60 protein-coding genes and 1 pseudogene are annotated in these 57,671 nt (G+C 33.7%); 26 read left to right on the top strand and 35 right to left on the bottom strand.

Going from position 1 to position 57,671, the window contains the following annotated elements; translation table 11 throughout:
* Positions 1-76 precede the first annotated feature (76 nt).
* The 7 genes from ABZA65_RS02075 to ABZA65_RS02045 are packed head-to-tail and all read left to right on the top strand — an operon-like array spanning position 77 to position 7,175.
* The gene (locus ABZA65_RS02075; protein WP_373070081.1) at positions 77-460 is read left to right on the top strand and encodes an HD domain-containing protein; all 384 of its coding nucleotides are present in this window, start codon (positions 77-79) and stop codon (positions 458-460) included.
* Positions 457-954, top strand: a complete 498-nt coding sequence (locus tag ABZA65_RS02070; protein WP_373070079.1) for a hypothetical protein — start codon at positions 457-459, stop codon at positions 952-954. Before ABZA65_RS02075 ends, ABZA65_RS02070 begins: the two co-directional genes overlap by 4 nt.
* Positions 955-1,662 (top strand): sulfite exporter TauE/SafE family protein, encoded by a 708-nt coding sequence (locus tag ABZA65_RS02065; RefSeq protein ID WP_373070077.1) that lies wholly within the window; start codon positions 955-957, stop codon positions 1,660-1,662. It begins immediately after the preceding gene.
* Between the two features lie 9 nt (positions 1,663-1,671).
* Positions 1,672-2,481: an HDOD domain-containing protein gene (locus ABZA65_RS02060; RefSeq protein WP_373070075.1), complete on the top strand. Its 810-nt coding sequence runs from the start codon at positions 1,672-1,674 to the stop codon at positions 2,479-2,481.
* Complete coding sequence (gene polA, locus ABZA65_RS02055; RefSeq protein WP_373070073.1) at positions 2,482-5,205, top strand: DNA polymerase I; 2,724 nt, start codon at positions 2,482-2,484, stop codon at positions 5,203-5,205.
* Positions 5,205-5,723 carry a thiamine phosphate synthase gene (locus ABZA65_RS02050; RefSeq protein ID WP_373070071.1) on the top strand — a complete coding sequence of 173 codons (519 nt, stop codon included), beginning with the start codon at positions 5,205-5,207 and terminating at the stop codon, positions 5,721-5,723. Before polA ends, ABZA65_RS02050 begins: the two co-directional genes overlap by 1 nt.
* 12 nt (positions 5,724-5,735) lie before the next feature.
* A complete protein-coding gene (locus ABZA65_RS02045; protein ID WP_373070069.1) occupies positions 5,736-7,175 on the top strand; it encodes a diguanylate cyclase in 1,440 nt (479 codons plus the stop codon).
* On the opposite strand, the gene ABZA65_RS02040 is transcribed toward ABZA65_RS02045, so the two are convergent.
* The 3 genes from ABZA65_RS02040 to ABZA65_RS02030 are packed head-to-tail and all read right to left on the bottom strand — an operon-like array spanning position 7,172 to position 10,468.
* Positions 7,172-8,419: an NAD(P)/FAD-dependent oxidoreductase gene (locus ABZA65_RS02040; protein WP_373070067.1), complete on the bottom strand. Its 1,248-nt coding sequence runs from the start codon at positions 8,417-8,419 to the stop codon at positions 7,172-7,174. The genes ABZA65_RS02045 and ABZA65_RS02040 overlap by 4 nt on opposite strands.
* Complete coding sequence (locus ABZA65_RS02035; protein WP_373070065.1) at positions 8,412-9,440, bottom strand: polysaccharide deacetylase family protein; 1,029 nt, start codon at positions 9,438-9,440, stop codon at positions 8,412-8,414. Before ABZA65_RS02035 ends, ABZA65_RS02040 begins: the two co-directional genes overlap by 8 nt.
* Positions 9,437-10,468 (bottom strand): peptidase M42, encoded by a 1,032-nt coding sequence (locus tag ABZA65_RS02030; protein ID WP_373070063.1) that lies wholly within the window; start codon positions 10,466-10,468, stop codon positions 9,437-9,439. Before ABZA65_RS02030 ends, ABZA65_RS02035 begins: the two co-directional genes overlap by 4 nt.
* An 89-nt stretch (positions 10,469-10,557) precedes the next feature.
* Between ABZA65_RS02030 and ABZA65_RS02025 the strand changes: the two genes are divergently transcribed.
* On the top strand, positions 10,558-11,229 hold the full coding sequence (locus ABZA65_RS02025) for a tRNA-uridine aminocarboxypropyltransferase (RefSeq protein ID WP_373070061.1): 672 nt from the start codon (positions 10,558-10,560) through the stop codon (positions 11,227-11,229).
* 77 nt (positions 11,230-11,306) lie between these two features.
* Positions 11,307-11,696 carry a cytochrome C gene (locus ABZA65_RS02020; protein ID WP_373070059.1) on the top strand — a complete coding sequence of 130 codons (390 nt, stop codon included), beginning with the start codon at positions 11,307-11,309 and terminating at the stop codon, positions 11,694-11,696.
* A 30-nt stretch (positions 11,697-11,726) separates the two neighbouring features.
* On the opposite strand, the gene ABZA65_RS02015 is transcribed toward ABZA65_RS02020, so the two are convergent.
* From ABZA65_RS02015 to ABZA65_RS01995, 5 genes are all read right to left on the bottom strand, one after another.
* Positions 11,727-12,401 (bottom strand): YggS family pyridoxal phosphate-dependent enzyme, encoded by a 675-nt coding sequence (locus ABZA65_RS02015; protein WP_373070057.1) that lies wholly within the window; start codon positions 12,399-12,401, stop codon positions 11,727-11,729.
* 98 nt (positions 12,402-12,499) lie between these two features.
* Positions 12,500-13,552 carry an RIP metalloprotease RseP gene (gene rseP, locus ABZA65_RS02010; protein ID WP_373070055.1) on the bottom strand — a complete coding sequence of 351 codons (1,053 nt, stop codon included), beginning with the start codon at positions 13,550-13,552 and terminating at the stop codon, positions 12,500-12,502.
* Between the two features lies 1 nt (position 13,553).
* Positions 13,554-14,105, bottom strand: coding sequence for a CDP-diacylglycerol--glycerol-3-phosphate 3-phosphatidyltransferase (gene pgsA / locus ABZA65_RS02005; RefSeq protein ID WP_373070053.1), 552 nt, complete (start codon positions 14,103-14,105; stop codon positions 13,554-13,556).
* A gap of 61 nt (positions 14,106-14,166) precedes the next feature.
* Positions 14,167-14,487, bottom strand: a complete 321-nt coding sequence (locus ABZA65_RS02000; protein WP_373070051.1) for an MTH1187 family thiamine-binding protein — start codon at positions 14,485-14,487, stop codon at positions 14,167-14,169.
* Between the two features lie 10 nt (positions 14,488-14,497).
* The gene (locus tag ABZA65_RS01995) at positions 14,498-17,140 is read right to left on the bottom strand and encodes a PAS domain S-box protein (protein WP_373070049.1); all 2,643 of its coding nucleotides are present in this window, start codon (positions 17,138-17,140) and stop codon (positions 14,498-14,500) included.
* A gap of 127 nt (positions 17,141-17,267) precedes the next feature.
* On the opposite strand from ABZA65_RS01995, the gene ABZA65_RS01990 reads away from it, so the two are divergent.
* The gene (locus tag ABZA65_RS01990) at positions 17,268-17,420 is read left to right on the top strand and encodes a lipoprotein (protein ID WP_373070047.1); all 153 of its coding nucleotides are present in this window, start codon (positions 17,268-17,270) and stop codon (positions 17,418-17,420) included.
* A gap of 15 nt (positions 17,421-17,435) precedes the next feature.
* Here ABZA65_RS01990 and ABZA65_RS01985 read toward each other — a convergent pair whose 3' ends face one another.
* The 6 genes from ABZA65_RS01985 to ABZA65_RS01960 form a co-directional block, all read right to left on the bottom strand.
* Positions 17,436-18,203: an enoyl-ACP reductase gene (locus ABZA65_RS01985; protein ID WP_373070045.1), complete on the bottom strand. Its 768-nt coding sequence runs from the start codon at positions 18,201-18,203 to the stop codon at positions 17,436-17,438.
* Positions 18,204-19,097 carry a 4-hydroxy-tetrahydrodipicolinate synthase gene (gene dapA / locus ABZA65_RS01980; RefSeq protein ID WP_373070043.1) on the bottom strand — a complete coding sequence of 298 codons (894 nt, stop codon included), beginning with the start codon at positions 19,095-19,097 and terminating at the stop codon, positions 18,204-18,206.
* Between the two features lie 71 nt (positions 19,098-19,168).
* Positions 19,169-20,497 (bottom strand): aminotransferase class V-fold PLP-dependent enzyme, encoded by a 1,329-nt coding sequence (locus ABZA65_RS01975; protein ID WP_373070041.1) that lies wholly within the window; start codon positions 20,495-20,497, stop codon positions 19,169-19,171.
* A gap of 11 nt (positions 20,498-20,508) precedes the next feature.
* On the bottom strand, positions 20,509-21,429 hold the full coding sequence (gene cysK, locus ABZA65_RS01970; RefSeq protein ID WP_373070039.1) for a cysteine synthase A: 921 nt from the start codon (positions 21,427-21,429) through the stop codon (positions 20,509-20,511).
* A 10-nt stretch (positions 21,430-21,439) separates the two neighbouring features.
* Positions 21,440-21,850, bottom strand: a complete 411-nt coding sequence (locus tag ABZA65_RS01965) for an Rrf2 family transcriptional regulator (protein ID WP_373070037.1) — start codon at positions 21,848-21,850, stop codon at positions 21,440-21,442.
* Between the two features lie 253 nt (positions 21,851-22,103).
* Complete coding sequence (locus ABZA65_RS01960; RefSeq protein ID WP_373070036.1) at positions 22,104-24,353, bottom strand: glutamine--tRNA ligase/YqeY domain fusion protein; 2,250 nt, start codon at positions 24,351-24,353, stop codon at positions 22,104-22,106.
* A 120-nt stretch (positions 24,354-24,473) separates the two neighbouring features.
* Between ABZA65_RS01960 and ABZA65_RS01955 the strand changes: the two genes are divergently transcribed.
* Together ABZA65_RS01955 and ABZA65_RS01950 are read left to right on the top strand one after the other, a co-directional pair.
* Complete coding sequence (locus ABZA65_RS01955) at positions 24,474-24,944, top strand: hypothetical protein (RefSeq protein ID WP_373070034.1); 471 nt, start codon at positions 24,474-24,476, stop codon at positions 24,942-24,944.
* Positions 24,931-25,797 (top strand): ribokinase, encoded by an 867-nt coding sequence (locus ABZA65_RS01950; RefSeq protein WP_373070032.1) that lies wholly within the window; start codon positions 24,931-24,933, stop codon positions 25,795-25,797. Before ABZA65_RS01955 ends, ABZA65_RS01950 begins: the two co-directional genes overlap by 14 nt.
* A gap of 7 nt (positions 25,798-25,804) precedes the next feature.
* On the opposite strand, the gene ABZA65_RS01945 is transcribed toward ABZA65_RS01950, so the two are convergent.
* From ABZA65_RS01945 to ABZA65_RS01895, 11 genes are all read right to left on the bottom strand, one after another.
* A complete protein-coding gene (locus tag ABZA65_RS01945; RefSeq protein ID WP_373070030.1) occupies positions 25,805-26,362 on the bottom strand; it encodes a GNAT family acetyltransferase in 558 nt (185 codons plus the stop codon).
* 11 nt (positions 26,363-26,373) lie between these two features.
* Complete coding sequence (locus ABZA65_RS01940; RefSeq protein WP_373070028.1) at positions 26,374-27,264, bottom strand: PhzF family phenazine biosynthesis protein; 891 nt, start codon at positions 27,262-27,264, stop codon at positions 26,374-26,376.
* Between the two features lie 155 nt (positions 27,265-27,419).
* A complete protein-coding gene (locus ABZA65_RS01935) occupies positions 27,420-27,737 on the bottom strand; it encodes a DUF2834 domain-containing protein (RefSeq protein WP_373070026.1) in 318 nt (105 codons plus the stop codon).
* A gap of 102 nt (positions 27,738-27,839) precedes the next feature.
* Positions 27,840-28,280: a VOC family protein gene (locus ABZA65_RS01930; RefSeq protein ID WP_373070024.1), complete on the bottom strand. Its 441-nt coding sequence runs from the start codon at positions 28,278-28,280 to the stop codon at positions 27,840-27,842.
* 27 nt (positions 28,281-28,307) lie between these two features.
* Complete coding sequence (locus ABZA65_RS01925) at positions 28,308-28,562, bottom strand: YciI family protein (RefSeq protein ID WP_373070022.1); 255 nt, start codon at positions 28,560-28,562, stop codon at positions 28,308-28,310.
* A gap of 107 nt (positions 28,563-28,669) precedes the next feature.
* Positions 28,670-29,713 (bottom strand): hypothetical protein, encoded by a 1,044-nt coding sequence (locus ABZA65_RS01920; protein WP_373070020.1) that lies wholly within the window; start codon positions 29,711-29,713, stop codon positions 28,670-28,672.
* A 79-nt stretch (positions 29,714-29,792) separates the two neighbouring features.
* Positions 29,793-30,185 carry a hypothetical protein gene (locus ABZA65_RS01915; RefSeq protein WP_373070018.1) on the bottom strand — a complete coding sequence of 131 codons (393 nt, stop codon included), beginning with the start codon at positions 30,183-30,185 and terminating at the stop codon, positions 29,793-29,795.
* Positions 30,186-30,275: 90 nt separating this feature from the next.
* The gene (locus tag ABZA65_RS01910) at positions 30,276-31,757 is read right to left on the bottom strand and encodes an ATP-binding cassette domain-containing protein (RefSeq protein ID WP_373070016.1); all 1,482 of its coding nucleotides are present in this window, start codon (positions 31,755-31,757) and stop codon (positions 30,276-30,278) included.
* A gap of 125 nt (positions 31,758-31,882) precedes the next feature.
* A complete protein-coding gene (locus ABZA65_RS01905; protein ID WP_373070014.1) occupies positions 31,883-32,422 on the bottom strand; it encodes an NAD(P)H-dependent oxidoreductase in 540 nt (179 codons plus the stop codon).
* Between the two features lie 24 nt (positions 32,423-32,446).
* Entirely contained in the window at positions 32,447-33,127 is a 681-nt protein-coding gene (locus tag ABZA65_RS01900; RefSeq protein WP_373070012.1) for an isoprenylcysteine carboxylmethyltransferase family protein, read from the bottom strand.
* 2 nt (positions 33,128-33,129) lie between these two features.
* Complete coding sequence (locus ABZA65_RS01895; protein WP_373070010.1) at positions 33,130-33,747, bottom strand: class I SAM-dependent methyltransferase; 618 nt, start codon at positions 33,745-33,747, stop codon at positions 33,130-33,132.
* A 104-nt stretch (positions 33,748-33,851) separates the two neighbouring features.
* Here ABZA65_RS01895 and adk point away from each other — a divergent pair, with 104 nt between their 5' ends.
* Positions 33,852-34,499, top strand: coding sequence for an adenylate kinase (gene adk, locus ABZA65_RS01890; protein ID WP_373070008.1), 648 nt, complete (start codon positions 33,852-33,854; stop codon positions 34,497-34,499).
* Positions 34,500-34,550: 51 nt separating this feature from the next.
* Here adk and ABZA65_RS01885 read toward each other — a convergent pair whose 3' ends face one another.
* The 4 genes from ABZA65_RS01885 to ABZA65_RS01870 form a co-directional block, all read right to left on the bottom strand.
* Positions 34,551-34,922 carry a hypothetical protein gene (locus ABZA65_RS01885; protein ID WP_373070006.1) on the bottom strand — a complete coding sequence of 124 codons (372 nt, stop codon included), beginning with the start codon at positions 34,920-34,922 and terminating at the stop codon, positions 34,551-34,553.
* 199 nt (positions 34,923-35,121) lie between these two features.
* Complete coding sequence (locus tag ABZA65_RS01880) at positions 35,122-35,328, bottom strand: hypothetical protein (protein ID WP_373070004.1); 207 nt, start codon at positions 35,326-35,328, stop codon at positions 35,122-35,124.
* 15 nt (positions 35,329-35,343) lie between these two features.
* Complete coding sequence (locus ABZA65_RS01875) at positions 35,344-36,621, bottom strand: M16 family metallopeptidase (protein ID WP_373070636.1); 1,278 nt, start codon at positions 36,619-36,621, stop codon at positions 35,344-35,346.
* 98 nt (positions 36,622-36,719) lie between these two features.
* Positions 36,720-37,781 carry a quinone-dependent dihydroorotate dehydrogenase gene (locus ABZA65_RS01870; protein ID WP_373070002.1) on the bottom strand — a complete coding sequence of 354 codons (1,062 nt, stop codon included), beginning with the start codon at positions 37,779-37,781 and terminating at the stop codon, positions 36,720-36,722.
* A gap of 116 nt (positions 37,782-37,897) precedes the next feature.
* On the opposite strand from ABZA65_RS01870, the gene ABZA65_RS01865 reads away from it, so the two are divergent.
* On the top strand, positions 37,898-38,455 hold the full coding sequence (locus tag ABZA65_RS01865; RefSeq protein ID WP_373070000.1) for a DJ-1 family glyoxalase III: 558 nt from the start codon (positions 37,898-37,900) through the stop codon (positions 38,453-38,455).
* 18 nt (positions 38,456-38,473) lie between these two features.
* On the opposite strand, the gene ABZA65_RS01860 is transcribed toward ABZA65_RS01865, so the two are convergent.
* Positions 38,474-39,154, bottom strand: a complete 681-nt coding sequence (locus ABZA65_RS01860; protein ID WP_373069998.1) for a response regulator — start codon at positions 39,152-39,154, stop codon at positions 38,474-38,476.
* Positions 39,155-39,157: 3 nt separating this feature from the next.
* Complete coding sequence (locus ABZA65_RS01855; RefSeq protein WP_373069996.1) at positions 39,158-40,978, bottom strand: 7TM diverse intracellular signaling domain-containing protein; 1,821 nt, start codon at positions 40,976-40,978, stop codon at positions 39,158-39,160.
* Between the two features lie 94 nt (positions 40,979-41,072).
* Between ABZA65_RS01855 and ABZA65_RS01850 the strand changes: the two genes are divergently transcribed.
* Positions 41,073-41,927 (top strand): hypothetical protein, encoded by an 855-nt coding sequence (locus ABZA65_RS01850; protein ID WP_373069994.1) that lies wholly within the window; start codon positions 41,073-41,075, stop codon positions 41,925-41,927.
* A 15-nt stretch (positions 41,928-41,942) separates the two neighbouring features.
* On the opposite strand, the gene ABZA65_RS01845 is transcribed toward ABZA65_RS01850, so the two are convergent.
* From ABZA65_RS01845 to murJ, 4 genes are read right to left on the bottom strand one after another with little or no spacing between them, the layout of a single operon-like run.
* Entirely contained in the window at positions 41,943-42,854 is a 912-nt protein-coding gene (locus ABZA65_RS01845; protein ID WP_373069992.1) for a class I SAM-dependent methyltransferase, read from the bottom strand.
* Positions 42,855-43,655 carry a DUF4405 domain-containing protein gene (locus tag ABZA65_RS01840; RefSeq protein ID WP_373069990.1) on the bottom strand — a complete coding sequence of 267 codons (801 nt, stop codon included), beginning with the start codon at positions 43,653-43,655 and terminating at the stop codon, positions 42,855-42,857.
* A gap of 13 nt (positions 43,656-43,668) precedes the next feature.
* Positions 43,669-45,069 (bottom strand): cysteine--tRNA ligase, encoded by a 1,401-nt coding sequence (gene cysS, locus ABZA65_RS01835; protein ID WP_373069988.1) that lies wholly within the window; start codon positions 45,067-45,069, stop codon positions 43,669-43,671.
* Complete coding sequence (gene murJ, locus ABZA65_RS01830) at positions 45,056-46,462, bottom strand: murein biosynthesis integral membrane protein MurJ (protein ID WP_373069986.1); 1,407 nt, start codon at positions 46,460-46,462, stop codon at positions 45,056-45,058. Before murJ ends, cysS begins: the two co-directional genes overlap by 14 nt.
* A gap of 122 nt (positions 46,463-46,584) precedes the next feature.
* On the opposite strand from murJ, the gene ABZA65_RS01825 reads away from it, so the two are divergent.
* From ABZA65_RS01825 to ABZA65_RS01775, 11 genes and pseudogenes are all read left to right on the top strand, one after another.
* A complete protein-coding gene (locus ABZA65_RS01825; RefSeq protein ID WP_373069984.1) occupies positions 46,585-48,495 on the top strand; it encodes a flagellar assembly protein A in 1,911 nt (636 codons plus the stop codon).
* A gap of 21 nt (positions 48,496-48,516) precedes the next feature.
* The gene (gene ruvA / locus ABZA65_RS01820; RefSeq protein WP_373069982.1) at positions 48,517-49,086 is read left to right on the top strand and encodes a Holliday junction branch migration protein RuvA; all 570 of its coding nucleotides are present in this window, start codon (positions 48,517-48,519) and stop codon (positions 49,084-49,086) included.
* Positions 49,087-49,136: 50 nt separating this feature from the next.
* A complete protein-coding gene (locus ABZA65_RS01815; protein ID WP_373069980.1) occupies positions 49,137-49,481 on the top strand; it encodes an arsenate reductase family protein in 345 nt (114 codons plus the stop codon).
* Positions 49,482-49,490: 9 nt separating this feature from the next.
* A complete protein-coding gene (locus tag ABZA65_RS01810) occupies positions 49,491-50,528 on the top strand; it encodes a D-alanine--D-alanine ligase (protein WP_373069978.1) in 1,038 nt (345 codons plus the stop codon).
* The gene (locus ABZA65_RS01805) at positions 50,528-51,265 is read left to right on the top strand and encodes an alpha/beta fold hydrolase (RefSeq protein WP_373069976.1); all 738 of its coding nucleotides are present in this window, start codon (positions 50,528-50,530) and stop codon (positions 51,263-51,265) included. Before ABZA65_RS01810 ends, ABZA65_RS01805 begins: the two co-directional genes overlap by 1 nt.
* Positions 51,266-52,702 (top strand): Mur ligase family protein, encoded by a 1,437-nt coding sequence (locus ABZA65_RS01800; protein WP_373069974.1) that lies wholly within the window; start codon positions 51,266-51,268, stop codon positions 52,700-52,702.
* A 7-nt stretch (positions 52,703-52,709) separates the two neighbouring features.
* The gene (locus tag ABZA65_RS01795) at positions 52,710-53,189 is read left to right on the top strand and encodes a TRAP transporter small permease subunit (protein ID WP_373069972.1); all 480 of its coding nucleotides are present in this window, start codon (positions 52,710-52,712) and stop codon (positions 53,187-53,189) included.
* Positions 53,186-54,469: a TRAP transporter large permease subunit gene (locus ABZA65_RS01790; protein WP_373070634.1), complete on the top strand. Its 1,284-nt coding sequence runs from the start codon at positions 53,186-53,188 to the stop codon at positions 54,467-54,469. The genes ABZA65_RS01795 and ABZA65_RS01790 overlap by 4 nt, the downstream gene beginning before the upstream one ends.
* Positions 54,470-54,496: 27 nt before the next feature.
* Positions 54,497-54,988: an HIT domain-containing protein gene (locus tag ABZA65_RS01785; RefSeq protein WP_373069970.1), complete on the top strand. Its 492-nt coding sequence runs from the start codon at positions 54,497-54,499 to the stop codon at positions 54,986-54,988.
* Positions 54,989-55,121: 133 nt separating this feature from the next.
* The gene (locus tag ABZA65_RS01780) at positions 55,122-57,245 is read left to right on the top strand and encodes a methyl-accepting chemotaxis protein (protein ID WP_373069968.1); all 2,124 of its coding nucleotides are present in this window, start codon (positions 55,122-55,124) and stop codon (positions 57,243-57,245) included.
* 285 nt (positions 57,246-57,530) lie between these two features.
* Positions 57,531-57,671 (top strand): annotated as a pseudogene (locus ABZA65_RS01775) (ammonium transporter); the annotation flags it as partial.

Genomic DNA, 57,671 nt, shown 5'->3' with positions numbered 1-57,671 from the left:
CAATTTTTTTCTTTCAAAACCTTTTTTAAAATCACTTTTTTTTACTCAAAATAAGTGGCATCAACATGGAGTATTAGTGCATACTTTACGTGTAGTTTACCACATTTTAAAAAAAGGTCACTATAAGCTTTTAGCTGCTGCAGTTTTACACGATATTGGTAAACCTTTTACCGCCTTTATTAAAGATGATGAGGATCGTGAGTTTAATGAATACAGTTTCACAGATCATGAAGAACGATCTTATCAGATCATAAAAAACTGGCCTTTTGTAAGTAAATATACAAAAAATATGGTACGCTATCACTACTTAATTAGAGATATAGAAAAGTCAAAAAAAGAAGACCTAAAAAGATATGCACAAAAGGTAGCTATTTGGGATACTTTAGATGATGAAACAAAAGAAGATTTGGCTGAGTTTTTGATCTGTGATGATCTTGGCAAGGGTAAAAAGAGAAGATGAAAAATATTTTAGTCGTAGTTATTATAATTGCAGTGATTGTAAGTGTATTTTTAATGCTTGGAGCAAGCGGTGGTATGGTTGTCGTAAAAGAGGGCAATCTAAAAAAACTGCCTTTAGAAATAAAGCTTGGCCATTTCCAAGACAGCGACTGCGGAATGGTTATAGATGATCTCTCTTTTGCATCACAGGTTGTATCTCCTAGCGGTAAGACATACTTTTTTCATGATCACGGCGGTATGGCAAAGTGGCTTAAAGATAAAGAATTTGAAAATGATGCTAAAATATGGGTCATGAGTGTAGATACTAAAAAATATATAGATGCAAAAAAAGCTTATTACTCATCTAACGATGAGACTCCTATGGGGTATGGTTTTGGAGCATATGAGAACAAACAAGATGGCTTTATAGATTTTGATGAGATGCAACTTAAGATGCTTCGTGGAGAGACTATGAATAATCCACTGATAAGAAAAAAACTGCAAGGGAATAACTAAATGGAGAGTGTAAATATATTAACTATTTTATCCATTGCATTTTTAGGATCGTTTGGGCATTGTATAGGTATGTGCGGCGGTATAGTTATGGCATATTCAAATATCAAAATTGATCCACTCTCTTCTAAAGTGTCAAAAAGTGTTGCACACCTTTTATATTCTTTTGGGCGTATAACTACATATACTGTTTTAGGAGCACTTTTTGGCTATTTGGGCGGTGTTGTAGTTTTTTCAAATAATGCAAATGGTATACTTTTAATAGTAGCCGGAGTAGCTATGATACTAGCGGGCTTATCTCTTATGGGTAAGATGAAATCACTTAGCATCGGCGGTAAATCATTAAGCGATACAAAATTTTATAAAAGCAGTTTTACAAAGATAATGAACTCAAAATCAAATATGAGTTTTTATCTTTTAGGTATGTTAAACGGCTTATTACCATGTGGTTTTGTGTACTTTTTTGCAATTACAGCGGCAAGTACTGCAAATCCAATTTACGGAGCTTTAGTTATGTTTATATTTGGTTTGAGTACAATACCAGCTATGTTTGGTCTTGGAACTCTAAGCAGTTTAAATTTAGCGACAAATTTTAGAAATATGTTAGTGTCTTTAGCATCTATAGCCGTATTATTTTACGGTGTATTTACAATATATAGCGGATATGAATATATTTCAAATCCAGAAAAAACATTACGTGATTGTCATTAAGGAGTTAATATGGAAAATTCAATAGTTGATAGTATAAAAGCGCTTCCGCCATTATCAAAAACGATAGCGGATATAAATAGAATTCATGCAGACCCTGAAGGATCAGTAGCCGATATGGCTAAAGCTATTGAGGGTGATCCTATGATCGTTGCAAACCTATTAAAAGCTGCAGCTTCACCATTATACGGCTTTTCAAGAGAGATAAAAAATGCATCTCAGGCAGTTAGTCTATTTGGTATGAGTATGACACGTTCTATTGCTATTGGTAACTCAGTTAGAAAACTTTTAAACGTAGATTTGGAACCATATGGAATCAGTAGTGATCAATTTGCAAATATATCATCACTTCAAGCAGTACTACTCTCAACTTGGTATAACAAAATAGACAGAGCAGCAGCTCAAAAACTTTTTTTGCCGGTATTTTTACAAGAAACAGGTAAAATTTTAATTGCCAGTGATATTATCCAAAACGATGAAACAATCAGTTTCAAGTCTGATGCTGAGACTTCAAATAATCTTGCACAGCTTGAAAAATCATATGTAGGTATGACTACTGCCGATGTAACAGCTTTAGTATTTGAGCACTGGAACTTCGATGAAGAGATTATAGAAATTATTAAATATGCAGATGAACCTCAAAACGCACCAGATAATTTAAAAGAAGCGGCAAATATACTAAATATTATAAAAACAATAATACCTGTTAACAAGCCTTTCTCTGAACAAGCTATAAACTTTGGACTAAAAAAAGCTGAAGATGCAGGATTTGATACAGCTCCATTAAAATCAGCTATAGATATTGTTTCGGAATTTGTGTAGATGGCAAAAACCGTAACTATTATCGATACCTTCGGGTTTTTCTTTCGTGCATTTTATGCACTCCCGCAACACTTAAAAAATAAAGACGGCTTCCCGACAGGACTATTAACCGGATTTACAAACTTCATAGCAACTCTTCAAAAAGAACATGACAGCGACTATATAGTTTTTGCGGTTGATTCTAAAGGTGATACATTTAGAAATGAGATAGACCCTAACTATAAAGCAAACCGTCAAGCACCTCCTGAAGAGTTAAGCATGCAACTACCAGTTGCTATTGAGTGGATAGACAAGATGGGTTATAAAACTCTTGGAATGAGTGGTTTTGAAGCCGATGATATGATAGCTTCTGTTGTAAAGCATGCAAAAGAGAAGGGCTATAACGTACGCGTAGTATCACACGATAAAGACCTTTACCAGCTGATCGATGATGGTAAAGTTGTAGTAGTTGATGCTATCAAGAAAAAAGTTATGGATGAAGAATGCTGTTATGAAAAGTACGGTGTTACTCCAAAGCAGTTTATAGATTATCAATCGATACTTGGTGATAGTGCCGATAATGTTCCTGGTGTTAAAGGTATTGGAAAAGTAGGTGCGGAAAAACTTTTAAAAGAGTATGGAACTCTTGATAGCATTTATGAGAATCTAGCTACTATAAAGGGTGCAAATCAAAAGAAACTTATAGAATCTCGTGATAATGCATATATGTCAAAAAAACTTGTAACTCTTAGAGATGATGTTTTAGATGAATTAGAGTTTGATTTTGAAGATTATAAGATGGATGTAGAACATCCTTTTTTAAATATATATGACGAGCTTGTAAAGTATGAGCAAAATGCAATACTAAGAGTCTTAAAAGCAAAAAATCAAGTGAGTGAAGAACATCACAACAGCGTAGTTCAAAAAGTAAATAATGACAGTGAAGTATCTCTTGGCAAACTTGAATTTAAAACTACACTCATTACAAGTTCAGATCAGCTAAACAATGTTCTAAGCACTTTAACAAAAGATACTCTTGTAGCATTTGATACGGAGACTACAGGACTAGAATATGACAAGGATAAGCTGGTTGGTTTCTCTTTTGCATTTAATGAGTCTGAAGCTTACTATGTTCCATTTGGGCATTATTACTTAGGTATAGGCGATCAGGTTGATGAGAGTGTTGCAAAAGATGCAATGAGAAAGATTTTTCAAAGCAAGGTAGTTGGTCATAATATAAAGTTCGATCTTCACTTTGTTACAAAGTTTTTAGGTGAAGATCTGAACATTTTTGGTGATAGTATGATCCTTGCATGGCTTATAAACCCTGAATCAGCACTAGCACTTGATAAACTATCCTCAGCGTTACTAAACCATGAGATGATCTCTTTTAAAGACACGATCAAAAAGGGTGAGACTTTTGCAAGTGTGGAGCTTGAGACTGCTTGTAAATACGCAGCCGAAGATGCACTAATAACTTTTAAGCTTTACAATCTGTTTTTAGAGAAGTTAAAACTGCAAAATGCAGAGCACTTAATAGGTGAGGCTCAAAATATAGAGTTTCCGTTTATTAAAACGCTTATGGGTATGGAAAAAGAGGGTATAAAGGTTGATAGCGAATTCTTAGATATGTTCTTACATAAGGTAAAATCAACTCTTTATGATCTTACAAACAAGATCCATGAGTTAGCAGGAAGCGAGTTTAACATAAACTCAACTAAGCAGCTTGGCGTTGTTCTGTTTGAGCATTTAGGACTGCCTGTAGGTAAAAAAACAAAAACAGGTTACTCTACAAATGAGCAAGTTTTAAGTTCATTAGTTGATTCACACTCGATTATTCCATTACTTTTAGAGTACCGTGAGGTTTATAAACTATTTTCAACTTATATAGAACCTCTTTTAAAACTTAGTCGTGAAAATGAAGACTCTAGAATTCATACTTCATTTGTTCAAACAGGTACTGCAACTGGAAGACTTAGCTCAAAAAATCCAAACCTGCAAAATATACCGACCCGTACAAAGCTTGGTGCTGAAGTTAGACGTGCATTTGTGGCTTCAAAGGGTAAAAAGCTTGTGGGAATTGATTATTCTCAAATAGAGTTAAGACTGCTTGCTCACTACTCAGAGGATAAGATACTTTTAGATGCGTTTAGAAATGACAAAGATATACACCGTCAAACTGCGGTAGCACTTTTTGGTGAAGAAGAGGCTGATTCAAAACGCTCTATTGCCAAGACTGTAAACTTTGGACTTTTATACGGTATGGGTCAAAAGAAACTTTCACAAACTCTGGATATATCTACAAAAGAAGCAAAAGAGATCATTGACAGATATTTTGAGAGTTTCCCGTCTGTAAAAAGTTACTTTAGAGGTATAGTAGATAGTGCAAAAGAGAGAGGGTATGTAGAGACTATACTTGGACGCAGACGCTACTTTGATTTTGAAAATGCAAAACCTATGTTTAAGGCTGCATATGAGCGTGAGAGTGTAAATACACTTTTTCAAGGTACTGCAAGTGATCTTATTAAACTTTCTATGAATAAGATACATCATGAAATTAAAGAACACTCTCTAAATGCAAAAATGCTTTTACAAATACACGATGAGTTGATTTTTGAAGTAGATGAAAACGAAGCTGAAGTTTTAGCAGATAAGTTTAAAGGGATTATGGAGTCGATTATGGAATTGAATATCCCTCTAAAGGTAAGTGTAAATATAGGTGATAACTGGGGTGATTTGAAGTAATGAAATCTTATATGATCACTTCAGATGCCTTATCTAGTGAGCATATAAAAAAGCATATGCCCGATTATGTTTTATACAGAGATAAAACGAACCAAAACTATGCAGATGACGCATCAAAGTTTGTAGATGTTTGTCGCAGGTTTAAAGGTGTAAAGTCTTTTTTACATCAAGATGCTGATTTAGCTAAAAAGCTAGGTGCCAATGGTGTTCATTTAACATCTTTGCAGTTAGATAAGGTAGAGTACGCAAAGTCAAAAAATTTAGAAGTTATTATAAGTACACACTCTTTGGAAGAGGTGCAAAAAGCTGAAATTTTAGGTGCAGATGCGGTTACATACAGTCCTGTCTTTAATACACCCAATAAGGGTGAGCCTAAGGGTGTAGATGATCTTAAAGTGCTTGTTGAATGTGTTGATATAAAAGTATTCGCACTAGGGGGAATCACAAGTCAAAAAGAGATAGATAAAATTAAAGATACAGGTGTGTACGGTTTTGCATCTATTAGATACTTCGAATAGGGGATAAGAAGAATGAATTTAAAATTAAAAATAATATCTATGATAGCAAGCTTATTGCTTAGTGTGTCTGTGATCACTACTTACATAAACTATGTAAAAGATGTAGAAGGTGCACAAGCACAATTAAAAAATGTATCTCTACCACTCTCAATAGATAATATATACACAGAAGTTCAGCAACATATGATAAAACCCCTTATAGTATCATCAATGATGGCAAGTGATACCTTTGTTAGAGACTGGATACTAGTAGAGGGTGAAAAAGATATAAAGTCTATTCAGAAGTATTTAAAAGAGATTCAAGATAAATATAATGCATTTACATCGTTTTTAGTATCGGATATTACAAAAAATTATTACCATCAAAGAGGTCTTGTTGATGTTGTAAAAGAAAACAATGAAGCTGACAAATGGTATTTTGAGTTTAATTCCAAAGATGAACTATATGAAGTAAATTTAGATATAAATACGAACTTTAGTGATTCACTTATTATGTTTATAAATTATAAAGTTCAAGACTATAATCAAAAAATTATAGCAACTACCGGTGTTGGAATTAAACTGATAAATATAGTTGATATGCTTGATTCATTCAAAAAAAAGTATAAGTATGATGTATATTTTGTTGATAATAACGGGGAGATAATACTTCATACAAGTGATCTAAACAAACGCGGAAATATATCTAAAATAGGTGATCTTAAAAGGCTTGAGAAAAAGATCAGAGAAAACAGCGGTGATAAATACGAGTATGAATATAAAGATTCTACATATATGCTTCATACAAAATACATTAAAGAGTTGAACCTATACCTTTTTGTAGAAGTAGATAAAGATAAATATGTAAGTGATATAAGTCAAAGATTTTACATAAACTTATTGTTATCGGTGCTAATAACTTTAGTGATTGTATATATTATTATTCATTTTATAAACATCTATCAGGCAAGACTAGAAAAGATAGCACATGAAGATGCACTGACAGGTCTTGATAACAGAAGAAAGTTTAATCATGACATAGAATCCATGTTTGAAGAGTTTTACAGAAGACATATAAAATCTTTAACATTGGTTATTCTTGACATAGATGATTTTAAAAAAATAAACGATACTTACGGACACCTAGTAGGTGATAAAGTACTAGTAAGATTTGCAGAAATTTTAAAAGAGAACATACAAGTCAGTAACTATATAGCCAGATGGGGTGGTGAGGAGTTTTCCATTCTTTTAGTAGATATCTCAGAAGAAGACATATTGGAACTTTTTCAAAAGATACGTATAGCTATTAGTAAAGATGAGGTTTTATATGATCTTATACAAGGTAACATAACTTCAAGTTTCGGTGTTGGAGCACTTGGACAAAATGAATCTATTGATGCACTGATCAGCAAGGTAGATTCTGCATTATATGCTGCAAAAAAATCAGGAAAAGACAAGATTGTAAAAGCTTAGTCTAAAGATTTTGCAGCTAAATATCCGCTTGAAAAGCTCCACTGGAGATTGTATCCTCCGCATGGTCCGTCTATATTTACAATCTCCCCACAAAAATAAAGCCCCTTTATTAGTTTACTTTGCATTGTTTTTGGATCTATCTCGTTTAGTTTAATTCCACCTCTGGTTATCATAGCCATTTTAAATCCATCGTGCCCGTTTATAGTAAGTGGAGTCCAAGCCAGAGTTTTTAAGAGTTTTTCCTTTTTGATACCGTCAATCTCTTTAAATTTTATATTTTTTTCTATATTGCATAACTTTAGTATCTCCTCTGATAAAGCAGCAGGAAGTAACGTTTGGATAAGCTCCAATATATTTGCATCAGGATTTGAACTTTGGGCACTTTTAAGATCTTTTAAAAGTTCATCTTCATTTTTTCCCTTTGTCAAATTTATTAAAGTAGGTACTTCAGAGTACTTATCTATAAGAGGTGTAATCTCTCTTGCAAAGTCTAAAACAACAGGACCTCTAATTCCATTTTTGGTAAAAATCAGATCACCATAAGCTGTTAGTTTTTTATGTTTTTTCATATCTACTTTCATAGTAACTTTTGCAATTGTATCAGCTCTGCAGTTTGAGACCCAATCCTCTTTTGTACGTAGCGGCATCATGGCAGGATAGAGTTTTGTTGTAGTATGACCAAGCTCTTTACTAATCTCAAATCCATCCCCCTCAGCTCCAAGAGTAGGATAGCCCAAGCCGCCTGTAGCTAGTATGACATGCTCACTTTTATATATATCTGTGCCTGTTTTAACACCAATAACTTGCAAGTCTTTTTCTAAAATGTTTTCAACTTTTTTGGATGTTAATACAACTACTCCTAAATTATCCATAGTTGTTTTAAGTGCATCTAATATCGTAGAAGATGAATGAGACGTTGGAAATATTCTAAATCCGTCAGGCGCATGTGTCTCAACACCGATTGAATCGAAAAAGCTCTGCATATCTTCACGAGAAAAAGAGTTAAGAGCATCTTGCATAAAACGTCCGTCACGTCCAAACTTTGACATAAATTCATCTTGGGAAAGTGTATTGCTAAGGTTACATCTACCTCCGCCTGTAGCTTTTAGTTTTGCGCCTATTTGAGGTAGTTTTTCAAGTAAAAGAACTTTTTTGTTATCTTTTGCAGCAGTAATAGCGGATATCATTCCTGCAGCCCCTGCACCGATAACTATAAGATCATAGTCACTATCTTTATTAGTCATCTTTTACAATCCATAGATGACTATACCAATACCATCTACCACTGCTGTGTCTAGCTGTACAGGTGTATCTGTCTCTTGGTGTATTTAGTGGTTTTTTCGCACTTATTCGTGCTTCAAGTTTTGATAACCATTTAATATCAATTGCCTCTCCGTCCGCCGTGAAACAGTTCATACCTCTTATGTCTTCTGTGAGTTTTATTCTTAGTCTCGGAGCTTCAATGTTGTCTGCTATGGTATTATTTGGGTACTCTGATACTACAGGTAGAGCTAAAGTATTTGCTTTTAGGGCAAAGCTTTTTATCTCCCCAAAGATCTCTGACATTGGAAACCTTGGTATAGCTTTTAGGTCACTCTCAAAGCTTATAGCCCCTGATGTTTGAGCAATACCGACATAGCCAAGAGACCTAATATATTTGGCACTTTCTTGTGTGTATTCACCGTATGGGTATGCTATCATTTTAGGATCTGTATTTGTATCTTCTCCAAGCTCTTTTTGAAGCTCTTTTTGTGCATTTGTAAGCTCATTTTTTATACGTTTTTGCCACTCATTTTTTGTCTCATTTTTAAGAGGCAATATATAGTCGTGTGTATAGGAGTGGCTAGAGAACTCTGCACCGTCTTTGAGCATCTCTTTCATATCTTCCCAGTCCATATAGCTGTTAGATGCCTTGCTTATCGCAGATGTGTGTACAAAAACAGTAAATGGGTAGTTCATCTCTCTAAGAAGAGGGTAGGCTTTTGTGTATACGCTTTTATATGCATCATCCATAGTTATGGCTACGGTCTTTGGCGGGATATCTTTTTTCTCTTGTATATGTTTAATTATTTGTGAGAGCGGCCAGACATTAAAGTTGTTCTTTTTCAGATACTCTAGATGTTCTTTAAACTGCTCCATGCGGATATTTGTTGATGGGTATTTGCTCTCTCCAAAACGGTGGTATATAAATACGACAGCAGAAGAGTTTGCATAGATACTCTGTACAAAAATAAGAAAAGTTAAAAATAAAAAAACAAACTTCATCTTAGATACAATTCACTTAGTATCGTTATCATACTATCGACAGATTTAATGCTACATGTCTCATTTACTGTGTGGTATCCGATAGTAGGAATTTGAAGGGTAGTACCTTGAATTTCACCTTTTGTAGCATGTATGATACGACCTAGCTCCGTAGTACCGAGTGATCCTTTAGTATTGTTTTGTTTCATAATATTTTTTAGATAAGCATCTTTGAAATGGTATTTTATATCATTCTCTATAGCTATTTTTTTGATTATGTTTTTAAGAGGTGATTTAAAGACAGCATTTTGATCTCTGTGTCTTAACACAATATCTAGGTTTTGCATATCCTCCAAAGATGGGTAAGGACTTGTATCAAGTACTAATAGTTCATTTGTAGATATGTTAAAACGTTTAAAGTATTCGAGTAAAAACCTCCAGCTTTTTCCGGCTTCTTCAGAAGCTGTGAAAAATGCAGTCCCTTTATAACCAATTTGATACATATATATGATTATTGCTGTTGAGATTACATTGTCTAGTTGTGCTGAAATAAGATCATCTTGAAACTCTAGTTTATCCATAAATGCAATAGGAGTACCAGGAAAAAGATAATCAAATCCATCAACTTTAAAGATGATATTGTTACGTCTTTCACATAAAAAAGCTTCTTTAATAACACCCATACCCAGATATGTACCAGACCAAGGCTCATATGCTTGAACTTTCTCATCAACAAAACGCATAGTAAAGTTATGCAGTATCTGTTCAGAGTTCGATGTACCTGTTAGATCGGCTCTGTTTTTAGCGATAAATGCAGCATACTGAAACTCATTGTGTCCTGTGCATATAAGACCGTGTCTGTCGGCATGTGAAGAGATATATCCACTCTCAGGTTTATCGCCTTTAGCTACGAGTACCCCATCATAATATTCTACACTTACTCCTAGCTCTTCAAGCTCACGTTTGACAAACAGAAAAAAAGGGTGTTCAGCACCGACCACACTTGGTATACGGATAAGCTGTTTTAAGATATCGTAAAATTGTTCCATAGTGAAATTTTAACCAATTAATCTCTATATGTAGCATCTTTTTATATAATTAGCAAAAAAATTTTAGCAAGAAAAAAGTTGAATAATTAATGACCATATACGGCGATAGAGAAAAATGTTATAAGTGTTACAGACCTAAAAGTTCATGTATGTGCAGCTATATTGAACCTTTTGATACAAATACAAAGTTTGTAATATTGATGCATCCAAAAGAGTTTAAAAAAGTAAAAAACAATACAGGTTTTTTTACCCATCTAACTTTAAAAAATTCAGAAGTATTCATAGGTATAGATTTTAGTGAACATAACCGTGTAAATGAGATCATAAAGACACACAACAGTTTTATTCTTTATCCTAGCGAAGGTGCGATAGATCTTAGTGTAGACGATCCAAGCAAAGGATCTGATAAAAACATGGCAATATTTATAATAGATTCTACTTGGAGTTGTGCAAAACAGATTTTTGAAAAAAGTGAAAATTTAAAGAGTTTGAAGCATCTTAGTTTTACAACAACCAAAACTTCACAATACCAGATCAAAGTCCAGCCTGAATCCAATTACCTATCAACAATCGAATCAACCCATTATGTTGTAGAGTTGCTCAATAGTTGGAATATAGAAGATACCCAGCAATCAAAGCTGAACGCATTTTTAAATCCGTTTTTGGAGATGATTGAGTATCAGAAAAGACTAATATCAAATCCTCTCAGTAATTCTGTCAGATACAAGCCAAAAAGTTCTAGTCTTAAAAAAGATTTATAAATATTTAATATATAAAACTGTAATATGACGCTAAGATATTGTAAAAAGCAATAAAAACTATAACGGAGACATATATTATGAAAAAAGCACTTTTAGCTTTAGCTGTAAGTTCTATGTTTACATTTGCTAGTGCAGATGAGAAAACTATAAATGCTACAATGAGTTTAATGACTCAAGGTATGAACCAGATTCAAACTGGATTTTTATATTCAAACAAAGAGGATGTAAAAAACGGGATTGAAGTTTTAGAAAATGCAAATGCAATTTTTAGTAAAGTTGATGTAACTACTTTCATTAAACACAATAACAAAGTTCAAGTAACTAAAAACATTAATAATAATCTTGCTGATAACTTAGCAGCATTCAAAAAAGCTATCAAAGCTGAAAACTATACTGAAGCTACAACATACTACGGTAAAGTAACTAGCAACTGTATCGCTTGTCACACAATCATTAGAGGTTGGTAATTCCTCTTAAATAGTTTCACAAAAGTGAAACTATTTATTAAACATTATCGAACCAAGTCTTAACATATTTGAGCCGCACTCAATAGCCAGCTCAAAATCCCCGCTCATTCCCATAGAACAAATTGTTGCACCATCACATTGTTTATAGATTTCGTGAGTGATTTCAAAACTTTTACGAATAATATCTTCATCATCACTATGTGCACCGATGCTCATCACACCTTTTAATTTTATATTTGGACACTCGCTTTGAATTTGTTTGTAAATAGAAAGTGCATCTTCTGGCATAACACCGTGTTTTGATTCTTCTTTTGCAGAGTTTATCTGAAGCAGTGCACTTAGAGTAGTATTTTTAGCTTCACATTTTTTTTGAATTTCTTGGGCGAGCTCAAGTGAATCAAGAGCATGAAATAGGGCAGGTTTAAGATCTAGAAGATTATTGATCTTATTTTTTTGAAGGTTCCCTACAAAATGCCACTCTAGTGGTAGATCGTCTAGTTCATTAGCTTTTGATTTTAAATCTTGAACTTTGTTCTCACCAAAGGCACGTTGACCTATTTGGTATAGCTTTTCGATTTCATCAGACTTTGAATATTTGCTAATAGCAACAATCTTTACTATATGGTGATCATTAACTTTAAGTCTAGCAGCTTCTACACGTCTTATTATGTTGTCAATATATATTTTGTATTCTGTATGATTCAAATCTATTCCTTTCTTTTTAGGACTTTCCCAATAAATCTATTTCTTTTTCGGCTAAATATTATTCCATAATATTTGCTCGTCAAAGAGATTTTTAGGACTTAGCCCATCAATCTATTAATATCGTTAAAGAGTCCTAAACCCATAATTCCAAAAAGTACAACCCATCCTGCAATAGTAAGCTTTATTAAAACTGCTTCACTAGGTGTATGTCTTGTGATCATCTCATACAGATTAAACATAATATGTCCGCCATCAAGTGCAGGTATTGGAAGTAGGTTTAAAACACCAAGGTTTACAGATATTAAAGCTGCAAAAAACAGTACACTCATCCAACCTGCGTCTGTAGCATCACTTGTTAGTTTTACTATACTTATTACACCACCTAACTCTTTCGCCGGGACATCACCAGTTATAAGCTTTTGAAGACCAGTAAAGATCATAGTTGAGGCAAATATAGTTTGCTCAGTTGCATAAGATAGAGTTTCACTTACAGATAATTCTAATGAATGTGACACACCTGCTGCACCGATTCCGATCATCTTCTTTTGCACTTTTTCTTTGAACATATTTTCAGTTTCAGTTATTTTTGGAGTCAATGTTTTAAACTCTAAAAATCCATTACGCTCTATTTTAAGACTTAGTGATCCTTCAGAAGTTTCAATGATCTTAGCCATCTCTTTCCAAGTTTTTATCTCTACACCGTTGATCTCTTTGATGATGTCATTAGTTTTAAGTCCAGCGAGCTCTGCAGGAGAGTCTTTAACAACTTGGCCAATAACAGGAGATAGTATTTGAGGTCCGCCAAGTGCTATAAAAAAGTATAGAAAAAATGCAAGTAGGAAGTTAGCTAAAGGTCCTGCAAAAAGTATAAATGTTCTTTGAAGAGGAGTTTTTGAGTTATAGCTGTCTTCATCATAGCTTTTTTTAGTAGGATCAGTATCGTCTTGACCCTTCATCTTTACATATCCGCCAAGAGGGATTGTAGCTATAGCCCACTCAGTTCCCCACTTTTTAAATGAGAATACTTTTTTACCAAAACCTATACTGAAAACTTCAACATATACACCCATAGCTCTTGCAGCCAAGTAGTGACCAAGTTCATGAAAAAATATAAGTGCAGAGAGTACAAGAAGTGAAACTAACCAGCTCATCTTACAGTTCATCCTTTAAAAGTGCTTTTCTAAATCCGTATAGATATTCAAGTCCAGAGTATACTGTTAAAATAACTGCCAACCACAATATCTCTTCTCCAAATTCCCAGTGCATGATTAAAAATCCAATAGCAAACATTTGAACTACTGTCTTTACTTTTCCTGCCCAGCTTGCTTTTACATCAAGCCCCTCACTTACGGCAACTGTACGTACACCTGTAATAAAAAGCTCACGAATGATTATGATGTATATAGCCCAAGCCGAAGCCTCACCTACCATCATAAGACCTAAAAAACCTGCAAGTGTAAGCATCTTATCTGCAAGCGGATCTATAATACCGCCAAGAAGTGTCATCTGGTTCCATTCTCTTGCTATATAACCGTCAAAAAAGTCTGTAACTGATGCAAGTACAAAAATAAGTGCTGCAGTGTAGTAGTTCCATGTAATGTGGTAACCGTTGTCAGTAAATGCTTGTGGATTTAATATAACCCAAAATAGTAGTGGTGCTAAAAATATTCTAATAGATGCTAAAAAATTTGGTAAATTGAGCAAAACAATCCTTATATTTATATATTAGAATTCTATCTTTTTGGCTCTTAATATATACTTTTTATTAAGTGTTTACTTCTCTGTTAAGCACTTTTTCAACAGACTTGATTTTATTTTTTAGTCTATCTTTTGAGTTTTTTCTTATATCAAATTTTAGACAAGAATATATTCTTTCACAATCAAGCTGATCATAAGCCATCTCTACTATATCTAAAGCTTCTCTCATCGTTTGGGTTTCTATAACAGTACCCATCGGTGTAAGCTGATAGTTTACACCGCTTTTGTCTATGGCATCGATTATTTTACTAACCTGCTTAGATACCGATGCACCCTCACGACAATCATCTGAAGTAGGAAACATTGAAAACTCTAGTAATACACTCATACACTCTCCCTTAAAGCTTATCTACTAGATGATCTTGCATTTTGTCCCTAATTTCTAGGAATTGATCAAGATTATCAAAGAACAGATCTACAAGATTTGGATCAAAGTGTTCACCTCTTTCTTTTTTAAACAGCTCTAAAATATCTTCAAGTGGCCAAGCTTTTTTATAAACTCTATCGTGTCCCAAGGCATCAAATACATCTGCAATAGCAGTAATACGACCAAATATGTGTATATCTGCTCCAGACAAACCTTTTGGATAACCTTTACCGTTGTATTTTTCATGGTGTGTTAATGCAATAGTAGCTGAAGCTTTTAAAATAGGTCTCTCAGAATGTTTAAGCATCTCATAACCAATCTCGGCATGAGTTTTCATTATCTCAAACTCTTCATAAGTCAGTTTACCAGGCTTGTTTAGAATGTTATCTGGAATACCTACTTTACCAATATCATGCATTGGTGAGCCTTGTTTTAACAGACTCGCATCTTCTTCACTTAAACCAGCAAGTTTTGCTAAAAGATAAGAGTATTTAGCTACACGTCTAACATGAAGACCTGTCTCTTTACTTCTAGTTTCACCTATAGCACCCATAGTTTGAACAACTTCTTTTTGAGTATCTACGATCTCTTGGTTAAGATCAAGTATCTCAGTAATATCATACATAATCTGCAGATGCTCAACTACATTATTATCTAAATCTTTTACAGGATAAAACAGGTTGTTGATCGTATACTCTTTGTCATTTTTAGAAATATTTGTAAGCGTTTCCTGTACTATTTTACCTTTAGCTAATTGTTTTTGAATATATTCACATTTTTTCTCACGTCTGTGTCTTTCATGTCTTAGCTCACTACAATCACGACCTATTAGTTCATCTAAAGTGTATCCGCTAAGTTCACAAAATTTTTCATTTGCGTACTTGATTATGTTATTTGTATCTGTTTTTAAAATTGCGGTCGTTGTATTTATCGCATGTTCATATTGTCTAGCATAGTTTATACTATCTTCTAAGTTTTGGCTTGTTGTATCAAGTTCATTTTTAAGGATCTGCTTATACTCTTCAAGCTCTGTAACATCATTCCTAATCCCTACATACTCTTTAAACGAACCGTCTTTATTATATATAGGGCTTATCTCAGACAATACATGGTAAGGCTTACCGTCTTTTCTTTTGTTCTTTACAAGACCTTTCCAGATTTTACCGCTTTGAATAGTATCCCACATGTCTTTGAAGGCTTCTTTTGGCATATCTTCATGTCTTACTATATTATGCGGTTTTCCAATCAGTTCATCTTCCGTATATCCCGATATGTTTGCAAAGTTTTTATTAACATGGGTAATTATCCCTTTTTCATCTGTTATTGAAGTTACCGCTACTTCATCTACCGCTTTTTGGAACTGCTCTAAATAGTATATGTTTTGGTCCAACTCTTCACTGGTTCTTGAAACCAAAGTTGTAAGAGCTTTTAGTGTCATGTCTTTAGAGTCTTTTTCTTTTGTATGATAAGAAGACTTGTTAATAGGTTCTTTATTCTCTTCAGATTCATTTAGTAAAACGTAAGTAGTAGTAATATTTAAAAGATGGTTAGAACATGATTTTGCATCGTGGAAATACTCTCCATACGTTACGAAACCGCTAGTTGGACCAACTTCGTTTATGATTGATACTTCATCATCCAAATACTTATCAAGCATACTTCTTCTAGCTGCACATGTGTATATATAAACTGCTTCGCTTTTATGCTCAAATTCATCTAGCAAATTTTTATGGTTGTAATCTTCTATGAAACCTATATTTGCATAACCGAATTTTACCTTTGTTCCATCTAATAAATCTCCTGCAAATACGATAGAACCATCATCATTTACACCTACAGGAGCACGTGCAACTTCAACACCATTCTCTTCACAAATAAGAGGAAATTCTATACCTTTTGAAAGTATCTCATCTCTAATCTCACGTCCTAGATAGTGTTCATAGATATCTGATATATTTTTATTGTTGATCTCATATACTCTTGAACCATCAGATTTCGTAACTGTGAGTTCTTTACCAATGGTCTGCCAGTTTAAAAGATATTTTGTTTCAACTTTTAAGACATCTGAGTCTATAGCTGCAAATGCTATGTCACATTCGTTACATGAGTTTGAACATAGATCTGAAAATATACTACAGTTTTCAAACTTAAAATCATCCGCAGAGTTTCCACCTGCTATTTTTATATTTGGGAATTTTGTTGTTATAGCTTTAATTAGAGCTTCAGAGTCTATTTTAAAAGTATTTCCGTAACATATAAGCAGTTTTGTTTTATCTGTGATAACTTCACTGTAGAGTTTATCTAAAATCTCTGTGGTACTCATATTTAAAAAGCTTTTTGATTTCACAATAGATTTTTCAAAAATTGAAAAAGAAATTATTATCTCATCATCTAAAATTTTTCCATCAGAAACTATACCGGCAGTAGATGTTGCTATTATAGATGTTGAAGGTAGTAGTGATTTTAGCTCACTTTTTACTTTAGATAAGTCGCCTGAATTTTTATGTGAACTGTATACTTGTATTAAAACAGAGTTAGAATCTTTGACCATATATTTGTCTAAAAAAACTCTAAGCTCATCTATATTTTGATACTTTAGATTTAGTAAGCGCATCTAATGTTTCCCCACGGATGTTATTAATTATTAAAACCTTTAATAATATCAAAATAGTATTAAACATAGCTTTTTTACTATTTTGATATTAAGAAAATATTGTGTAGAATATAGCAAAGGAGAAAATATGAAAAATTTATTTTTGAGTATATCTTTATTTATATTGGCTTTTAGTTTAAGCGCATGTGGAGCGAAAGTTCAGAAAAATAGTGATGATGGCTATTACGACAGAGCTAATAAGGCTGCCGAAAAAGCACATGACAAGTTTGATAAAGAGTAGGGTGGGGTTTACTTCTTATTGAAAAGAAGTACCACCATCAACTACAATTGTCTGACCTGTTAGCCAAGAAGCATCGTTTTGGCATAAGAAAAGACAAGCTCCAGTTAAGTCTGTAGCTTCTCCCATACGGTTAAGCGGTGAACGTTTAACAACTTCAGCCTTAACCTCTTCATAGTTAGGGAATGCTTTAAGTGCATCTGTATCGATAGGACCGCCGCTTACAGCATTTACACGAATATTCATATCCCCAAGCTCAGTAGCAGCATATTTAACCATAGTCTCAACAGCAGCTTTATTTGTACCGTGACCTGCATAGTTTGGAGTGTAAACAAGGTTACCAGTTGAACTCATGCTTATGATAGAACCACCGCCAGTTTTCTCCATTCTACGTGCAGCTTCTTGAGCACCTACAACAAAAGCTTCAACAGTAGCAGTCCAGATATTTCCAAGACCTTTTGGTTTAAGTCTCATAAACGGAGCAAAACCACCAACAACTGCACGACCTGAGATGATTGCATTTGATATAAAGAAGTCAAGTCTGTCAAAATCCTCATCAAACTCTTTATAAACATCTTTGTAAGTTAACGGCTCTAGGATGTCTAGTTTATATGCACGAGCTTTTACACCGTATTTTGCTTCAACATCAGCAATGATCTCATTTGCAGTATCTGCATTAGATGCATAAGTAAACGCTACATTACATCCACGCTCAGCAAATGCATAAACGATAGCTTTTCCGATTCCACGAGTTCCACCACTTACAAATAATACTTTATCTTTCAACTATAGTCCTTTAATCTCATAATTTTTCATAACTTCTTCAATAGCTTTCATGTTTGCAGCACTTGGAGGCGTCAATGGAAGTCTATACTCTAAAGTGTCAATTAAGCCTGCAATATACATAGCCGCTTTAATTGGGATAGGGTTTGATTCACAGAACATGATACTGTTTAGAGGGTAAAGTTTGTCATTGATCTCTTTAGCACCTGCAAAGTCACCGCTTAATGCACGTCTCACAAGTTCACTTTTTAGATCAGGCATTAGGTTTGATGTAACAGAAGTGATACCTGCTCCACCGTTAGCTAGAATAGGGTAGTCAATCGCATCATCGCCTGAGAATACTTTTAGCTCAGGCATACGGCTTAGTAGTTCAACTGTACGCTCTAAGCTTCCTGTAGCTTCTTTTATTCCGTAGATGTTTTTACAGTCGTTGTAAAGTCTCTCTACAGTATCTGCTGTAATGTCTACACCAGTACGACCTGGAACATTGTAAAGCATGAAAGGAAGTTCAGGTACAGAATCTGCAATAGTTTTATAGTGAAGGTAGAGACCCTCTTGGCTTGGTTTATTGTAGTATGGACTAACAGAAAAGATAGCATCTACGCCACACTCTAGTGCACGTTTAGCAGTATTGATAGCTTCGTTAGTTGAGTTGCTCCCGGCACCTGCCAGAACCTTAGTGTTTGTACCTTTACAAACTTCTACAGCTATCTCCATACATCTTATGTCTTCATCTGCTGTAAGTGTAGCACTCTCACCAGTAGTACCTACTGGACAAACTGCATCTATACCGTTGTCTATCTGTCTTTGTATTAGTTTTGCAAAAGACTGCTCATCTAATTCACCGTTTCTAAACGGAGTTATCAGTGCAGTACTTGAACCGGTTACAATATCCATTGAATCACCCTTAATTTCATATATATTAAATTAGTGGCAATTATATCAAAAAAGTTTTAAAACTCAATAAGTTAGGAACTTTCTCTCAATCCCTGAACAGATTTTTTTAGTGCAAAAATAAGGTTGTTAATGCTATCTATACTATGTGTATAGTTAACGCTAATCCTAAGCCAACTAGGCTTTTCATTATGGGAATCCACTTTGGAAATTCCAAAAAGATCATGACCATATGGTCCGGCACAGCTGCATCCCGCACGAGTTTGAATTCCGTATTCTTGAGATAGTTTTTCGCATAGCTCAAAAGGTGTAACACCGTGAAAATTTATAGAAAGTATTCCTATACTGCTACTTCCTTCACTTGGTCCATAAATTGTGTAGTTATCAATTTCTTTAAGACCATCATGCAGTATTTTAAAAAGTTCTACTTTTCTTTCTTGAATTCTTTTTATACCTATCTCATTTCTAAGTTGATAAACAAAAGATGTTTTTATCAACTGTAAAATAGCAGGTGTACCGGCATCTTCACGTATTTCAATATTTGAATTAAATATGTGCTCTTCTGCTGAAACATAAGCTACTGTACCACCACCTGCAAAAGTAGGAGGTGAATCTTCATTAATTAGCTTTTTTCTTATAGCCAACAAGCCACATGTTCCAGGACCACCAAGTAGTTTATGGGGTGATAAAAATAGAGCGTCATAAAGGTTAGAATCAACATTTAAACAAGGTGAAGAAGCCGCACTGTCAAACGCTATAATTGCATTATACTCTCTAAGTATTTTTGAGATCTCCTTATATGGAGGTACTATACCTGTAACGTTTGAAGCTGTTGAAAAAGCACCTATGATCTGACGTTTTTTATTTTGTTCAAGAGTGTTTCTTAAAGCTTCTAAATCAACATTACCGCTTTCATTTAATGGTATTCTTATCGTGTCACATATAGCTTCTCGGTAACTAATCTCATTTGAATGATGCTCAAAAGGACCTATTACAATAAGCGGTTTTTCTATCTCATTCATATTTATATTGAATCTTGCTTTTGTTGCAGGAGGTATGTATAGTCCTAAAAGTTCTTGGAATTTCTTTATAGCACCAGTAGCACCTGTACCACATGGAAGAAGTACAAAATCTTTACTAAGTTCAAGATGCTTTTTTAAGTTTTCCCTAGCAATGTCATAATAAAAAGAGGTAGTTTTGGCATCACTTGCAAATTCTGAATGTGTATTTGCGTAAGTGTTTAAAACCTCTTGCACCCTTTGCTCAATTGGTGCATATGCTAATCCAGATGCGGTGTAGTCAAAATAGTTGTCTCTGTTTTGACCTATTATACCGCTTGTGATCTCACTAAATGCGGCATCGCTGCCTACAAAGGGCCTAAATATATCCTTGTTTGTTTTCATTCTTTACCTTTTTATGAATAGAGGTCTGTACTAAGGTATCTTTCTCCTGTATCACACAGGATTGTTACTATAGTTTTACCTTTATTTTCTTCTCTAGACGCTATTTGTTTTGCTGCATACAGATTTGCACCTGCTGATATACCAACTAGCAGTCCATCAGTTTTTGCAATCTCTTTAGATGTCTTAAATGCATCATCATTTTCAACTTGGATCACTTCATCTATAAGTCCAACATTTAAAACTCCCGGAATAAATCCCGCACCAATTCCTTGAATTTTATGTGGACCAGGTTTTCCACCAGATATCACTGGTGAAGCTGTTGGCTCTACAGCTATAACCTTGATATTTGGATTATGTTCTTTTAAAACCTCACCAATACCAGTTATAGAACCACCTGTACCCACTGCAGCTACCAAGATATCAACTGTATTATCAGTATCATTTATAATCTCTAAAGCAGTAGAGCCTTTATGTGCTTTTGGGTTGTTTGGATTATTGAACTGCTGAGGTAAAAAGCTGTTTTCTATCTCTTCATGCATTTCTTGAGCCTTGTCAATCGCACCTTTCATACCAAGTGAAGCAGGTGTTAATTCTATGTTTGCACCAAGTGCACTTAGTAGTTGACGTCTTTCAAGACTCATACTCTCAGGCATAGTAAGTGTAAGTTTTATACCTTTTGCTGCACATACCATTGCGAGACCTATACCAGTATTACCACTTGTCGGTTCTATAACAAGTGTATCTTCTTTTATACTTCCATCGTCAATTGCTGCTTGAATCATAGACAATGCTATTCTGTCTTTTACAGAACTTGTAGGATTCATGAATTCACACTTACCTAAAACTGTAGTATTTGTATCGTTAGATATGCTGTTTAATCTTACCAATGGAGTATTTCCAACTAACTCCGTTGCATCATTTGCTATTTTCATTTTTCCACCTTTATATATGAAACATAATGTGTTCAGAGTTTTCTTCTAAAAACTCTTCTAATTCTTTTATAGACAATAAAAAAATACCTTTAATTTGCTTTTGAGTATAACTCCAAAATGGTTCCAATAAACCTTGTTTAGTGTTGCTGTCACTTTCTGAAAGACAACATTCTAAAGCATCTAAGACTTCATACACTGTAATAAGAGACTTGTCTTTTGCAAGTTTATACCCACCGTTAGCACCTCTAATACTTTCAACCAAACCAGCTTTCTTTAGAAGAACAAGTATCTGCTCCAAGTAGTTTTGAGGAATATCACCTTTAGAAGCGATATCTTTTATTTGCAGAAGTTGGTTATCGCCTTGTGCAAGAATAACTACTGCAGTTAAACCATAAGAGCCTTTTGTTGAAATAATTGCCATTTTAAACCTTTAAATAATGCTAATTAATTAATGCATGAGAGAATACTAACTGAATAGTTATTTATTGTCAAGTAAATCTATAGAGATAGTATGGTATTTGTAATATTTATAAAAAAAATTAATATATTTAAATGCTTGGTATATATAAAAATAGCTTTGTTTTGGGGTTTGTTGGAAGTTTTATATAAAATGGGGTTTTGTTTTATACTCTAGTAAACTGCTAGAGTATAGTATGGTTTGTGATGTTTTTAAGTTATTGTGCTAACTTTTTAGCTACCAGTTGATTTACAACTTGAGGGTTTGCTTTGCCGCCTGTAGCTTTTAGTGTTTGACCTACAAAGAAACCAAGCAGTTTGTTGTTACCCGCTTTGAATTTCTCTACATTGTCAGGGTTTTTAGCGATGATCTCATCAATGATAGGCTCTATTACTCCAGGATCGCTGATCTGAACAAGCCCTTTGTCCTCAACAATCTTAGCCGGGTTTTCTCCAGATTTTTGCATCTCTTCAAATACTTGTTTTGCGATTTTATTTGAGATAGTCTCATCATCAACCATTTTGACAAGTTCAGCTATTTGTTTAGCGTTAAATTTAAGATCAATGATCTCTTTTTCTTTTAGCTCTCTTGCAACTTCATTTGCAACTAAGTTAGCGATAGTCACTGGTGAGTTGTTAACTGCCAGAGCGTCAGCGTAAAAAGATGATAGTTTCTCATCACGAGCTAAAATGTCCGCAACCATATTGTTTAGTTTTAACTCAACTGTGTACTTGTCAAACAGAGCGAGCTGGGCTTCAGTCATAGGTTCAACTTCACCGTCTATTTGAACTTTTTTCTCTTGTGGCTTACGTTCAGCTCTTGGTGCTTTTTCTTTCTTAGCATAAGAGTCTTTAAGACCTACGATCTTGTTAAACACAGGATTCTCATCTGTATAGTCAGGATCAGCATAGAAGTAACCTTGTCTTTCAAACTGGAAACGCTCATCTGGTTTGTCTGTGATCACGGCAGGCTCAATAAGTGCATCTTTAATGATCTTTAGTGAGTCAGGGTTTAGATCTTCTAAATTTTCAGGTGCTTCACATTTGTAAAGTCTGTCGTAAAGTCTAACTTCAACTTTTTTAGCTTTAGAAGCATCTACCCACTGGATCGCACTTTTTACTTTGATCCCGCTTGTGTCTGATCCACTTTTTGAATCTGGATTATACTCGGCTATGATCTCAGTGATCTCTCCGTTAGCGTCTTTGATTACCTCTTTACAAGTTATGATATAACCTGACCTAAGACGAACTGCCTGATCAGGAGTTAGGCGGTAGTAACCCTTAGGCGGGTTTTCACTAAAGTCTTCACGCTCAATGTAGATCTCTTTTGAAAATGGCACCTTTCTTGAACCCTCTTTTGGAATATCTTCAGGGTAGTATGGAGCATCAAACTCTTCGCTACCTTCGTAGTTCTCAATTGTCACTTTTAAAGGATCAAGTACACACATAACACGCGGTACTTTTGTGTTTAGATCATCACGGATCGCAAACTCAAGTTGTGCAACATCTACAGTAGAGTTTGCTTTTGCAATACCTATAGAGTCACAGAAGTTTAGGATCGACTCAGGTGTGTAACCGCGTCTTCTTAAACCTGCTATAGTCGGCATACGTGGATCATCCCAACCATTTACATAGTTGCCGTTTACAAGCTCTAAAAGCTTTCTTTTACTCATAACTGTGTAGTTGATCCCTAGACGTGCAAACTCATGCTGATATGGACGTGGAGGTTCAAGCCCAAGTGTGTCGATAACCCAGTCATAGATCTCACGGTTGTTTTCAAACTCAAGCGTACAGATAGAGTGAGTTACACCCTCAATGTAGTCAGATAGACAGTGACCAAAGTCGTACATAGGGTAGATTGCCCACTCATTTCCTGCTCTGTAGTGGTGAGCATGACGTATACGATACAGAAGAGGGTCACGCATCTTCATATTTGCCGCACTCATGTCGATTTTTGCACGAAGAACATGTTCACCGTCTTTAAATTCACCTTGTTTCATTCTCTCTAAAAGGTCTAGGTTTTCTTCTACCGTGCGTTCTGCATACTTGCTACGCTTACCAGGTTCAGTTACAGTACCGCGGTACTCACGCATAGTCTCTTCATCTAAAGAATCTACATAAGCCTTACCGATTTTTACAAGCTCTTGTGCCCATGTATATAATTGGTGAAAATAATCAGACGTATAACGTACATCGTCTTTCCATTTAAAGCCAAGCCACTCGACTGCATCTTTAAGAGCTTCAACGTATGCAGTGTCTTCTGTTGTAGGGTTTGTGTCGTCCATTCTAAGGTTACAATAGCCGTTGTAGTCACGTGCGATCCCGAAGTTAATAGCGATAGATTTAGCATGCCCAATGTGAGGGAAGCCGTTTGGCTCCGGAGGAAACCTTGTAATGACCTCTTTATATTTGCCCGACTTTAAATCTTCCTCTACGATTGTACGTAAAAAATCTTTATGCTCACTCATACTTTTTAAACCTTTGAAAATGAATACTTTTTTATAAGGACGATATTTTAGCGAAATGGAGCTTATAAGTTTTTAATCACTCTTACAATAAAATGATTTAATGCAAAAAAAGGAAAGTATGTGGATTTTACAAACTTTAAAAAAGCAAAAGTTTTCAAGCGTGGTCGTGGCGGTAGTGATCCACAGCATATTGCGGATTCAAAACTTTACCATGAACTTTTAGTACGCCATGAAGAGATAGAACGTATTACAAAAGAGACAGAGTCTGGCATTGAGACGATCACTCGTGTTACATCCAAAGATCAAGAGCTTATAAAAATACTTCAAGACCACGCACTTGGTATGAAAAAGAGGTTTGACGGCAACCGCGCCATTCGTTCATGGGATCCTTTGTTTATAGAGCTTTTTGATCACAGAGAACAGATAAATATGAACTATGAAATGCTTGATGATGGTATAAAAGTCACACTTACTTCAGATGATGAAAAAGTCAGTGAGCTGATCAAACTGCACGATGAAACACTGCATGCATTTGTTAAACATGGATTTAAAGCATCACGTCATGAAAGCCCTTACCGTGAAGATAATTAATTTCGGATCTATAAATATAGACCATGTGTATAGTGTAGATCATTTTGTACGTCCAGGTGAAACGCTAAGCAGTAATAGCTACGCAGTTTTTAGCGGTGGTAAAGGGGCTAACCAGTCTATAGCCTTAGCTCGTGCAAATGCAGATGTAGTCCATGTAGGTAAGGTTGGCAAAGACGGTATTTGGCTAAAAGAGAAGATGGAAAAAGAGGGTATAGATACATCTTTTGTAAATACAGTTAAAGCACCTACTGGACATGCAGTTATACAGGTAAACAAAGAGGGTGAGAATGCCATAATTATCCACGGCGGGGCTAATCTTACTTACAAATCTTCTGATATAGAAAAAGTACTAAAAACTGCAAAAACAGAGGATATAGTACTTTTACAAAATGAGATAAATGATGTCGATAAAATAATAAAACAAACAAAAAGCAAAGGTCTAAAAGTAGTTTTTAACCCTGCACCGATGAGTGACGCTGTTAAAGACTACCCACTTGAACTTGTAGATATTTTTATAATAAACGAGACCGAAGGTGAAGCACTTAGCGGCGAGAAAAAGCCTGAGAAGATCATAAAAGCTATGGGTAAACTTTACCCAAAAAGTTCCGTTGTTTTAACACTTGGCAAAAAAGGTGTGATCTATGCAAAGGGCAAAAAAGTTATAAGTGTAGATGCTCTAAAAGTAAAAGCTGTAGATACCACCGGAGCGGGCGATACTTTTATAGGTTACTTTTTAGCCGAGTTTTCACGCGGAATGACAATAGAAAAATGTCTAGAAGCAGCTATAAAAGCTTCAAGTATCTGTGTAACAAGAAAAGGGGCTGCTGATTCTATCCCTAGATTATTGGTGTGACAGTTTGTTAGACTTTTTTTGATGTGTCATAAACCAGTTCGTAATAGTTGTTGTTGTTATAAGAAAACTCTTGTATAACTTCAAGACCGAGTTTTCTTACATGGGCTTCGTAAGATCTTGGATTGATTTTATTGATAAAGGTTACTAATATCTGGTATCTTTTGGACATATGTTCTCTTGAAAAATCAAATATTTTTTCCAATACACCGCTTCCTCGAACACTTTTGTCTATGCAGATCGGCCCGTACTGATAGGAATTGTCCACGCTCAACTTTTGACCCAAGTATTCCAAGTTATGCAAATCTTTTATCATGTGTTCAAACATGGGCCATTTTGACCAAAATTGCCAAGATGCCGCCATAACATAAGCAACAACACTGTTGTCTTTTATCGCTATAAACAGACCTTGTTCTTTATCTATAAGGTCTGTCAACTGCTCTTTTGTAAACGGCGTTGTAACAAATCCGTCTTTTTTATCTTCTTCAGCTATTGATTCAATCTGATATTTATAGTGAAGTTCTAACACTTTGTCTATATCTGAAAGTTCTGCTACTTTTAACTGCATCCATTTCCCTTTTAAAGTAAATAATTTCCATCGATTTTAACTTTTGCACTACCGCCAAAAAGCACGTGCTTGATACTTTCTTCTTTTTTTGTAGTAAGTTTTACCGTATTAAAGTTCTCTTTCAGAGCATTTTGCTCAATGTTCATCAGTTCGCCATCCCATATGTTTCTTTGAAGAAGATAGTTTCCAAAAGCACTGTTTCCAGAGCCCGTCGCAGGGTCTTCAAGGTAACCGAACGTCGCGGCAAACACTCTTGTACGATAACTGCTTTTTTCACTAAAACACTCATCCGTAAACAAGATAATAATGTCAACTCCTATGCTTTTGCAAAACACGTTTAACTCTACCAGATCGGGATTAACATTCAAAGTCGCCTCAAGATTTTTTACGGGGACAATGAGTGTTTCAAGTCCTGCATTAACAATGGCGATATCAAAACGGTCATCTATCATGTTTGCATCTATCTTTAAAGAGGACGCAATATCCTCTTGATTAATATCTTTCATTATAAATTTTGGAGCAGGTGCGGTAATAAAAACCGAATCATTTTGCGGGATATGGTTTTCAACTACCAAAGTGTCGTTTTTCGTATGAATAGTGAGTTCACTTTTTGCCAAAAGATCTGATCTACTTTTTATGATGTTGTACATAATGGCAATAGTCGCATGACCGCAAAACTCGACTTCTCTCTCGCTTGAATAATAACGTAACCCAAAACTTCCGTCTTCGTTTTCCCAGATGTATCCAACTTCACTTACAAAACCTTTTAGTTCTTTGGCAATCTGTTGCATCTCTTCGGCAGATAAGTCATTACAGTTATCTAAGTAAATAACTCCGGCAGGATTACCGCTAGAGTTGAAAGATGCAAAGGCGTCTATCTTTTTAAATTTCAGTGATTTCAATTAAAATTCCTTTATTAAATTTTAAAGCCTAACGTTTAAAATGAGCAATCAAAAAGCCGTCCTCGGGTTTTTGATTGGCCCCACTACTTTGTTAGATTTAATCTGACTCAAGAGAAAACCTGTTTCTTGTCGTCGTATAATACATCCCCGACTCTTTACGCATTTTTCTCAAGATGCATTTCTCTCAACAGCAAAAATAACGGAAGCCCAAAAGAGACACCGACGCACAATGTACCTGCGATAGGTACCCATAATCTCGGCATCGACTTTTTCTTGCCCTCATAAACGATAAAAACGATTAAAACAAGCGCCGACACGATCACGTCCAACCAAGCAAATAAGCTCAATTTATCTTCTGCGACACTCCTGAACATGAGCGGCACATCGATTCCATAGTCAAAAAGCCATGAAATGAACTGTGAAAGCGGCAAGATGAACCCTAAAATAGCCAGGAGAAGATAGATTTTTTTCATGATGTTTCCTTTGTGGTTTAACGTTTGAGTTGAGAAATATTTGAGCCGCAGGGTCAAATATTTCTCTCCAAGGTTTTGTTAGAGCTACTAACATTTAAAAGCTTAATTCCAAGATTGAATTTCTATAATATTTCCTTCTATATCTCGTAAATATGTAAATTTTAACATACCGACACCTTTAACTTCATTTTCGATCACTTCACCTAATGTTGTAGCTCCATATTTTAAAGCTTTTGTTAGTATTGCATCTACATCATCCACTTCAAATGCAATATGGGTAAAACCAATTTGATTAGCCATAATTGGATTTGTATCTATAAATTTTTCGTAACTAAATATTTCTAATGTCGGTGGGTTTTCATATCCTGGAAGAGATAAATGCACACCCGTTTGTCTAGCATTTTTTATACCGATTGCTTTATCAAGCCACTCACCTTTTAAATCTCTCTGCGGAGGTTTAATTTTACATTCAAAAACTTTTATATAAAAGTCTGATAATTTTTTCCAATCTCTTGCCGCTATATTTGTGTGTGCAAATCGCATTTTATATTTTCCTCTAATTTGTTATGCTCATTTTGCGTTCCATTCGTAAACGGTGACGATTGATGACTTCGAAGTATGTACAGGATCACTGAACGCTATAGCCTTGGCTTCTTCAAGATTATCAGCTTTAATCAAGTATGCACCGCCAGTCTTGTCCGTAAACGGACCGGCAAGTTCAAGGTGTCCTCGCTGCTTTAGATCATCGAGAAAAGCATAGTGTGCGTCAATGACTGATGGGTCGAACTGGGGTGTACGAAACGTAGTAATAAGATATTTAAACATTTAATTTCCTTTTAATTTTTGAGTGTAACGTTTGAGTTGAGAAATAGTTGTGCCCGCTAGGGTAAACTATTTCTCTCCAAGGTTTTGTTAGACTTTAATAATATCATTTATATAGTAATAGGTGATATTATTAAACCTAAATTTGGAAAAATATCTAAATTATAATTTAGCTTAATTAAATTCTTTGTACATAGTATAGATTCTTTAGCATCATTATTCGTAGATATATAATCTTGGTCTATATGAACAATTTTGTTTCGGCATAATCTAATTTTATCAATTTCAATGTATAGTTTATATGGAATTAAATTCATTAGTTCCAGTAAATTAATAATTACACTTATGCTTAAGTTTTCTAAATGTTTTTTTCTAGCTTTATTGATTCTTTTACTTCCATCATCAAATGAATTATTTAGAGAGTTGATATGTTTTTCCCATATTTGTATGATAATGCTTTCAATTATAAACCATGAAAATAAAATTGAAGTTTGATTATTGCCTTCTTTATACTCTGAGATACTTCTCAGCAATGTTGATAATATTTTTATCAAATTATAGTCTTTACAAGCATATTCAAAATTTTCAACTGTATGTTCTAAAACTTTTTTAGTGATAAATCTATTATTTTTACTTTTTATTAAGTGGTAATTACTATCAGGTAATCTATTTTTTTTATAAATTTCAATTGGCTCTTGATTATGACTAGCAGATTGACATCCTTGAAATTTTTCAAGTGAATCAAAATATGCAAAATAAGCTCTCATAACATCTTTTTTTGTTAATTGATTAATTTCTAAAAAAGTTTCTTTTTCTAATTCAAATAATGATGAATCTAATATGAGATAAAATGCATTTAGATACTCTATATAATCATTCCAATTTTTAATATCATTTGATATTGTATAATCAGGATTATTTAGTCTATCACTCCACGGAACCATATTGTTTTCTAATTTGTAGACACGAAGTATAATCATACCGTCTTGAGCAATTTTAATTGAAAAATCATCATTATCTTTACTGAAAACAACTTCTTCAAGTTTATTTTTTAATTGTTCTTCTTCAATTTTTTCAAGTTCTTCACTTGAAATAAAATTATTAGCCCAAAAAGGTACTGAGGTATAAAATGAAACAAATCCTAAAATTTTCATATACTTTCCTATGTGAGTCTAACGTTTGAGTTGAGAAATATTTTAGCCGCAGGATCAAATGTTTCTCTCCAATGATTTGTTATATGTTTTTACTGACATACATTCTCTTTACCCAAGATGAGATAGACAATATTGACCAGAGGCATAAAAAATAGATAAATGAGAAAATAGCACCTGTGATTGGGGCAAAATTTCTTCCTGCATCGTTAACTACGCGATCCATTGCGATTTCTTGTTCTGGTGTAATTTCATCACCAGAAAACAAGCCGTCTGCATTTAAGTCGAATGCAGCTAGTTCAGTATCAAGTTTATAGTTTGTGTACATTACACTACCTACAATAATGACATAAACTAACGTTGCAGATATAGCTGAAACCAAAGTTTTACCTAACTTATTTGATAGTAGTAAGTGGTTTACGCTTAAAACATCAAAAGGAATGAGTAGAAATATTATGCTCATAATCAAACTCATTGCTATTTCTCCTGATATATAACTATTTATTCAACGAACATTATATATAGTCAATCTTGAAACTAGCTAAATAAGTAAACACTAAAAATATTATTTTTCAACTATATGAACAAGTTTTTTATCTTTTTCAACCCTCCAAGTTTTATTTGCCAAGCTTTTACAAAAGGTCATATCATGACTAATGAAAATAACCGCACCTTGAAACTCTGTTAAAGCTTTTTCAATACTCATAATTGAATCTATATCCATATGATTTGTCGGCTCATCCAAGATGATAAGGGGAGGGTTGTTTGACAAATCTTTTGCTATTAAAAGTTTTCGAATCTCTCCCGGACTTGGAGTTTTACTCTGCAACAGTGCTTTTGGGTCGGAAGATAGCCTAGTAATAGTAGTAAAAATCTCACCTTGTTTATCATCACTTAACTCTTTTATCTCTTTAAAAAGTTTCTGTGAATCCTCTTCACTTATCTCTTGTGGAATGTAGAGGTAATCGCTTGTTTTTAAAGTTGAAAGTACATAGTTTATAAATGTACTCTTACCGCTACCATTGTCACCTTGTATCCAGACCTTATCACCTTTTTCTATAACCAGTCTTGGTATGTTAAACGTAAAACCGTTTATAGTTTCAGTCGTTTTCTCTATAACAAAAGGGAAGGCTCTGTTGTCTATGCTTTGCTCAAACATTATCCCTTTCTCATACTCTTTATCAATGCTTATATCTTCTTTTAACAGATGCTCTTTTTTTGAAGTGGCGGTTTTTACGGCTTGCCCTTCGTACTTGTTTTTAGAGGTGATCTTTGCAAGGTAGACTTTTGCTTTTGCGTCACTGTCTTTGTTGTCCACGTTTTTAAGTGAGAGTCTGCTTTTAGAACTTGAGACACTCTCTTTTGCACTTTGGATCTGCTTGTCTACCTTTTTAAGCTCTTTTGAGTGCTGAGATTTTTGCTGTCTTTGAAAGTTCTTTATTGTGTCAAGCTCTTTTATGGCAGTAGAGAAGTTTGACTTTATCTTTGTAAGCGAGCCGTTTTTTATAACAAATGTCTTGGTACATAACAAATCTAAAAGTTCTCTGTCATGACTTACCAAAATGCCTATGCCATCGTAAGACTCTAACGCTCTAAAGAGTTTCTCTTTAGTCTGCATGTCAAGATGGTTTGTAGGCTCATCTACTATGAGTACATCAGGCTCTAAAAAAAGAGCAGCTGCTATTTGGATGCGTTTTCTCTCGCCATGGCTAAGAGTATCCCATCTGTAAAGCCAGTCTTCTTGTATCTCTAAAAGCTCTTTTAGTCTAAAAGTATTACCCTCATATGAGCTAAAAAACTCTTCGGCATTTTCAGGCAGATTTTCTGTTGACTGTGGACAATAAGCCGTGACAAGATTGTTTATAACGCTACCGCTCTCAGGAGAGAGCTCTTTTGTAATGAGTTTTAAAAGAGTGCTCTTTCCTGCACCGTTTGCACCTACAAGTGCACTCCAGCCAGGGTAGAGCTCAAGGTTTAAGTCTTCGAATATGTAGTCTGCCGAAGCAGGGTATTTAAAATATATGTTGTTTAGTTGTAAAGATTGCATATGTGTATCCTTGAATCGGTTAGAAGAAGTAGTCAAGGATTGAAGTTAAAAAATTTCCTCGAGTACCGTTAGTTTAATATCCACATAGCAATATCCCTTTTTTTGTTTCTGTAATTATATCAAATTTATATTTTATCAAGTATTTTTTGCATCTTCTTTTTGCTTGTATCTACTCCGCCAAAGATATTAAACTCTTCAAACTTCATGCCGCAAAACTCTATGATCTGCTCTTTTAGCATACTTCTTAGTCTCCTGTGCGCTCCTGTTAACATGTAAAATAAGTATGGTGCACCAGTTGTAGTAAAAACTTTTACACTTTTTCCTTTTAATAATCCATGTGGTCTTGAGTTTACATACTCAAATGCAAAGCCATTAGAAAAGTTCCAGTCTATAAAGTTTTTTAAAATAGCAGGCATGCTTCCCCACCAGTAAGGAAATACAAAAGTGATCTCATCCGCTTTTGAGATCTTTTCCTGATAGTATTTCATCTCTTTTGTAGTAACTTGTTCATTTGTAAAAAAAGGTTGTTGGTTTTCATCTCTATATAGATCTAAGAACTCTACATCATAGTTTTTCTCTTTACATTTGTTTTTGTATTTATTTGCCATTGCAAATGAGAAGCTGTCTTCTTTTGGATTTGCAACTACTATTAAAATGTTTTTCATCTTTTTATCCTTTAATGTTGAACTCTAGTAGATCCACGGTATTAAACGGTATCGTACACGCTGTGTATATTCTTTATATCCTGACAATTCTTCTTGAAGTATCTTATCTTCTAGAGAGGTTCTTATAATGGCAATTATAAGTGCTATTAGAGATGGAATGATCAGCCATATAGAGTTTAGGGCTAATGCCATTCCCGGAAGTGCCAGAAGATTACCTGCATAACCTGGATGACGCACGATTTTGTACGGACCTGTGTCACATACCTTATGACCTCTCTCTTTTTGAATACGCACTACGCTTGAGAAAAATTTATTCTCAATTAACGCCCATGTAGCAAAGGAGTATCCAACTGCAACCAATACCAAACCAACTATTGAAAGCCATACAGGCAAAATAGGAGAGGCGCTAAACATATGATCCAATCCAGCTACAATAACGAGTGGATAGGACAAGCTGATAGCCATAAGCGGAGCCAAGATCTTATCCCAAGATTTTGCACCTTTTAGTTTTTCAACATCAATGCGTTCAGCTAGTAATCCAGGGTTATAGATCTCTGTCAATATACGCCCGCCGACTCCTGCTACCATAATTAGAACGGAATAAACCCACGCCTGCCACCACCCAAGATCACCTGCTGAGATGAAGAGCATAATCGGGATTAGAAGGTAGACTATAACTAAACGAATCCACTGTAAAAAAGTCATTTTTAGCCCTCTCTCTTATAAAGTGCATAAATATATGGTCTCTCATTGCCAGATGGGTTTATATATTTATATTCTTCATCTTTAATAAGCTTAAACTCATTTCCAATACGATCATTTATCTCTGAAACAGAGTAGCGGTGTACATCTAGTCCTGCACATTTTAGAGCACCTATAGTTGAAAACTCTGCAAGTAAAACAAAGCCGCCTGGTTTAACACTAGAGCAAAGGTTATTAAAGTATGTCTCAATATCAAGCTCGTTGAGTAAAAAGTGTAAAACAGCACGGTCGATCCAAAGATCTACTTTTGGACTTTTTAGTGGTAAAGGTTTAGATATATCATGATGAAGATATGTTGTGTTTTCATCATTTCTAAGTCTATTTTTTAGTTTATTTAAAGCTTCGTTACTGATGTCATTTAAAATAAGTTGATGCCCTTGATTTAGAAGTGCATCGACTAGTGTTGAAGTTCCAGAACCTGGTAAGAAAACTGTTTTAGATTCACTGTGTGGGATTTCTCTAAGAAACTTTAATGTCTGAGAAATATCTTCTTCATACCAACCCAAATCAGTGTCATTAGTTTTAGAAAATATGCTGTTCCAGTGTTCTTTTAACGTTTCCATTTTAACCCTAATAGTAAATTGTCTTACTAACATTATATATGAATTATCTATATTTTAGCCTTGGTGTAGTAAAATTGCGAAATCAAAATATTTAGGAACAAAAAATGAGAATTATCTTACTTGGAGCTCCAGGTGCTGGAAAAGGTACTCAGGCTCAATTTTTAACAAAAAAGTTTAACATCCCTCAAATCTCTACAGGTGACATGTTAAGAGCTGCTATTAAAGCCGGTACTGAGATGGGTAAACTTGCAAAAGCTGCTATGGATGCAGGTCAATTAGTTACAGATGAGATCATTATCGGTCTTGTAAAAGATCGTATTGCTGAAGATGACTGTAAAAACGGTTATCTGTTAGATGGTTTTCCACGTACACTTGCTCAAGCTGATGCTGTTACAGAAGCAGGTATCCAAATAGATGCAGTGATCGAGATCGATGTTCCAGATAGCGAGATTGTTAAACGTATGAGCGGTCGCCGTGCTCACTTAGCTTCAGGTAGAACTTATCACATAGTATTCAACCCGCCAAAAGTTGAAGGTAAAGATGATGAGACTGGTGAAGATTTAGTTCAAAGAGATGATGATAAAGAGGAAGTAGTATTAGACAGACTTAAAGTTTATCACGAACTAACTCAACCTTTAATTGGTTACTACAAAGACCAAGCAGCTAAAAACTCTGCAATTCACTACATTACAGTTGATGGTACAGCTCATATAGATGAAGTTGAAGCTGCAATCACTGCTAAGTTAGGATAATTAAACTTCCTACTTCCACGCACTTTGCGTGGAATATTAACTTCAACCTTTCTAAAATATTTTTAGCAGACTGTTGTAATATTCTCTTTTAACGAATATAAATATGGTAAGTACATCTTTTTTTGTACTAGAGTCTATTTTATTGTCATCCAGTGCACATATAATGTCATCCACAACATCAATAAACTCTTGTTCTGATATACTTCTTACTACCGCTTTATTTGCCAAGTCCCTGCAGGTCTTAGGGCATAATACACCGGCACAAAAAAACTCTATAGACTTCTTTTTCGCACGTTCAATATCTAATGCGTTTTCAAACCTAGTCGTAAAAATAGGGTTTTCACGGTGTGCATCTATTGCATACTCTACTATTCGTGTAATTCCTTTAGTCCCGCCAAGTTGGTTATAAAGTGTATTTGGCATGTCTATTCCCCTCTTTTTTCTAATATAGACAATGATGTTAAAATATAAAATAGTATAAAAAAATATTATATAAGAGTTGCATGTTACAGTAGTTAATATTATTATTAAGTATTATATTTGTATTAGTTTTGGATTTTTAGAAAGTAGGTTGGAAAGTGATGTAATTAGTAGATATAAAGGACTTTATGTCCTTTATACTTTAAACTTTTAGTTTCTCCATCTCTGTTAGATACTCTCTGATTGCTTCATAGATTTTAGAAACATCTTTCTCCTCAGTATCTAGTTGAGAAAATATAAAAAGCCCCATAGAGTGCCAGATCTGTATAGCTGATCCTACATCAAGTTTTTCCTCTTCAAGTTTTTTCATTATGAATGACATTATTTCATCGTGTTTTTGAACGTCCATGTTAATTCCTTAATTTTATTTTTTAAGTATCAGTGTTGTTGATTTGTCAAAATCAAAGTACTTTTTAGCTGCATCTTGAACTTTTTTCGGTGTTATCGCTTTGATATCATCTTCATAAGTAAGAAGAGGAGTTAAGTCTCCACGAACTAAATAACTACCATATAAGTTTGCAACAGAGCTTGAAGACTCTAACGAATAGATAAAGTCTGCTTTAGTGTTGATCTTAACTTTTTCAAGCTCAGCTTTTGTAACTTTTGTGCTCTTCATAAGCTCTATTTGTTTAATAAGTTCAGCTTCAACATCTTCGGCTTTTACACCTGGATTACACGAAGCTAAAAATATAAACAGACCCGGATCTATATTTTCCATGTTATAAGCATATACTTGATTTACAAGGCGTTTTTTCTCAACCAGTTCTTTATAAAGACGTGAGCTTTTTCCAGAGTAAAGTATCTCACTTATAGTGCTGAGTGTTGGTTGATCTTCATGTTTAAAATCAGGTATATGAAAAGTAATAGCTACGATCTCAACTTCACTGTCCTTTTTGATCATAACACGTTTAGCACCGTCTTGCGTAGGTTCAATTGCTTGAACTTCTGGAACTATTACTTTGTTTTTTATACTCCCAAATGCTTTTTTAGCATAGTCAAAAACTTTGTCGGCTTCTATATCACCGGTAACCATTAAAATAGCATTGTTTGGTTGGTAATATGTCTCGTGGAAATTTTTTATATCATCAATAGTCCAAGTTTGAATATCATTCATAAACCCGATCGGCGTCCAATGGTATGGATGGTATACATAAGAGTTGTTGAACATAGCAAAGTAAAGATATCCGATAGGTGAGTTTTCAGTACGCCATCTACGTTCCTCTGCAACAACATCACGTTCAGGTTGAAACTCTTCATCTTTAAGGTTTAGGTTTTGCATAAGCTCTGCATATAGGTCTAGTGACTTGTTTAAATTCTCAGATGATGATTTTATATAGTAGTGTGTATAGTCAAAACTAGTTGAAGCGTTGTTAACTCCACCAATACTTTTAACCTCTTTGTCAAATTCGCCGGCATCTAGATTTTTAGTAGATTTGAAGTTCATATGCTCAAGCATATGTGCAATACCTGTTTTACCAAGTACTTCGTTTCTACTTCCAACTTTATAGAAGATATCAGTGCTTATTACGTTTGAATTGTTTTCTAGTGGAATAACAACTATCTCAAGACCGTTATCAAGAGTCATGCTCTCATAGTTTGGTAAGTGAGACGGTGTTTTGTGAAGTTTTCTTTTTTTTGCCATATCTATTCCGTTTGTTTGTTTTTTATCGTCGTATTTTATAAATGAGTTCTGTGCAAAAGCAGATGTAGTCAAAAATATAAACGCTAAAATAAATTTCATTATTTTCTATCCGCTCCGATAGCTTCTGTAATGTTGCTAAAACCATCAGCTTTGATCAGCTCAATAAGTTCTTTGTTTATGTTCATGATCATGTCTGGTCCGTGAAATATAAGTCCGCTTAGGATCTGAACAAGACTAGCTCCTGCACGAATACGTCTATAAGCCTCTTTTGCAGAGTCTATTCCACCGACAGAGATCAGTGTAGTTTTTCCGTAAAGTTCTTTTGCAATAGCTTCAAAGATCTCAAAACTTTTCTCTTTTAAAACTGCACCGCTTAACCCACCTACATCTGCAGGATTTGGAACTAAAGAATAATCAATTGTTGTATTTGTAGCGATGATACCATCAGCCCCTTTTTCAACTGCCATCTTAGTTAGTGCTACTGCATCTTCTTTTGTCATATCAGGTGCTATTTTTAAAAGAATAGGTTTGTCAGTTATTTTTTTAGCTTCTTCAAAAAGTCTTGCAATGAACTCTTCGTTTTGAAGATCTCTTAAGCCTGGAGTGTTCGGTGAAGAGATATTGATTACAAGGTAGTCACCAAGTGTATGTAGAGTTTGTATAAGTTTTGTATAGTCATTTATAGCTTCCACTTCAGGTGTAACTTTATTTTTACCTATATTTACACCGATAGGCGTTGAGAAAGGATAACGCTCTTTTAATCTTTTTTGTACCTTTAGTAGTCCTTCATTGTTAAAGCCCATAGCATTTTGGATAGACTCCTCTTCTGGATGGCGCCACATTCTAGGTTTTGGATTACCCGATTGTGGTATTGGTGTAACAGTTCCAATCTCTGTAAAACCAAACCCTAGTATCTGCATACCTCGGATCATAGTTGCATTTTTATCAAAACCTGCACCAAGTCCTACAGGATTGTAAAAAGTACGTCCAAAAAGCTCTTGTTTTAAAACATCATCAGTAATAAAGTGAGATTCTAAAAAGCTGTTAAATGGAAGTTGGCAAAAATTTGGAAGTCTAAGTACAAACTCTGCTATATGGTGAGCATTCTCAGGTTGAAACTTGAAAAGGTAAGGTTTGATAGAATTGTATGGTATCGTCATTATCTAGTCTCTTATTTTAAATTGTGTTATTATACAAAGATAAAGTAAAGACTAGATAATGATTAAGTTTTATATTGGTATAGTTATCTATATAAAACAAATTTAAGGAGATTGATATGGCTGATGTATTAGTTCCACTTGCAAAAGGTTTTGAAGAGATTGAAGCAGTAACAATTATAGATGTTTTAAGACGTGGTGGAGTAGATGTAACTGTGGCATCTATAGGTGATCATGCCCACGTAGAAGGTGCAAACGGTATTGTTCTAGTAAGTGATTCAGATATGAAAAACGTTGATTCTGATGTATTTGACATGGTTGTACTTCCAGGTGGTTGGGGCGGTACACATGCACTTGCAGATGATGAACATGTACAGAAAATTCTAAAAGAGATGGATGCTAAAGGTAAACTAATCGGTGCTATTTGTGCAGCTCCATTTGCATTAAATAAAGCCGGAGTTTTAAAACCTAACTTTACTTGTTATCCATCAGTAGAAGAGCAGATCGATCTAGACGGTTATCAGGGTGATAAAGCAAAAGTAGTAGAAGAGGGTAATGTTATTACTTCTCGCGGACCAGGAACTGCTATGTGTTTTGCACTAGAAATTGTTAAAAAATTAGAGGGTGAAGAAGCTTACAACCAAGTAAAATCTGGACTTTTAGCTGATTTTTGTTAGAGTAAAATAGCCTCTTGGCTATTTTAGTTTTATACCGTAACTGAACTCATTTTCTATAAATTTATGTTCTAATTTACATCTTAATCTGTATATTAAAGTCCTTATCGCCGAGGACGATACAGGTTCTGAATCATATATTTCATTTTCTATAGTTTCATAACTAACTTTATTATCCTTTGAAAGCAGAAGAAGTTTTAAAAGCTGCAACTCTTTTTTCGTAAGCTTAATAGGTAACTGTTTATATGTAAGCTGATCTTTGTTCTTATCGAAATAGTATCCATCACCAATTTCAGTTAAAGAAGTTCTTGGATCTATTTTTATACTTTTTTTGCTTAGTTTATATGATGCAAGTTTTAAAAGTGCACTGAGCTCTGCTTCGTCATAAGGTTTTACAAGGTAGCCTAAAGGATCGGTCTCTATGGCTCTAGAGATATTTGTATCATCTTTATAAGCCGTAACATATATAACGGCAGCTTCTGAACTTATACTTTTATACAGATCTATACCGTCGATCTCTTCATTTAGATTAATATCCATCATTATTAAGTTTATAGATGGAAATTTATTTAAAAAACTTTTTGTCATTTTTGAGTTGGTTGCATAATCTATTACGTTATACCCAAGTGACATCACGGTGTTTGATAACTCCATCGCTACTAAGCTTTCATCGTCAACAACTAAAATATTTAAATCACCCATTTTTTAATCTTCCCATTTTATTATTACTTCCGTACCGTTGTCGGAGTTTATATTCATTGTCCCAAAAAGTTGTTTTTCTGCAAGTGTTTTTACAATAGTCAGTCCAAGGGAATCTTTTTGTTCATACTTGAAACCGGAGCCGTTATCTGCAACCTTTAAAATAAAGAATGAGTCCTCTTTTGTAAGAGATATAGTGATATGACCCTCTTGTTGATCGTTAAATGCATATTTAAAAGAGTTTGTTAAAAGTTCGTTTAGTATTAGACCGCAGTATATAAGTTTTTGAGAATCAAGATTAGTATTAATATCGTATTGAACACTTATGTTTTTATCAAAATTAAGACGTATATTATGTTCTATGTTATGAAAGTATTCTTGTGTAGATTCACTACTGGCAACTTTGGAAATATTTAGATTCTCATAAAGGTTTGCAATAGAACTGATTCTATTTTGTGTAGTACTTAACTCATATTTTGTATTAATATCTTTTGACTTTGAAATTTGTAGTTTTATTAAAGATAAAGTCATAGCCAAATTATTTTTTACCCTGTGGTTTAGTTCCCTGTAAAGAAGTTCTTTTTCATCAAGAGAATCTTTTAAGTTTTTTGTTTTTTCATCTACTAGCTCTTGAAGTTTTTGTTTTTCATCTTTTTGAATTGCTATTAGCTTCGCATCAAGTATGTTTTTTTCTTCATTTAAGATTTTTATTCTGTGTGCTAAAGCGATTGAAAATAAAAGGGCTTCTAATGTAAAAGCAAATTCGTTCATGTATGTGATATTTGTACTAATATTTATATAGCCGTACGACTCGATAACAGATAGAAGAAGAGATATGATCACGACACTCCATCCAAGTACATAAAACTTAGCTTGTCTTACACCCCTAAATAATGCAATGATACTTACAGATATTAGAGCAAATCCCAGAGGGATGAAAATAAGCATTATGTTTTGATCTAGAACCATATCATCATAACTTAGTATACATAAAAAAGGTATCATGTAGAGATAAGTTTTGAATATTTTATTATGAGTTTTAAATCTACTGGTATCTAAAAATTCTTGTGTAAAAAGTACTATAGGTATAACTAGCATAGAAATATATGTAATCGTTGCTTTTGTCATTACCTCTGATATCTCATTTGATAAAAAGTAAAGTTGTGACACTCCAAGATATATTGACTCAAATAATATAACTGCTATTAGATAGATAGTGTAGTAGAAATAAGCCCTGTCTTTAGTAAACAGTAAAAGCATGGTGTTGTATATAAGCAATATAGATATAGACGCAAAAAACATAAATAGAAAAGTTTTATGTTGGTAATCTTTTTTGAGTGCATCTTTATTGTCATAAAGTTTTACTTTTGCTATAAGAGTTGTTATCTTTGAATATGCACGTATATAGAACTCTCTTTCCTCTTGAGGTTTTAGAGTGATTTTGAAAGTAGGGTATATTGTTTCTCTTGTTATTGGCATATTCCACATACCGTCAAGAGTTGTTTTTTCTCCATCATAAAATCGTATATTCTCAGTCTCAGGATTTTCGTAAACTATTGTCTTTTCAATTACTTTATTTGAAGTGTTTTTCAAACTAAACTTGATCCATAATGCTTTTTCTGGCATAAAACCAAATCCTAGTATAGTTTTTTGATTTTCTTTAAAATTTTTATTTTTTATCACATTTTTATTGGAAGAGAGATCGTTACTTATATATATTTTAGATTTTGACAAGATATCTATATTAGTAGAATATTTGTCTATGTTTACTGCATATAGGTTTGTTGCGACAAGAAGAGAAAATAGTATATAAATGATTTTAAGCATATGAAATTGTATCATTTATTATGTGATAAATACAATGTGACAATTTTTGTGACAACTATAAGTTAAAATTTGTGATATATAAAAGGAGAAATATATGATAAAACAGATAAAAAATGTAGCACTTGTACTTTGTGCTTCTATCCCATTGTTAGCAGCAGATACTGCAATAGATATGCCTTCGTCTCAACCTATAGATGTGTTTAAAATGAAAAAGGGTCAGGTTGGAATAGGTTATATGCAGTTCAATGTTGAACTGTCGTTGGAAGATGAATATTATGAAGACAAGATAGGTGACGTAAATTATGACAACAAAGGGATCATTATTACATTACCTGCAGACAGTAAGACAATAATAGGTGAAATGTTTGAAGAGTCATATACTGTAGGTATAATTGATTCAGAACTTGAAAAAAAACATTTTGTTGATGGTGCGTATACATATGATAACAAGTATGACAAGAGTGGTTTTTATATAGGTTACAGACCATCATTTAGTACTACGTTTTATGAGAGTGATATGTTTAGAGTATCTAATGCAACATCTCTTCACATGATATTGTATACACTAAACGGTGATTTTACTGTTGATGGTACAAAAACAGGTTTTGCATACTCTTACGATGAAACAAGTTTTGGTTTTGGACTAAAACCTACTACGGTAATAAATACTACTTTTTTCCCGATTGACAATCTTGGTATAAGTATATTTGGGGGAGCAAGTACTTTTTTTGCTTTAGATATAAATGATTATGAAAATAAAACAAATCCATCAGATTACGATACTGAAGTAAATGGTTATATGGCTGACATAGCTCCTATATACGGTTTTGATATTATTTTCAAAGGTATAGTGGGAGATGATGATTCTTTTAATCTATCATCAGTTTTTGCTAAAAAAGACAACGATACGTCTACAGAGACAATTGTTAGATACATCTACAATTTCTAAGATTTTAGAGAGGTTTTAAACCTCTCTAACAAATACTAAATTTTTTAAACTTCTACTCTCATCCAAGCTTTTAAACTCTTCTACATTCTCAAGTCTATGTGAAAATTTAAAACTAGGTGCAAGTTCAGTTATTAAGTCTTTTATAAAATTCTCATCCAGATCAGGAGAATTAAGACACGCTAAGAGAGTGCAGTTTTCACTTGCGATCTGAGGTAGTTTTGTAATTATTTTTCTATAATCTTTTGTAGCTTCAAAACTCCCTTTTTGAAAAGTAGGCGGATCTATGATGATCAGATCATACGGTCCTTTTTTCTTTATACGAGAGAATGATTTTAAGATGTTATAAGGCAGAAAACTTACACCTCTTGTCTCTATGTCGTTGAGGTGATGATTAGCACGTCCTGTACTAAGTGCACCTTTGCTCATATCTATATTGCTGACACTCTTAGCCCCGCCCATCTTTGCAGCTATACTAAATGCACACGTGTAAGAGAATAGATTTAGTACAGATTTGTCTTTCGCATTATCCATAACAAACTTGCGTCCGTTTTTCATGTCTGGAAAGTAGCCGCTGTTACGGTTTGAAAGTAGATTTAGCCTAAATTTCATACCGTTTTCTATGGCATAAACAAATTCAGGCAGTTCCCCTATTAAAACTTCACTTGGATGACCTTTTATATAGCGTCTTTGTACAACTAATACTTCATACCCAGAAGCATAAGTAAACTCCTCTAACATCTTTAAAAGTTCAGCTTCATTGTCTTCTTCAAAGTATAGGGCTACATTTAAAATATTATCTATAGAATCAACGGTTAGATGTTTCCAACCTTCATACAGCCCGCCTCGTCCGTGAAAAATTCTCTTAAACTCATTTGTTGTATCTTTTGAGTTTTCTTCTAATACGCTTTTTACTTTATCTATATCCATCTACTTTTTTCTTATCTTCTTATATATCTCTAACGGAGTAGTATCAAGCTCGTCAGCAACCTGTTTTACTCTAGTGTCCTTAGAGGCTTCAATATTTTGTTTTTTAAGGAAGTTTAGAACTTTTTCAAGCTCAATCTTGCCCATTTCATCTAACTCACCTAATGTTCTTCTACCTAAGTTTGTAGGTGTGCCTTCAGGTTTGTCTATATGTTTAGCTCTTGGATTCATGATCGCATAAACACCACTAGGAGTTAAAGAATTTTTTCTGGCAATTGCTAAAATAGTGTCATCATCTTCATAAACTATATTTTTAGCATTTAGTCTCTCTTTTGCTATGTTTAGATCTATATTTTCCTTTTGAGAGATTACGCTTAGCTTACTCTCTTCAGCATGACCGTAAGGTGGTTCACCGTATTCTTTTGCCCAGTAGTTTTTGATACTATCTTCTAAGTCAATTAACGATTTTACAGGTTGAATCATATATAACGTACTTACCACTATAAAAGCGTTTATTCCAAATGAGATCAGAAGTTCTTTTTTAGTAAAAGACACTTTCTTACTTGCATCTTTTATATAACTCATTAATGGCTTCCAGTTATAGTAGATATGTAAAAAACCAAACACAAGCATAGTAAACATCGAAGTAACGTGAAGTTCACCGTATTGAGTTTTACTAAGTCCTAGCAGATGCCAGTCAGACCAGTAAGCCACTTTACCTTGTGGAACTATGTAGAGCATAATTCCAGTATAACTCATGATTAAAAACGAAAAACCAAGACTAAGTGATGTGATTTTTTTCATTGTATAGCTCCGATTAGATTTTTTCCCAAAAAGTACCTTGAGGTGTGTCCATAATATTTACGCCATAAGCCAAGATCTCATCTCTTAACTTGTCTGATGTCTCAAAGTCTTTAGCTTTTTTTGCTTCATCTCTTTGTGCTATCAGATTATCTATTTTATCTTTTGTATCTGCATCTATTCCAAACTGAAAATACTCATACGGGTTTTTAACTCCAAAACCAAGAACTTCTTCAATATATGCAAGGTTAGAGAGTGTGTCTTTTTTTAGCTGTTTATGTTTTCCGGCAGTGTCTAGTGTTTCATTCGCTTGCGCAATCATCTCATCAATCAGTGCAAGAGCTGATGATATATTCAGATCATCACTTAAAGCCTCAAGTAGCTTAGTTTTAAACTCTGTTTGATCATCACTTCCAGCTAAACCAAAAAGACGTTTTTTAAGTCTGTAGATCTTATCAAGTCTTTTTTTAGAGCTACTTAGATCTTCTGTGTTAAAGTTGAAGTTGCTTCTGTAGTGCGTGCTTAAAAGGTAAAAGCGTAAAACCTCTCCGTCATATTCTTTTAGTGCATCTTTAAGAAAAAAGCTGTTACCCAAAGACTTAGACATCTTCTCACCGTCTATATTTACAAAGCCGTTGTGCATCCAATAATTAGCTAGTTTATGATTAGTTGCACATCTAGTTTGTGCTGCTTCGTTTTCGTGATGAGGGAACAACAGATCAGCTCCACCGCCGTGAATATCAACTGCAGCTTGAGCATTTTCATTTGCAAGATGCTTCTCAATCATAGCCGAACACTCTAAGTGCCAACCAGGGCGACCAGCACCAAAAGGGCTCTCAAATGTTATTGAGTCGTCTTTTACACTTTTCCAAAGTGCAAAGTCGGCAGGGTTTTTCTTCTGATCTGAACTCTCAACTCTATTTTGCTTGTCTTCATCATCTTGAACTCTTTTTGAAAGCGTTAGATACTCACTGTCACTTGATGTGTCAAAATATACATCGCCTTCTTTTGTAGCATAAGCGTGACCTTTATCGATAAGCTTTTGAATAAGCTCATACATCGCTTCTAAACTCTCAGTCGCTTTTGGTTCTAAATCAGGTCTTTTAACACCGATCTCTGCCATCTCATTATGAAAAGCCTCTGTATAAAAGTCTGTGATCTCTTTTATATCTTTGTTTTGCTCTTTTGCTTTATTTATGATCTTGTCATCAATATCAGTAATATTTCTCGCATAAGTTACTTCATATCCGTTTGCTTTTAATACACGTGAAAGCAGATCAAACACAAGTGCTGATTTTGCATGACCTAAATGTGCATCATCATAAACAGTCGGACCACATACGTAAAGACTTGCTTTTCCTTCAGTTTGTGGTTTAAACTCCAGTTTTGTTTTTTGTACAGAATCAAATATAAGCACTGATAAAATCCTTGAATATTAAAAGTAAAAAAGTAAATATTACTATACCTATAATAAGGTATAGGGTGTTTTTTGATCGAAGTATATCAAAAAACTCTTTTACACCGTATGCTTTTATGGTTAGTGTAAAACTTGCAAAGCCACTCAGCGTAGATGCAAGAGCCAGTCCACTCACTCCAAGTACAGATATAAAACTAAGTGCAAATACTATATATGTAACAAGAGATACTGTAGCTATTTTGGCAGCCCTCATTTGCATCTCTTTAGAATATAGCCAAAGCAAAAACAGTTTTTGAAGACCAAATGGTAAAAGACCTATCATATACATCTGAAGTACAAGTGTAGTGTTTTGAGTGTCTTCAGCACTGAATGCACCGCGCTCAAATAAAAGCCAAGTGATCTCATGTGCTAGTATATAGCCACATATAGCACTGGCAGTTAATATGGAAACTAAAAACCAAAATGCTTTTTGCATATACTCTCTGGCTTTTTCTTCATCTTTATTTTTTAAATACCTTGCAACTTTTGGAAAAAGGGCTATTGATGTAGCTATTGCAAAAAGAGCAAGCGGGAGTTGGAATATACGATTGGCATAATATAGGTAACTAATAGAGCCAGTTACTAAAAACGAAGCTAGAAAAGTATCTAAAAATGCAGATATTTGTGGAGTTGAATTTCCCCAAATAGCAGGGACAAATTGTTTTTTAAACTTTTTAGTCTCATGCGTGATCTTTTTACTTTTAACTCTTAAATATTTAACTCCACCATATATAAGTGGAAACAGACCAAGCTTTTTTATGGCAAAAATATGTACTAAAAGTTGTAATAGTCCGCCTGTAACCACACCGTAACTTAAATAATATACGATCTCAGCATTGCTTTTATCTTCTGATAAAAATAATGCACCTATGAGAGATAGGTTAAGAAGTGCTGTTGAGAATGCCGTAGTCGCAAAATGGTGTTTGTATTGCAGCATTGTGCTTAAAAAAGTAACAGCAAATATAAGGGGCAAATACCAAAAATTTATAGCTACATATGGAGCAGCTATGTCTATTGTCTGTGTATCAAAACCGACTGCGATAGCTTTTGTAGCTATATTTGGAAGCAAGTTCACTAATAATGTAAGTACGAGTATGATACTTAAAAATACTAAGAAAATATTTACTAAAAATACTCCTTTATGCATAGAACGAACAAAAGCAGGGATAAAAACTTGTGTAAAAGCACCTTCTGCAAATATGCGGCGAAATAGGTTGGGAAGCTTAAAAGCAATAAAAAATATATCGCTGTATACATTTGCTCCAAGAGCAGATGCAGTAAGTAGATCCCTTAAAAATCCTAAAATTCTTGAAAATAAAATTCCAAAACTATTGGTAAAAATTGCTTTAAACATGGTATTATTGTTGCTTCTTATATAAAGTTATTAAAAAAAAGTAATATTTTTACGATATTTTAACAAAGTTATGATTAAAATGAATATTTTAATTTTATAACAATTTAGTGATAGGTGAATATATGGCATTTTTCGGATCTAGCTCCAGCGAAAAAAGTAAACTAAAAAAAATCAGAACTACCGTTGTTAAAACATCTAATGTAGCTAAAGAGATAGTGTCCTTAGCAGAATCAAACGGTGTAGATGCAAATAGTTTAGATTTTAATATTTTAGATATGCAGACATTCACAAAAAAAGACGATGCTAAGGGTGAAGCTGATTGGCAGGAGATCTCAAACGATGAGCTATATGAACTAGATGATGCCAGTGAGTTAATGAATGAAAAGTTCCATATTAAGCAGGTATATGAAATAGAGGTCTTTTCAAAAAATGAAGATGATAATAATTTTAAAGACTTTAAAACAGCAATAGGTGCCAACGCTACAAAAAGTAAAGTATATTTAAGTATAAGAGCAGGTTCTAAACTGAAATATTTTAAAGGTTTCGAACAAGAGTTAATCACACATATAAATAATAAAAAAGTACGTGCAGGCATACTTATAAATATTTTCGATGAAATGATTAAAGGTACAGTTTCAAAACTTTCTTCAAAAGTTAAGGTTGAAGAGACTTTAGAGTATTTCAAAAATGACACTGTATTAGTAGCTGAGAGTATTGAACCTATACCAACTATAGATGATGAAATTGTAATACGCTACGAAGAAGAAAATGAATTAAGTGAACATGATAAAGCAGACTATAAAAAACGCGGGTTTATAAAAAACGTTTTTAAAGATGATGTGCTTATTGAATATATTAAACCAAAAAAAGGAACACCTGGGCGAAACTGCAGGGGTGAATTTATAGAAGCTCCTGAACCGACGGTTAACAATGAGCCTGATTTTAATATAGATGATACTATTGAGAAAAAAGATGAAAAAGAGAGTATAAAATATATTGCTAAAGAGAACGGTTACATCACTTTTGAAGATAATACTTATTCAATAAAAACAGATGTGGATGTAGAGTCGATCAATTTTAAAACGACAGGTTCTATTCAGGCAGGAATTGACTCAGACGTTAGTATGAATGTAAAAGAGACAGATGTTGAGAAAGATGCTGTCGGTGCAGGGATGGAAGTTGAAGTAACAGAGATCGATATTGACGGAAATGTAGGTCCTAACTCTACGGTAAATGCAAAAAAAGCAACTATAGGTGGTCAAACACATAAAACATCAACAGTTAGAGCAGATGAACTTGATATAAATGTTCATAAGGGAAATGCATATGGTAAAAACATACATATATCAAGACTAGAACATGGTACTGTAGATGGAGACATTGTAGAAGTTGCTCAAGCCGTTGGTGGTGATATAAGAGGTAAAGAGGTGCATATAGAGATCTGTGGATCATACGTAAAGGCAACCTCTCATAAACTTATAGAGATCAAAAAACTTCAAGGGAAAGAGAATGTTTTTACGATCGATGCTTTACTTAAAAAAGATACAAAGCAGGGAAAAGACAAACATGATCAGGAAATCAAAGAGTTAGAGATCTCAGTTAGAGATATAAGTAAAGAGATAGAAAAGTATAAAGAAACAATTGAGAAAAATGCAGCTTCATTTAAAGAGCTTAAAAAACGTTTGATACATTATAAAAAGAATGGAATTAAGATGCCAAACTCTTTTGTAGAAAAGTATAAGCAGTTTGTAAAAATAGAAAAACATCTTGAGAGTATTGAAAGTGAATTCAAAATAAAACAAGATAAACTTAGACTTTTAACTACACAAACTGCGTCTTTTCAGGACTCTATTATGGATGCAAGAATAGTAAATCATGATAGATGGACAGATTACAATAAACTTGTATTTAAACTTGTTGATCCGCCTATTGAGATAGTATATGAACCAAAAGAGGGTTCAGAAGATAAAATATTTGGAATTGTACAAGATGATGATGGTGAGTATAAAATTCAATCGTTTAAAGAGATGTAATTAATTAAAGAAAAGTAGAGAATGATAGTAGGATTAAGTGGAAATATAGAGTATAAGGAACCGAGTTTTGTTCATGTAGATGTGAAGGGAGTAGTTTATGAAGTATTTATCTCTCTTCAGAGTTTTTCAGCACTAAGTAGTGATAATGTCAAGTTGTTTACTACACATATAGTTCGTGAAGATGCACAACTGCTCTATGGTTTTATAGATAAAAGTGAGAAAAAACTTTTTGAAAGACTTATAAAAATAAACGGTGTTGGACCAAAGGTAGCTATGGCAATTTGTTCTACATACACACCTTCTCAGTTTGCAACTGTTATAAATAATAAAGATTTAAATGGTGTAAAAAAAGTACCAGGAATTGGACCAAAGAGTGCAGGGCGTATACTGGTAGAATTAGCCGGTTTTGATGAAGAACTACTTAATAATACTTCACAAACTCAGCAAAGTGCATCATATTCACAAGCAACAGAAGCACTTGAAGCACTTGGATTTAAAAAAGATAAAATTTCAAAAGCACTTAGCTCTTGCAGTGGTGATGATACCGCTTCTCTTGTCAAAGAAGCATTAAAGTTATTACAAACGCTTTAGCTCTAAACTAAAAATGATATAATTAGCTTTTTAAAATTTTGGAGAGATGGATGATAAAAGTATATGGTATAACTACGTGCGGCAGTGTTAGAAATGCAAGAAAATTTTTTAAAGACAACGGTATTGAAGTAGAATTTATAGATTTTAGAAAAACTGCAGTCGGATGCGATAAAGTTGATGAGTGGCTAAAGCATGTAGAGATAGATAAGCTTTTTAATTCAAAAGGGACTAAATACAGAAATCTTAAGTTAAAAGAATTAAATTTAGATGCAGATGGAAAACGTGAATGGCTTTGTAAAGAGAATATGCTTTTTAAAAGACCTGTAGTAGAGTATAACAACACAGCTTTAGTTGGTTGGAATGAAGATGAATATAAAGAGATTTTTACTAAATAAGGAAAGTATTTGAAATTAACAATTTTATTTGGCGGTGCAAGTTTTGAGCATGAAATTAGTATCGTTTCTGCAATATCATTAAAAGAAAAACTAAGCGGTTTTGATCTGAACTTTATATTTTGTGACCAAGATCACACTTTTTACGCAATTGATCAAAAAGATATGAAAGCTAAAACTTTTTCAAGTGCAAGTCATAAAAAAATGCCGATAGTTAACCTAACTAATGGTGGTTTTACACAAAAGAAACTGATTGGTTCAAAAGAACATACCGGAATTGTTTTAAACCTAATTCACGGAGCAGACGGTGAAGATGGAACTATTGCCGCATTACTTGATTTTTATTCTATTAAGTATATAGGTCCTAGAATTAATGCGAGTGTGTTTTCTTACGATAAAAGATATACAAAGTATCTATGTGATTCAATAGGCGTAAAAAGTGTTAAGTATGAAGTTTTAAATTCAAGTGAGCAAAAAGATATAACAATTCCATATCCAATCATTATCAAACCTGCTTCTCTTGGAAGTTCTATTGGTGTCAGCATTGTAAATGAAGAGAGTGAACTTGATTATGCGCTAGATACTGCATATGAATTTGATAAAAACTTGATTATTGAGCCGTTTATTGAGAATGTAAAAGAGTATAATCTTGCCGGTTATATGGCAGATGGAGAGATTCAGTTTTCTATAGTTGAAGAGCCTCAAAAAAACAAATTTTTAGATTTTGAAAAAAAATATATGGATTTTTCACGCTCGTCACAAGTATTAAAAGCAGACATTTCAAGTGATCTGGAAAATAAACTAAAACAGAGTTTTACGAAAATCTATACAGGTATGTTTGAAGGTGCCCTAATAAGATGTGACTTTTTTGTTGTTAATGACGAAGTGTATTTAAATGAGATCAATCCAATCCCTGGAAGTATGGCAAACTATCTTTTTGAAGATTTTAAAACTGCTATAGAAAAACTTTCTAACTCTCTTCCGCATTCAAAAAGAGCAAAAGTAAACTACGAGTATATACATTCAATAAATAGTGCAAAAGGGAAATAATGGCAATTAAGTCTATACAATATAAACAGCATACTGTAGATATTAGCTATGAGATTGTCAATCCTGAAGCAAAAGTAGATATTATTATTCTTCACGGCTGGGGGAGTAACAAGGCTTTAATGAAAAAGTCTTTTGGTAGTTATATGGACAGATTCCGCCACATTTATATAGATATGCCCGGTTTTGGAGGAAGTACATGTAATTTAGTTCTTCAAACATCAGATTATGCCCGTATAATTGAGCTTTTAATGATCCATCTAAATGCACAAAAAGATATTATAGTTGGTCACTCTTTTGGCGGTAAAGTAGCTACTATTTTAAATCCATCTGTATTAGTTCTTCTCTCAAGTGCAGGAATTATTTGGCCAAAATCATTAAAAGTAAAAACAAAAATATATCTGTTTAAAATGTTCAAAAACTTAGGCTTATCAAAACTTCGTCAACACTTTGTTGCAGAAGATGCAAAAGAGTTAAGCGAACCTATGTATGAGACTTTTAAAAATGTTGTTAATGAAGATTTCACATACGAGTTTGAAAATTATGAAGGTAAGGCACTTCTTTGTTGGGGAGAAAACGACAATGCCACACCTTTAAAGTCTGCTAAAAAGATTGATCAACTGATCAAAGATAGTGAACTAGAAGTATATAGTGGTGAGCATTATTTCTTTATGGATCATGCACAAGATATATCTAAAAAGATAGAAGATACATTTTTAAAAACGTTGGAGCATAAGTAGATGCAAGAATATGAGGTTTTAGCTTTATTTGTAACAAATGTACTATTTGTTACAACTCTTGGTTGGTATCTGATCACAAACCTGCAGTGGTATAACTATAAAATATCTCGTGTGGTTCTTAAACACCATAAGCCGCAGTGGCATATATTTTACTTCATAATCCCTTTTATTGCGTATTATACTACCGGTCTGTTCTTTCTTATATTCTTTTATTTTGCAGTACTGCCAAGCATATTTGTATGGCATAAAAAACTAGACAAAAAACTTGTTCTTACTTGGCGTGTAAAGCGTTTTTTGATACTTTTAATCTTTTTAACACTGTTTCAAAACATAATTTGTACTCTAAAAGATGCTTGTGAAGTTTATGGTGTTTTTATGCCGTTGGCTATTGCATATATTGGTAGTTATGCAATAGAGAAGTATCTGTTTTTAGCTTTTAAAAAACAAGCCAAAGCAAAACTTGATTCTATGAGTAACTTACAGATCATAGCTGTAACAGGTAGTTATGGTAAAACAAGTATGAAAAACTTTATGACTCAGATACTATCTAAAAAGTACAAGGTTTATTCAACTCCAAGAAGCATAAATACACTTGGTGGAATAATCGGTGATGTTAATAACTCACTTCCGGAAGATACTGAGATATACATATGTGAAGCAGGGGCACGTGAGCGCGGTGATATATATGAGATCACAACATTTTTAAATCCACAGACTGTTGTTGTAGGAAAAGTAGGACTCGCTCATATTGAGTATTTTAAAACTCTAGAAAATATCGTACGTACAAAACTGGAAATAATTCAGTCTTCAAGATTGAAAAAAGCATTTGTATATAAAAATGTAACAAACGAAACACACGAAAAAGTGGAGTTTTTTGGAGACAGTATTCAAAACATAGATGCTACACTTGAGGGTATAGATTTTGAGTATAAAGGTGAAAAGTTTCATACAGACGTACTAGGAGCATTTCAAGTAATTAATATTGAAGCTGCTATGAAAGTTGCTAATGAGTTTGGTATGGATGATCAAGAGATTAAAAAAGCTATATCTGATCTTAAGCCGATCAATCATAGATTGGAGCGTATAGATGCTGGCGGTAAAATAATATTAGATGATGGTTATAACGGAAACATTGATGGTATGCTTGAATCAATCAGACTGTGTTCACTTCACCAAGGTGGAAATAAAGTTATTGTTACACCTGGATTAATTGAAAGTAGTGAAGAGTTAAATCTTCAATTATGCAACGCAATTAACAATGTATTTGACATCGTTATAGTGACTGGAAAACTAAACTCTGTACTGTTTGATAAAAACATTCATGTTAGACAAAAGACGATTTTACACGATAAATCAAAACTAACTGATATTTTGGCTTCCCAAACAAAAAGTGGGGATATTATTCTTTTTGCAAACGATGCACCGAGTTTTATATAGGTTTTAAATGCAGTTAATTGATAAAACAACAAAATATTTAGGTTATTTTACAGCTTTGGTATTAGTTGTTTTAGTTTTACTTGTTGTTTATGATGCAACTATAAGATACTTTTTTTCATCAGGTTCTATTGCTCTGCAAGAATTAGAATGGCATCTTTTTGATGTTATTATCCTCTTTGGAATTGCATACACGTTAAAACATAGTTCACATGTAAGGGTAGATGTTTTTTACACCTCTTTTTCTGAAAAAACAAAAAGAGTGATAAATATCATATCATCTCTTTTTTTTATAATTCCGTTTTCCATTTTAATAATATATATTAGTATAGATTTTGTTTTACTATCTTACGAACAAAACGAAGTTTCATCAAATCCAGGTGGATTGGAATATAGATTTTTGGTTAAATCACTTCTTCCACTATCGTTTGTATTCTTGATATTGCAGGCTATATCACACTTAAGCTTAGATTGGAAGTCAAAATCATGATCTCCATATTTATGTTCTTGGCAGCTTTACTATTTTTACTTATCGGTATACCTGTAGCTTTTGTTTTTGGAACGGTAGCTATTTTATTTGCTTTTTTTGTACCTGATTTAGGACTTGAAGTCTTTTCTGTTTTACCATTTAGAATTTTTGGAATAATGTCCAATACAACACTTATGGCAGTTCCACTTTTTATAGCTATGGGGTTAGTTCTTGAGAGATCAAAAATGGCAGAAAATCTTTTGATCTCTATGAGCGCACTCTTTAAAAATGTACGTGGCGGTTTAGCTATAAGTGTAGTAATAGTAGGAGCTATGCTTGCCGCTTCAACAGGAATAGCATCAGCTAGTGTTGTTATGATGAGTGTAATAGCACTTCCTTTAATGATAAAAGCAGGTTATGACAAATCACTTGCTTCTGGGACTATTGCATCATCTGGTACATTAGGTCTAATTATTCCTCCATCGATCATATTAATAATTCTTGGTGACGTTATAAATGTAAGTGTAGGTGAATTATTTATGGGAGCCTTACTTCCCGGACTTCTATTAGTTGGAATCTATATAGTTTATATTTTAATATATTCATACTTTAAACCAGAAGTAGCGCCTGTTTATCAAGATGTGCAAGATGTAAGTATAAAAGAGATACTTTTAGCAATATTACCACCATTATTTTTGATGCTTGCTGTTCTTGGAAGTATATTTACAGGTGTTGCATCTCCTACTGAGTCAGCTGCATTTGGAGTACTTGGTGCAGTAGTACTTGCAAAATTAAACAAATCACTTGATTTTGATATGCTTAAATATGCTTCACTGGAAACTGTAAAACTAAGCGGTATGATCTTTATGATCCTAATAGGTGCTACAGCTTTTTCACTTGTGTTTAACGAACTTGGCGGTACAGATATGGTTTTAGAGTTTTTCACACAAGATATATCTGACGTGTGGGCGTTCATAGCAATAGCAATGATAAGCATATTTATACTTGGTTTTTTTATAGACTTTATAGAGATAAGTTTTATAGTGGTTCCTATTCTAGTTCCTGTTATGGAAGCCTTTGGAATAGACCCTATATGGTTTGCCGTATTGATCGCACTAAATTTACAAACCTCTTTTTTAACACCTCCTTTTGGACTTTCACTCTTTTTCTTAAAAGGTGCGGCAGGGGATATGATAAAAACTATGCAGATATATAAAGGGATCATACCTTTTATACTTTTACAATTACTTGCGTTAGGTTTGGTTATAATATTTCCGGATTTAGTCTTCGCATTCATTTAATTAGTCCCGTAAAAGGAGAAAACAACTGTGGAAGATATTTTATATGCACCTTGGCGTGAAGAATACGTTACAACTAAAGATATAGAAGGTTGTGTTTTTTGTCATATAAGCTCACATGAAAAAGATGATGAAGAACTTCATGTACTCCATCGTGACGAATTTTGTTTTATAGTTATGAACCGTTATCCATATACACCTGGTCACTTTATGATCATACCACATATGCATACAGATACATTAGAAGATTTGCCTGAGGAGACTTGGCTTCATATGAGTTCATTATCACAAAAGTGTGTTAGACTTCTTAAAGAAGGTTTTGGTGCACAAGGTGTAAATATTGGTATGAATTTAGGTCGTGCAGGTGGAGCTGGAATAGCTGAACACGTTCATATGCACTTGGTTCCAAGATGGGAACGTGATACAAATTTCATTACAGCCATTGGTCAAAATAGGGTATATTCTAGTGATTTTGACAAGATCTATAAAAAAATAAAAAACTTGATACCTAATTATATATAGTGACTGATTCATGACTGTATGTTTGTTATACTACAAAACGTTGATGTTCCTTTTACATAAACTATACAATTAAAAAGTATTTATGCTAAATACTGTTACAGTTCAGAATTATAATTAGGAGGGGAAATTATAAATGTTTGCAAACTTATCAATAAGTAAAAAAATACATATACCGTTAATACTATCAATAATAATAGGTTTTGTAATTATTATTATAAACTACTTCATTTCAATAGCAGAGATGAAAAAAGATGTGTATGAAAGTCAAAATAAATCATTAAAAATGGTTTATCAAGAGTTGATTGATGGTAAAAATAATATCGGATTAACAAATGCGATAAATATATCTAAAAACTATAATGTTATTCGCGCATTAAAAGAAAATGACAGGCAAATAGCTATAGACGGTATTAGTTCTTTATCTAAAGAGTTCAAAGACTATACAAACTATAAAAATATAAAAGTACATATTCATGATAAAAACGTGCATAGTTTTTTGAGAGCTTGGAATACGAAAAAGTTCGGTGATGATTTAAGCGGCTTTAGAAATACTGTACTTCAAGTTCAAAAAACAAAAAAACCGTTAGTTGATATTGAACTAGGGCGTGCAGGATTGGTTCTTCGCGGTCTCTCACCTGTTATAGATAACGGTGAATACTTAGGATCAGTAGAGTTTATGCAGGGATTAAATTCTATAGTAAAATCCGCTAGAAAAAACAACGGTTACGAGATAGCTATATTGATGAAAAATGATTTTTTATCAACTGCTACTGCACTTGCTAATGCACCTAAAACTGCTAATTATACTTTAGCAATCAAAGAGAGTGTTATAGATAAAGAGTTTTTTAACGACCTTAAAAATGTCGATGTATCAAACGTAAAAGAACATCAGCTTACAGATGAATTTTTCGTAGTATCGGTACCTATAAAAGATTTTTCTAAAAAATTAGTAGGCTATGCCGTAATAGGTGAGAAAATATCAAAAGTTGAACATGTTATTCAAAAAAGTGAAGAGTCTTTACTTAGACAGGTATATATCATGTTAGTTGTTGATTTGATTATCTTGGCATTCTTGATTTTTATTATACAAAAAGGTGTATCTAGACCACTGAAAGATTTAGAATCTATGGCTACTGAATTATCACAAGGTGAAGCAGATCTATCAAGCAGATTACCTGTAAAATCTAAAGACGAGATAGGTAAGGCAAGTGAGAGTTTTAATACATTTTTAGATAAGGTTGAATCAATTGCCGAAGAAGCAGAATCTCAAGCTAAAAATGCCAAAGAGTCTAAAAAAGAGATAGAAAAAAACTTAGAGAAAAACCGTTTAAATATTGCATTGTCAGAAAGCATGATTGGCGGTTCTATAAATAATGCAAACAATCTTAGAGTATCTATGGAAGACAACATAAAAAGCGTTAACGATGTAAACAAGTTAAACGAGGCAAACGCTGAAGTAATTGAAAAAGTAACAGAGTCTACAAACGATATAATTGAAGCTATATTGAATATTACACAGATGACAAATGAATCACGCCAGTCATCTGAACATCTAAACACGAATGTTGAAGAGATCTTTAGTGTTATTTCACTTATTAAAGATATTTCAGATCAAACAAATCTACTGGCATTAAATGCAGCTATTGAAGCAGCTCGTGCAGGTGAACACGGACGTGGTTTTGCTGTTGTTGCAGATGAAGTTAGAAAACTAGCTGAACGTACGCAAAAAGCTACAAGTGAAGTTGAAGCTAATATAAGTGTGTTAAAGCAAAACTCAATGAATATGAGTGAAAACAGTGAAACAATAGAAAGATATACTCAAGAATCACATGCAAAACTGGATACGTTTAAGGAGACTCTAAACGAGATGGTAGCAAACGCAGAAGAGATCAAAAAAGATAACTCTGCTATCGGACACGAATTTTTTGCAAATATAGCTAAGTTAGATCATATGATATTTAAAAATAATGCTTATTCGGCTGCTTTTGAAAATAAAATTAATGCATCTTTGAGTGACCATACGTCATGTAGATTCGGTAAATGGTATCTAGATGAAGGTAAAAAGGAATTCGGTTCTCATCCATCGTTTGTAAATATAGAAAAGCCTCATAAATCCGTACATGACAGTATATTAAAAGCTATGAATAATTTTAAAGGTTCGGAAAATTTAAACACTGATGAAATAATTGCACTATTTAAAATGGCAGAAAATTCTTCAAAAGAGCTGTTTATGCTTTTAGATGATATGGTTAAATAACCATATCATTATTTATCTTCTTTTTTTCTAGTTAGAACAAACAAAAAAAGCCCCACCACTCCCAATAATACAAACGTACGAATTACTAGTGTTAATATGTCAGTTTCAGGCAATACATATTCCTTTTATAAAATTTTTATAATTATAACCAGTTTCTATATTTAATAAATAAAGCAAAAATTATCATAAAAATGTAACTGTATAAAAAATAATCAACTAGTTGTATAGTTTTTTGTTTAATAGTTGCTATAATACTTCCATACTTACTTAAACAAAGGATTCAATATGAAGAAGTGGTTAAAGATAGCATTGATGCTATTACCGACATTAGCATTGGCAGAGGATGCGCCAACATTAGATACAGGTGACACAGCGTGGATGATGATGTCAGCAGCATTAGTGCTATTAATGACACCGGCAGGTCTT

The organism is Sulfurimonas sp. (genome assembly GCF_041583195.1).
In the GTDB taxonomy this organism is placed as follows: domain Bacteria; phylum Campylobacterota; class Campylobacteria; order Campylobacterales; family Sulfurimonadaceae; genus Sulfurimonas.
The sequence above is the reverse complement of the archived record's forward strand: the minus strand, read 5'-3'. Positions and strand labels throughout refer to the sequence as shown.

Excerpts from the sequence above, each read along its gene's own strand:
- ABZA65_RS01990 (WP_373070047.1), top strand. The coding sequence starts at position 17,268 with ATGAAAAATTTATTTTTGAGTATATCTTTATTTATATTGGCTTTTAGT.
- cysK (WP_373070039.1), bottom strand. The coding sequence starts at position 21,429 with ATGAAAATAGCAAATGATGCAACGGAGTTAGTTGGAAATACTCCATTG.
- ABZA65_RS01895 (WP_373070010.1), bottom strand. The coding sequence starts at position 33,747 with ATGGAAACGTTAAAAGAACACTGGAACAGCATATTTTCTAAAACTAAT.
- ABZA65_RS01900 (WP_373070012.1), bottom strand. The coding sequence starts at position 33,127 with ATGACTTTTTTACAGTGGATTCGTTTAGTTATAGTCTACCTTCTAATC.
- ABZA65_RS02030 (WP_373070063.1), bottom strand. The coding sequence starts at position 10,468 with ATGGAACAATTTTACGATATCTTAAAACAGCTTATCCGTATACCAAGT.
- ABZA65_RS01825 (WP_373069984.1), top strand. The coding sequence starts at position 46,585 with ATGGCATTTTTCGGATCTAGCTCCAGCGAAAAAAGTAAACTAAAAAAA.
- ABZA65_RS01910 (WP_373070016.1), bottom strand. The coding sequence starts at position 31,757 with ATGCAATCTTTACAACTAAACAACATATATTTTAAATACCCTGCTTCG.
- murJ (WP_373069986.1), bottom strand. The coding sequence starts at position 46,462 with ATGTTTAAAGCAATTTTTACCAATAGTTTTGGAATTTTATTTTCAAGA.
- ABZA65_RS01800 (WP_373069974.1), top strand. The coding sequence starts at position 51,266 with ATGCAAGAATATGAGGTTTTAGCTTTATTTGTAACAAATGTACTATTT.
- ABZA65_RS01905 (WP_373070014.1), bottom strand. The coding sequence starts at position 32,422 with ATGAAAAACATTTTAATAGTAGTTGCAAATCCAAAAGAAGACAGCTTC.
- ABZA65_RS01995 (WP_373070049.1), bottom strand. The coding sequence starts at position 17,140 with ATGCGCTTACTAAATCTAAAGTATCAAAATATAGATGAGCTTAGAGTT.
- ABZA65_RS01870 (WP_373070002.1), bottom strand. The coding sequence starts at position 37,781 with ATGACGATACCATACAATTCTATCAAACCTTACCTTTTCAAGTTTCAA.
- polA (WP_373070073.1), top strand. The coding sequence starts at position 2,482 with ATGGCAAAAACCGTAACTATTATCGATACCTTCGGGTTTTTCTTTCGT.
- ABZA65_RS01815 (WP_373069980.1), top strand. The coding sequence starts at position 49,137 with ATGATAAAAGTATATGGTATAACTACGTGCGGCAGTGTTAGAAATGCA.
- ABZA65_RS01930 (WP_373070024.1), bottom strand. The coding sequence starts at position 28,280 with ATGCGATTTGCACACACAAATATAGCGGCAAGAGATTGGAAAAAATTA.
- ABZA65_RS01790 (WP_373070634.1), top strand. The coding sequence starts at position 53,186 with ATGATCTCCATATTTATGTTCTTGGCAGCTTTACTATTTTTACTTATC.
- ABZA65_RS02070 (WP_373070079.1), top strand. The coding sequence starts at position 457 with ATGAAAAATATTTTAGTCGTAGTTATTATAATTGCAGTGATTGTAAGT.
- ABZA65_RS02065 (WP_373070077.1), top strand. The coding sequence starts at position 955 with ATGGAGAGTGTAAATATATTAACTATTTTATCCATTGCATTTTTAGGA.
- ABZA65_RS01965 (WP_373070037.1), bottom strand. The coding sequence starts at position 21,850 with ATGGCAATTATTTCAACAAAAGGCTCTTATGGTTTAACTGCAGTAGTT.
- ABZA65_RS01780 (WP_373069968.1), top strand. The coding sequence starts at position 55,122 with ATGTTTGCAAACTTATCAATAAGTAAAAAAATACATATACCGTTAATA.
- ruvA (WP_373069982.1), top strand. The coding sequence starts at position 48,517 with ATGATAGTAGGATTAAGTGGAAATATAGAGTATAAGGAACCGAGTTTT.
- ABZA65_RS02040 (WP_373070067.1), bottom strand. The coding sequence starts at position 8,419 with ATGACTAATAAAGATAGTGACTATGATCTTATAGTTATCGGTGCAGGG.
- ABZA65_RS02050 (WP_373070071.1), top strand. The coding sequence starts at position 5,205 with ATGAAATCTTATATGATCACTTCAGATGCCTTATCTAGTGAGCATATA.
- ABZA65_RS01865 (WP_373070000.1), top strand. The coding sequence starts at position 37,898 with ATGGCTGATGTATTAGTTCCACTTGCAAAAGGTTTTGAAGAGATTGAA.
- ABZA65_RS01850 (WP_373069994.1), top strand. The coding sequence starts at position 41,073 with ATGATAAAACAGATAAAAAATGTAGCACTTGTACTTTGTGCTTCTATC.
- ABZA65_RS01805 (WP_373069976.1), top strand. The coding sequence starts at position 50,528 with ATGGCAATTAAGTCTATACAATATAAACAGCATACTGTAGATATTAGC.
- rseP (WP_373070055.1), bottom strand. The coding sequence starts at position 13,552 with ATGAGCTGGTTAGTTTCACTTCTTGTACTCTCTGCACTTATATTTTTT.
- adk (WP_373070008.1), top strand. The coding sequence starts at position 33,852 with ATGAGAATTATCTTACTTGGAGCTCCAGGTGCTGGAAAAGGTACTCAG.
- ABZA65_RS01915 (WP_373070018.1), bottom strand. The coding sequence starts at position 30,185 with ATGAGTTTGATTATGAGCATAATATTTCTACTCATTCCTTTTGATGTT.
- ABZA65_RS02060 (WP_373070075.1), top strand. The coding sequence starts at position 1,672 with ATGGAAAATTCAATAGTTGATAGTATAAAAGCGCTTCCGCCATTATCA.
- ABZA65_RS01855 (WP_373069996.1), bottom strand. The coding sequence starts at position 40,978 with ATGCTTAAAATCATTTATATACTATTTTCTCTTCTTGTCGCAACAAAC.
- ABZA65_RS02025 (WP_373070061.1), top strand. The coding sequence starts at position 10,558 with ATGACCATATACGGCGATAGAGAAAAATGTTATAAGTGTTACAGACCT.
- ABZA65_RS01880 (WP_373070004.1), bottom strand. The coding sequence starts at position 35,328 with ATGGACGTTCAAAAACACGATGAAATAATGTCATTCATAATGAAAAAA.
- ABZA65_RS01975 (WP_373070041.1), bottom strand. The coding sequence starts at position 20,497 with ATGAAAACAAACAAGGATATATTTAGGCCCTTTGTAGGCAGCGATGCC.
- ABZA65_RS02020 (WP_373070059.1), top strand. The coding sequence starts at position 11,307 with ATGAAAAAAGCACTTTTAGCTTTAGCTGTAAGTTCTATGTTTACATTT.
- ABZA65_RS01920 (WP_373070020.1), bottom strand. The coding sequence starts at position 29,713 with ATGAAAATTTTAGGATTTGTTTCATTTTATACCTCAGTACCTTTTTGG.
- ABZA65_RS02045 (WP_373070069.1), top strand. The coding sequence starts at position 5,736 with ATGAATTTAAAATTAAAAATAATATCTATGATAGCAAGCTTATTGCTT.
- ABZA65_RS01925 (WP_373070022.1), bottom strand. The coding sequence starts at position 28,562 with ATGTTTAAATATCTTATTACTACGTTTCGTACACCCCAGTTCGACCCA.
- ABZA65_RS01885 (WP_373070006.1), bottom strand. The coding sequence starts at position 34,922 with ATGCCAAATACACTTTATAACCAACTTGGCGGGACTAAAGGAATTACA.
- ABZA65_RS01795 (WP_373069972.1), top strand. The coding sequence starts at position 52,710 with ATGCAGTTAATTGATAAAACAACAAAATATTTAGGTTATTTTACAGCT.
- ABZA65_RS01860 (WP_373069998.1), bottom strand. The coding sequence starts at position 39,154 with ATGGGTGATTTAAATATTTTAGTTGTTGACGATGAAAGCTTAGTAGCG.
- ABZA65_RS01945 (WP_373070030.1), bottom strand. The coding sequence starts at position 26,362 with ATGCAGTTAAAAGTAGCAGAACTTTCAGATATAGACAAAGTGTTAGAA.
- ABZA65_RS01840 (WP_373069990.1), bottom strand. The coding sequence starts at position 43,655 with ATGAAAAAAATCACATCACTTAGTCTTGGTTTTTCGTTTTTAATCATG.
- ABZA65_RS02000 (WP_373070051.1), bottom strand. The coding sequence starts at position 14,487 with ATGAGTGTATTACTAGAGTTTTCAATGTTTCCTACTTCAGATGATTGT.
- dapA (WP_373070043.1), bottom strand. The coding sequence starts at position 19,097 with ATGGATATTGTAACCGGTTCAAGTACTGCACTGATAACTCCGTTTAGA.
- ABZA65_RS01960 (WP_373070036.1), bottom strand. The coding sequence starts at position 24,353 with ATGAGTGAGCATAAAGATTTTTTACGTACAATCGTAGAGGAAGATTTA.
- ABZA65_RS02035 (WP_373070065.1), bottom strand. The coding sequence starts at position 9,440 with ATGAAGTTTGTTTTTTTATTTTTAACTTTTCTTATTTTTGTACAGAGT.
- ABZA65_RS01935 (WP_373070026.1), bottom strand. The coding sequence starts at position 27,737 with ATGAAAAAAATCTATCTTCTCCTGGCTATTTTAGGGTTCATCTTGCCG.
- ABZA65_RS01845 (WP_373069992.1), bottom strand. The coding sequence starts at position 42,854 with ATGGATATAGATAAAGTAAAAAGCGTATTAGAAGAAAACTCAAAAGAT.
- ABZA65_RS01875 (WP_373070636.1), bottom strand. The coding sequence starts at position 36,621 with ATGGCAAAAAAAAGAAAACTTCACAAAACACCGTCTCACTTACCAAAC.